50 protein-coding genes, 1 pseudogene and 1 riboswitch (1 of these 52 running past the window's edge) are annotated in these 56,267 nt (G+C 73.2%); of the genes and pseudogenes, 19 read left to right on the top strand and 32 right to left on the bottom strand.

Translation table 11 applies throughout. The features are described 5' to 3' along the window. Positions 1 to 110: 110 nt before the first annotated feature. The 9 genes from MUK52_RS22950 to MUK52_RS22910 all read right to left on the bottom strand — a co-directional run bounded on the left by MUK52_RS22950 (position 111) and on the right by MUK52_RS22910 (position 7,662). Positions 111 to 425, bottom strand: a complete 315-nt coding sequence (locus MUK52_RS22950) for a hypothetical protein (protein WP_284579640.1) — start codon at positions 423 to 425, stop codon at positions 111 to 113. Beyond that, the gene (locus tag MUK52_RS22945; RefSeq protein WP_284579638.1) at positions 422 to 790 is read right to left on the bottom strand and encodes a DUF6247 family protein; all 369 of its coding nucleotides are present in this window, start codon (positions 788 to 790) and stop codon (positions 422 to 424) included. The genes MUK52_RS22950 and MUK52_RS22945 overlap by 4 nt, the downstream gene beginning before the upstream one ends. Before the next feature lie 32 nt (positions 791 to 822). Then, complete coding sequence (locus tag MUK52_RS22940) at positions 823 to 1,020, bottom strand: type II toxin-antitoxin system Phd/YefM family antitoxin (protein WP_284579635.1); 198 nt, start codon at positions 1,018 to 1,020, stop codon at positions 823 to 825. Between the two features lie 86 nt (positions 1,021 to 1,106). After that, positions 1,107 to 2,249 (bottom strand): glycosyltransferase family 4 protein, encoded by a 1,143-nt coding sequence (locus MUK52_RS22935; RefSeq protein WP_284579633.1) that lies wholly within the window; start codon positions 2,247 to 2,249, stop codon positions 1,107 to 1,109. 35 nt (positions 2,250 to 2,284) lie between these two features. Further along, on the bottom strand, positions 2,285 to 3,400 hold the full coding sequence (locus tag MUK52_RS22930) for a hypothetical protein (RefSeq protein ID WP_284579631.1): 1,116 nt from the start codon (positions 3,398 to 3,400) through the stop codon (positions 2,285 to 2,287). A 47-nt stretch (positions 3,401 to 3,447) separates the two neighbouring features. After that, a complete protein-coding gene (locus MUK52_RS22925) occupies positions 3,448 to 4,500 on the bottom strand; it encodes a C40 family peptidase (RefSeq protein ID WP_284579629.1) in 1,053 nt (350 codons plus the stop codon). A 227-nt stretch (positions 4,501 to 4,727) separates the two neighbouring features. Continuing rightward, the gene (locus MUK52_RS22920; protein WP_114057244.1) at positions 4,728 to 5,753 is read right to left on the bottom strand and encodes a C40 family peptidase; all 1,026 of its coding nucleotides are present in this window, start codon (positions 5,751 to 5,753) and stop codon (positions 4,728 to 4,730) included. 264 nt (positions 5,754 to 6,017) lie between these two features. After that, positions 6,018 to 7,382, bottom strand: a complete 1,365-nt coding sequence (locus MUK52_RS22915) for an NYN domain-containing protein (RefSeq protein ID WP_284581757.1) — start codon at positions 7,380 to 7,382, stop codon at positions 6,018 to 6,020. Between the two features lie 40 nt (positions 7,383 to 7,422). Continuing rightward, the gene (locus MUK52_RS22910; protein ID WP_114057246.1) at positions 7,423 to 7,662 is read right to left on the bottom strand and encodes a hypothetical protein; all 240 of its coding nucleotides are present in this window, start codon (positions 7,660 to 7,662) and stop codon (positions 7,423 to 7,425) included. A 128-nt stretch (positions 7,663 to 7,790) separates the two neighbouring features. On the opposite strand from MUK52_RS22910, the gene MUK52_RS22905 reads away from it, so the two are divergent. Continuing rightward, a complete protein-coding gene (locus MUK52_RS22905) occupies positions 7,791 to 8,522 on the top strand; it encodes a rhomboid family intramembrane serine protease (protein ID WP_114058870.1) in 732 nt (243 codons plus the stop codon). Beyond that, positions 8,519 to 8,800 carry an Lrp/AsnC family transcriptional regulator gene (locus tag MUK52_RS22900; RefSeq protein WP_114057247.1) on the top strand — a complete coding sequence of 94 codons (282 nt, stop codon included), beginning with the start codon at positions 8,519 to 8,521 and terminating at the stop codon, positions 8,798 to 8,800. The genes MUK52_RS22905 and MUK52_RS22900 overlap by 4 nt, the downstream gene beginning before the upstream one ends. A 43-nt stretch (positions 8,801 to 8,843) precedes the next feature. Here the strand turns inward: MUK52_RS22900 and MUK52_RS22895 are convergent, their stop codons facing one another. From MUK52_RS22895 to ctaE, 6 genes are all read right to left on the bottom strand, one after another. Beyond that, on the bottom strand, positions 8,844 to 10,271 hold the full coding sequence (locus tag MUK52_RS22895) for an aminotransferase class V-fold PLP-dependent enzyme (protein WP_284579622.1): 1,428 nt from the start codon (positions 10,269 to 10,271) through the stop codon (positions 8,844 to 8,846). A 229-nt stretch (positions 10,272 to 10,500) separates the two neighbouring features. Next, positions 10,501 to 10,617: riboswitch (SAM riboswitch) on the bottom strand. 100 nt (positions 10,618 to 10,717) lie between these two features. After that, positions 10,718 to 11,782 (bottom strand): anthranilate phosphoribosyltransferase, encoded by a 1,065-nt coding sequence (trpD, locus tag MUK52_RS22890; protein WP_284579620.1) that lies wholly within the window; start codon positions 11,780 to 11,782, stop codon positions 10,718 to 10,720. Positions 11,783 to 11,924: 142 nt separating this feature from the next. Beyond that, positions 11,925 to 13,547 carry a cytochrome bc1 complex cytochrome b subunit gene (gene qcrB, locus MUK52_RS22885; RefSeq protein ID WP_114057250.1) on the bottom strand — a complete coding sequence of 541 codons (1,623 nt, stop codon included), beginning with the start codon at positions 13,545 to 13,547 and terminating at the stop codon, positions 11,925 to 11,927. Next, a complete protein-coding gene (gene qcrA, locus MUK52_RS22880; RefSeq protein ID WP_114057251.1) occupies positions 13,544 to 14,602 on the bottom strand; it encodes a cytochrome bc1 complex Rieske iron-sulfur subunit in 1,059 nt (352 codons plus the stop codon). The genes qcrB and qcrA overlap by 4 nt, the downstream gene beginning before the upstream one ends. Beyond that, complete coding sequence (gene qcrC / locus MUK52_RS22875; RefSeq protein WP_114057252.1) at positions 14,599 to 15,408, bottom strand: cytochrome bc1 complex diheme cytochrome c subunit; 810 nt, start codon at positions 15,406 to 15,408, stop codon at positions 14,599 to 14,601. Before qcrC ends, qcrA begins: the two co-directional genes overlap by 4 nt. 74 nt (positions 15,409 to 15,482) lie before the next feature. Beyond that, on the bottom strand, positions 15,483 to 16,103 hold the full coding sequence (gene ctaE, locus MUK52_RS22870) for an aa3-type cytochrome oxidase subunit III (protein WP_114057253.1): 621 nt from the start codon (positions 16,101 to 16,103) through the stop codon (positions 15,483 to 15,485). Between the two features lie 188 nt (positions 16,104 to 16,291). On the opposite strand from ctaE, the gene MUK52_RS22865 reads away from it, so the two are divergent. Beyond that, a complete protein-coding gene (locus tag MUK52_RS22865) occupies positions 16,292 to 16,693 on the top strand; it encodes a hypothetical protein (protein ID WP_114057254.1) in 402 nt (133 codons plus the stop codon). A gap of 84 nt (positions 16,694 to 16,777) precedes the next feature. Here MUK52_RS22865 and MUK52_RS22860 read toward each other — a convergent pair whose 3' ends face one another. From MUK52_RS22860 to ctaC, 4 genes are all read right to left on the bottom strand, one after another. Further along, positions 16,778 to 18,025 carry a L,D-transpeptidase gene (locus tag MUK52_RS22860; protein ID WP_114057255.1) on the bottom strand — a complete coding sequence of 416 codons (1,248 nt, stop codon included), beginning with the start codon at positions 18,023 to 18,025 and terminating at the stop codon, positions 16,778 to 16,780. A gap of 117 nt (positions 18,026 to 18,142) precedes the next feature. After that, positions 18,143 to 18,541 carry a cytochrome c oxidase subunit 4 gene (locus tag MUK52_RS22855; RefSeq protein WP_114057256.1) on the bottom strand — a complete coding sequence of 133 codons (399 nt, stop codon included), beginning with the start codon at positions 18,539 to 18,541 and terminating at the stop codon, positions 18,143 to 18,145. Next, positions 18,538 to 20,262 carry an aa3-type cytochrome oxidase subunit I gene (ctaD, locus tag MUK52_RS22850; RefSeq protein ID WP_114057257.1) on the bottom strand — a complete coding sequence of 575 codons (1,725 nt, stop codon included), beginning with the start codon at positions 20,260 to 20,262 and terminating at the stop codon, positions 18,538 to 18,540. Before ctaD ends, MUK52_RS22855 begins: the two co-directional genes overlap by 4 nt. Then, positions 20,259 to 21,230, bottom strand: coding sequence for an aa3-type cytochrome oxidase subunit II (gene ctaC / locus MUK52_RS22845; protein ID WP_114057258.1), 972 nt, complete (start codon positions 21,228 to 21,230; stop codon positions 20,259 to 20,261). The genes ctaD and ctaC overlap by 4 nt, the downstream gene beginning before the upstream one ends. A 295-nt stretch (positions 21,231 to 21,525) precedes the next feature. On the opposite strand from ctaC, the gene MUK52_RS22840 reads away from it, so the two are divergent. Further along, positions 21,526 to 22,905, top strand: a complete 1,380-nt coding sequence (locus MUK52_RS22840) for a cysteine desulfurase/sulfurtransferase TusA family protein (RefSeq protein WP_284579607.1) — start codon at positions 21,526 to 21,528, stop codon at positions 22,903 to 22,905. 46 nt (positions 22,906 to 22,951) lie between these two features. Here the strand turns inward: MUK52_RS22840 and MUK52_RS22835 are convergent, their stop codons facing one another. After that, positions 22,952 to 23,929 carry a carbohydrate kinase family protein gene (locus MUK52_RS22835; protein ID WP_114057260.1) on the bottom strand — a complete coding sequence of 326 codons (978 nt, stop codon included), beginning with the start codon at positions 23,927 to 23,929 and terminating at the stop codon, positions 22,952 to 22,954. Between the two features lie 132 nt (positions 23,930 to 24,061). Here MUK52_RS22835 and MUK52_RS22830 point away from each other — a divergent pair, with 132 nt between their 5' ends. The 4 genes from MUK52_RS22830 (at position 24,062) to MUK52_RS22815 (ending at position 28,067) form a co-directional block, all read left to right on the top strand. Continuing rightward, the gene (locus tag MUK52_RS22830) at positions 24,062 to 24,283 is read left to right on the top strand and encodes a hypothetical protein (RefSeq protein WP_284579605.1); all 222 of its coding nucleotides are present in this window, start codon (positions 24,062 to 24,064) and stop codon (positions 24,281 to 24,283) included. A gap of 73 nt (positions 24,284 to 24,356) precedes the next feature. Further along, positions 24,357 to 24,935, top strand: a complete 579-nt coding sequence (locus MUK52_RS22825) for an IS607 family transposase (protein ID WP_284579603.1) — start codon at positions 24,357 to 24,359, stop codon at positions 24,933 to 24,935. Next, entirely contained in the window at positions 24,928 to 26,565 is a 1,638-nt protein-coding gene (locus MUK52_RS22820; RefSeq protein WP_284579601.1) for a transposase, read from the top strand. Before MUK52_RS22825 ends, MUK52_RS22820 begins: the two co-directional genes overlap by 8 nt. 80 nt (positions 26,566 to 26,645) lie before the next feature. Then, a complete protein-coding gene (locus MUK52_RS22815) occupies positions 26,646 to 28,067 on the top strand; it encodes a hypothetical protein (RefSeq protein ID WP_284579599.1) in 1,422 nt (473 codons plus the stop codon). Positions 28,068 to 28,158: 91 nt separating this feature from the next. Here MUK52_RS22815 and MUK52_RS22810 read toward each other — a convergent pair whose 3' ends face one another. After that, positions 28,159 to 28,515, bottom strand: a complete 357-nt coding sequence (locus tag MUK52_RS22810) for a HesB/IscA family protein (protein ID WP_114058871.1) — start codon at positions 28,513 to 28,515, stop codon at positions 28,159 to 28,161. Positions 28,516 to 28,823: 308 nt separating this feature from the next. Here MUK52_RS22810 and nadA point away from each other — a divergent pair, with 308 nt between their 5' ends. Continuing rightward, complete coding sequence (nadA, locus tag MUK52_RS22805; protein WP_114057263.1) at positions 28,824 to 30,011, top strand: quinolinate synthase NadA; 1,188 nt, start codon at positions 28,824 to 28,826, stop codon at positions 30,009 to 30,011. 153 nt (positions 30,012 to 30,164) lie between these two features. On the opposite strand, the gene MUK52_RS22800 is transcribed toward nadA, so the two are convergent. From MUK52_RS22800 to MUK52_RS22790, 3 genes are all read right to left on the bottom strand, one after another. After that, on the bottom strand, positions 30,165 to 33,302 hold the full coding sequence (locus MUK52_RS22800; protein WP_284579595.1) for an efflux RND transporter permease subunit: 3,138 nt from the start codon (positions 33,300 to 33,302) through the stop codon (positions 30,165 to 30,167). Positions 33,303 to 33,482: 180 nt separating this feature from the next. Further along, complete coding sequence (locus MUK52_RS22795) at positions 33,483 to 34,184, bottom strand: response regulator (protein ID WP_246042666.1); 702 nt, start codon at positions 34,182 to 34,184, stop codon at positions 33,483 to 33,485. 46 nt (positions 34,185 to 34,230) lie between these two features. Further along, positions 34,231 to 35,076, bottom strand: a complete 846-nt coding sequence (locus tag MUK52_RS22790) for an adenosylcobinamide-GDP ribazoletransferase (RefSeq protein ID WP_284579591.1) — start codon at positions 35,074 to 35,076, stop codon at positions 34,231 to 34,233. 69 nt (positions 35,077 to 35,145) lie between these two features. On the opposite strand from MUK52_RS22790, the gene MUK52_RS22785 reads away from it, so the two are divergent. Beyond that, positions 35,146 to 35,928: a hypothetical protein gene (locus tag MUK52_RS22785; RefSeq protein ID WP_114057267.1), complete on the top strand. Its 783-nt coding sequence runs from the start codon at positions 35,146 to 35,148 to the stop codon at positions 35,926 to 35,928. A gap of 15 nt (positions 35,929 to 35,943) precedes the next feature. Here the strand turns inward: MUK52_RS22785 and pspAA are convergent, their stop codons facing one another. Further along, positions 35,944 to 36,222 (bottom strand): PspA-associated protein PspAA, encoded by a 279-nt coding sequence (gene pspAA, locus MUK52_RS22780; RefSeq protein WP_114057268.1) that lies wholly within the window; start codon positions 36,220 to 36,222, stop codon positions 35,944 to 35,946. Positions 36,223 to 36,236: 14 nt separating this feature from the next. Further along, positions 36,237 to 37,031, bottom strand: a complete 795-nt coding sequence (locus MUK52_RS22775; RefSeq protein WP_284579589.1) for a PspA/IM30 family protein — start codon at positions 37,029 to 37,031, stop codon at positions 36,237 to 36,239. Between the two features lie 268 nt (positions 37,032 to 37,299). Here MUK52_RS22775 and MUK52_RS22770 point away from each other — a divergent pair, with 268 nt between their 5' ends. After that, positions 37,300 to 37,908 (top strand): DUF3043 domain-containing protein, encoded by a 609-nt coding sequence (locus tag MUK52_RS22770; protein ID WP_472912604.1) that lies wholly within the window; start codon positions 37,300 to 37,302, stop codon positions 37,906 to 37,908. Between the two features lie 50 nt (positions 37,909 to 37,958). After that, positions 37,959 to 38,717, top strand: a complete 759-nt coding sequence (locus MUK52_RS22765; RefSeq protein WP_472912606.1) for a class I SAM-dependent methyltransferase — start codon at positions 37,959 to 37,961, stop codon at positions 38,715 to 38,717. Positions 38,718 to 38,800: 83 nt separating this feature from the next. On the opposite strand, the gene MUK52_RS22760 is transcribed toward MUK52_RS22765, so the two are convergent. Beyond that, positions 38,801 to 39,013, bottom strand: coding sequence for a hypothetical protein (locus MUK52_RS22760; protein ID WP_114057271.1), 213 nt, complete (start codon positions 39,011 to 39,013; stop codon positions 38,801 to 38,803). A 104-nt stretch (positions 39,014 to 39,117) separates the two neighbouring features. Here MUK52_RS22760 and MUK52_RS22755 point away from each other — a divergent pair. The 4 genes and pseudogenes from MUK52_RS22755 to MUK52_RS22740 all read left to right on the top strand — a co-directional run bounded on the left by MUK52_RS22755 (position 39,118) and on the right by MUK52_RS22740 (position 44,659). Beyond that, positions 39,118 to 40,162 (top strand): annotated as a pseudogene (locus MUK52_RS22755) (bifunctional adenosylcobinamide kinase/adenosylcobinamide-phosphate guanylyltransferase). Positions 40,163 to 40,268: 106 nt separating this feature from the next. Next, on the top strand, positions 40,269 to 41,351 hold the full coding sequence (gene cobT / locus MUK52_RS22750; protein ID WP_284579585.1) for a nicotinate-nucleotide--dimethylbenzimidazole phosphoribosyltransferase: 1,083 nt from the start codon (positions 40,269 to 40,271) through the stop codon (positions 41,349 to 41,351). A 73-nt stretch (positions 41,352 to 41,424) separates the two neighbouring features. Next, on the top strand, positions 41,425 to 43,365 hold the full coding sequence (locus tag MUK52_RS22745) for a phosphatidylglycerol lysyltransferase domain-containing protein (protein WP_284579583.1): 1,941 nt from the start codon (positions 41,425 to 41,427) through the stop codon (positions 43,363 to 43,365). Positions 43,366 to 43,429: 64 nt separating this feature from the next. Next, positions 43,430 to 44,659, top strand: a complete 1,230-nt coding sequence (locus tag MUK52_RS22740) for a sensor histidine kinase (RefSeq protein ID WP_114057274.1) — start codon at positions 43,430 to 43,432, stop codon at positions 44,657 to 44,659. Positions 44,660 to 44,690: 31 nt separating this feature from the next. On the opposite strand, the gene MUK52_RS22735 is transcribed toward MUK52_RS22740, so the two are convergent. The 5 genes from MUK52_RS22735 to MUK52_RS22715 all read right to left on the bottom strand — a co-directional run bounded on the left by MUK52_RS22735 (position 44,691) and on the right by MUK52_RS22715 (position 51,424). Next, complete coding sequence (locus MUK52_RS22735) at positions 44,691 to 45,524, bottom strand: endo alpha-1,4 polygalactosaminidase (RefSeq protein WP_284579581.1); 834 nt, start codon at positions 45,522 to 45,524, stop codon at positions 44,691 to 44,693. After that, on the bottom strand, positions 45,521 to 46,168 hold the full coding sequence (locus tag MUK52_RS22730; protein ID WP_284581756.1) for a spherulation-specific family 4 protein: 648 nt from the start codon (positions 46,166 to 46,168) through the stop codon (positions 45,521 to 45,523). Before MUK52_RS22730 ends, MUK52_RS22735 begins: the two co-directional genes overlap by 4 nt. A 47-nt stretch (positions 46,169 to 46,215) precedes the next feature. Beyond that, the gene (locus MUK52_RS22725; RefSeq protein WP_284579579.1) at positions 46,216 to 47,781 is read right to left on the bottom strand and encodes a hypothetical protein; all 1,566 of its coding nucleotides are present in this window, start codon (positions 47,779 to 47,781) and stop codon (positions 46,216 to 46,218) included. Further along, positions 47,778 to 49,289, bottom strand: a complete 1,512-nt coding sequence (gene pelF, locus MUK52_RS22720) for a GT4 family glycosyltransferase PelF (RefSeq protein WP_114057277.1) — start codon at positions 49,287 to 49,289, stop codon at positions 47,778 to 47,780. The genes MUK52_RS22725 and pelF overlap by 4 nt, the downstream gene beginning before the upstream one ends. 104 nt (positions 49,290 to 49,393) lie before the next feature. Next, the gene (locus tag MUK52_RS22715) at positions 49,394 to 51,424 is read right to left on the bottom strand and encodes a hypothetical protein (protein ID WP_114057278.1); all 2,031 of its coding nucleotides are present in this window, start codon (positions 51,422 to 51,424) and stop codon (positions 49,394 to 49,396) included. A gap of 348 nt (positions 51,425 to 51,772) precedes the next feature. Here MUK52_RS22715 and MUK52_RS22710 point away from each other — a divergent pair, with 348 nt between their 5' ends. The 3 genes from MUK52_RS22710 to sucB all read left to right on the top strand — a co-directional run. Next, a complete protein-coding gene (locus MUK52_RS22710; RefSeq protein WP_114057279.1) occupies positions 51,773 to 53,308 on the top strand; it encodes a leucyl aminopeptidase in 1,536 nt (511 codons plus the stop codon). A 308-nt stretch (positions 53,309 to 53,616) separates the two neighbouring features. Further along, positions 53,617 to 55,005: a dihydrolipoyl dehydrogenase gene (gene lpdA / locus MUK52_RS22705; RefSeq protein ID WP_114057280.1), complete on the top strand. Its 1,389-nt coding sequence runs from the start codon at positions 53,617 to 53,619 to the stop codon at positions 55,003 to 55,005. A gap of 53 nt (positions 55,006 to 55,058) precedes the next feature. Beyond that, positions 55,059 to 56,267, top strand: partial view of a 2-oxoglutarate dehydrogenase, E2 component, dihydrolipoamide succinyltransferase gene (gene sucB, locus MUK52_RS22700; protein ID WP_284579572.1) — the 5' portion only. It continues 558 nt past the right edge of the window; only the first 1,209 of its 1,767 coding nucleotides appear in the window; its start codon is at positions 55,059 to 55,061; its stop codon lies off the right edge, out of view.

The following is a 56,267-nucleotide window of genomic DNA, read 5'->3' as shown; positions in this document are numbered from 1 at the left end:
TGCCGCACAGTCCCCCGCGCCCCTGGCGGAGCCCCCGAATCGTGAAGCAGGGGGAATGCGGAATGCGCACACGCTCCTCGCAGCAGGGCGGTGCCGGCGCTTCCTGCGCTTCAGGCCCAGAACGCGTCGGTGACGGCGATCTGGGGGTCGGCGTGGCGGCGGATGAAAGTGAAGACGAGCCAGCCTCGTCCGCCGACGAGGTCGGCGATGTGGGGGCCTCCCGGGCTGGTCGAGGCCAGCGGGCGGACGGTGATCCAGTGCGGTAGGGACGGATCTGCGTCGATCCCCCGGTAGTAGGGATCCAAGGCAGTGATCAACTCGGCGCGGGCTGCCGACACGCCGTCGTCGGGCATGCTCTCGAATTCCTGGAGCGCCTCGACTGTCCAGTCCATCTTCCAGGGCGGGCGTGGGCAGTCATCCGTCACCGGCCGGGCTCCACGCCTGCTGCCCGGTGGCGCAGTCGGCTGTACTCGGCCAGGAGGGCTGCGGATTCCTTCGGGTCCTCGGATTTCCCCGCCCGGGCTTCGAGGTCGCGCAGGTGGGCTTCGAGGCAGGGGTCGCGGGCGATGGCGTACTGCGTCCACCACAGCCGCATGAACGCCGGTACCGGGGTGAGATCGAACGTGTCGGCGATCGCCCGACGCCAGTGGGCTTCGAAGTCCGGCAGCAGGTGGGGGGCGTGTTCCTGGATGGCCAGGCGGAGGGCCTGGGGGGTGCGCTCGGGCATCGGCGGCACACGACGGGGCCGGTCGCCGCCGGGTCCGTCGAAATGGAGAGGCTGGGCTGTCATGGTGGAGGGCTCCTGGTGTACCTGCGGTCCGGTCAGGCGGCGCTCTGCTCGGCGTCGGCGCTTGAGGGACGCTCTGCCATGTACTGCTCGAACCATTCGGCGGGGACCAGGTAGGCAGCGGTCTTGCCCTTGCGGGTGATCGCGGCCGGCTCGCCGGCGATCCGGGTGCGGTCGAGGATCTCGCCCATCTGCTTGCGGAGGTCGATCGTCGTGTACGTCTTCGGCTCCATGCCCGCGCCCGTTAGGAAGGCGGGGCGGCAGACTGCTGCCGACCCGCGGCCTGGCGACCCGGCCCCGCTAACCTACCCGCTCCCGGTCAGAGGAGGGCGCGGAGGCGGGTGGCCAGGTGGTCCCAGCGCCACTTCTCCTCGACCCAGGCCCGGCCCCGGTCGCCCATGCGGCGCCGCAGCTGCGGATCCTCCAGGAGGGCCACGATGCGCTCCGCGGCGTCCGCGGGGTCGCCGCCGCGCACGACCCACCCGGTCTCCCCGTCGAGCACGGCGTCCGGCGCTCCCCCGGAGTCCCCGGCCACGACCGGCAGCCCCGTGGCGGAGGCCTCCAGGTACACGATGCCGAGGCCTTCGACGTCGAGCCCGCCCCGCCGTGTCCGGCACGGCATGGCGAAGACGTCCCCGGCCCCGTAGTGGGCGGGCAGCTCCCCCCACGGCACGGCCCCGGTGAACACCACCGACCGGGCGACCCCGGTGGAGGCCGCGAGCGCCCGCAGCTCCGCTTCGTAGGGCCCGCCGCCGACGACGAGCAGCACCGCGTCCGGCTGGGCGGCGAGGATCCGCGGCATGGCCTGGATCAGCGTGTCCTGCCCCTTGCGGGGGACGAGCCGCGAGACGCACACGACGACGGGCCGGTCGGTCAGCCCGAGCCTGGCCCGGATCTCGTCGCCGCCGCTTCCGGGGTGGAAGGACTTCTCGTCGACGCCGGGCGGCAGTTGCACCATGCGGGCGGCGGCCTGCGGCGTCAGCGCGGAGGCGATCCGGGAGCGGGTGTACTCGCCGAGGTGGGTGAGGGTGTCGGTGCCCTCGCCGATCCGCCGCAGCAGCTGCCGTGCCGCGGGGAGCTGCGCCCAGCCTGCTTCGTGCCCGTGGGTGGTGGCGACGATCCGGCGGGCGCCGGCCCGCCGCAGGGCGGGCGCCATCAGCCCGAGCGGTGCGGCGGCCCCGAACCACACGGATTCGCAGCCGTGTTCGCGCAGCAGTTCCACGGCCCGCCGGGTGGCGCGCGGCGTCGGCAGCAGCATGGTGGTGCGGTCGCGGACGACGCGGAACGGCTGCTCGGCGTCGAAGGCGGCGGTGGCTTCGCGGCCTTCGGCGCTGTGCTTCCAGGTGGAGGCGTAGACGACGATCCGGTCGGGGTCGAGCCGCAGCGCCATGTTGTGCAGGAAGGCCTGGATGCCGCCGGGGCGCGGCGGGAAGTCGTTGGTCACGATCAGCGTCTTGTGCATTGCCTGCCGACAGTACCGGACGACCCGCCGGGCTCTCAGGGCGCCGCCGCGAGCTCGGTGCGCAGCCGCTCGCGCCAGGCCCGTGCGAGTTCCGCCCCGCCGAGCCCTAGCTCCTCGCCCAGGGCGGCGTCCAGCGGTTCCCGCCCGGCCCGCTCGTAGAGCCGGACGAGGGCGCCGTCCCCCCACCGGTCGGCGATGAGCCGGCAGGCGAGCCAGGCGCCCTCGTAGGCGCGGGCCAGCGCGTCGGGGTCGGTGCCGAAGGCGAAGTCCCCGTCGGCGGGGAGCCGGGCCGGGAGGTCGCCGCGGCGTACGGCGCGGGCGAGGGCGGGTGCCGCGTCGGCGGGGGCGGTGCGGGTGCCGCGGTAGGCAGCCCAGTCGGCGAGGCCTTCGGAGAGCCAGAGCGGGGTGCGGTCGGTGGTGGCGGGGCGGGTGGCGACGTGGGCGGCTTCGTGCGTGAGGACGACGTTCCGCCCGGCGGCGCTGAGCTGGGCGTACGCGGCGGGGTTGACGACGATGCGGTCGGCGGGGGCGGCTGCGCCGCCGGTGCTGCCGGTGGTGACGGCGGCCATGCCGGTGTAGGCGGCGGGGGGCCGGCCGAGCAGCGCGGCCATCGCTTCCTGCGTCGGGGGGACGAGGACGACGACCCGCCCGGCCCAGGGCCGCGGCCAGGCGGCCGCCGCGGCGGGGACGGCGCGGTCGGCGTCGGCGGCGACGTCCACCGGGTCGGGGCCGCCGCGGCCGGCGCGCAGGACGAGGGCGTGGGCGCCGCGGACGACGTCGAGGGGGCCCTGGTCCCAGGGCTGCGGCGGCGCACCGGGCGCGGCGGCGTCCCCGGTGACGGTCCAGCGCCCGCCGTCCAGGGTGAGCCGGACCTCGCGGGCGGATCCGGCGGGGGCGGTGTCGTAGCCGTCGATGCGGTAGCGCAGCTCGGCGGTGGCGGTGGCGCGGGGGCCGTCCCTGCGCACACCGGTGACCTCGTACGCCCACTGCGCGAGCGGGAGTCCGGCCGGGCGGGCGGAGGGCTGCCGGGACCAGGCGGCGACGGCGGTGCGGACGTCCCGGTCGGCGGCGTCGGGCGCGGGGGCCGCGGCGCAGCCGGCGGCGAGCACGCACAGGGCGAGCGGTGCGGCGGCGCGGCGGACGGAGGGCATCCGCCGATCCTAGGCCCTGGCGCCGGAGGGGCGCCGGGCCCGCGGTGTCAGGGCCGCGTCACGGACGCGACGGGCATCATCCCGACGGGGTCGTAGCGGACGCGGGCGCCCGGGTAGGGGGCGTGGATGACCTGGCCGTTGCCGACGTACATGCCGACGTGGCTGGCGTCCGAGCGGTAGGTGACGAGGTCGCCGGGCTGCGCCTGGGAGAGGGGGACCTTGCGGCCGGCGTGCCGCTGGGCCTGGGAGGTGCGCGGGAGGGAGACGCCGGCCTGGCGGTAGGACCACACCATCAGCCCGGAGCAGTCGAAGCCGGTGGGGCCGGTGGAGCCCCAGATGTACGGGCGGCCGAGCGCGGAGCGGGCGGCCCGTACGGCGGCCGCGGCGCGGCCGGAGACCCCGGCCGGGGCGGGGGGCAGGTCGGCGGCGGTGTCGTCGCGGCCGCCGGAGCGGGAGGTCCGCTCGTAGTCGGCGCGCTCGGGCGCGGGCATCTCGTTCAGCAGGCGCCGGGCGGCGGCGAGTTTGGCGGTGACGATGCGCTTCTGGCGGGCGACGTCGGCGCGGGCCGCGTCGAGTTCGGCGAGTTTGAGGGAGGCTTCGCGGCGCTGCTGGACCAGTCTGCGCTGCTCCTTGCGCAGGTCGTCGAGTTGGCGGGTCTGGCGGTCGGTCAGCTGCTCCAGGGTGGCGGCCCTGTCGAGGTATTCGACGGGGTCCTCGGAGAGCATGAGTTCGACGGCGGGGTCGATGCCGCCGGAGCGGTACTGGGCTCCGGCGAAGGCGCCGAGGACGCCGCGCATGGTGTTGATGCGGTCCTGGCCGCGGGCGAGCTGGTCCTGGGCGCGGCCGATGTCGGCGCGGAGGGCGTCGGCGCGCTCGCCGGCCCGGTTGTAGCGCTCGGTGGCCTGCTCGGCTTCCTGGAAGAGGCGGTCGACCTGGGCGCGGGCGCTTGCCGCGGGCTCCCGGGGGTGGCCGGGGGCGGCGGCGGCGGGTGCCGCCGTGAGGGCGGCGGCTGCCGTGGCCGCGGCTGCTGCGGCGGTGAAGGCGGTGATCCTGGTGTTCCGGTCGGGGCTGGCGAGCCCGGCCCGGCGAGGGGACGCCACGTGCAACCGCTCCCTTTCCGCAGTGCGGGACCGGGTCCGCCCCGGGTGGACGGCCGTGTTCCGGGCTCCGCGCGGGCAGACAGTAGCCGCGCGGCCGCGGGGCGGCCAACGGCCGGGGCGGGGCCGCACAGGGCTGCGCCCCGCTTCAGACGCAGGTCATCGGCGGGGCGCGGGGTCCGGGGCGGCGGCGCGGAATTCGCCCGGATGGGCGGTGCGGGCTGCTGCCGTCAGATGCGGACGCCGAACTGGAAGGGCATGTTGTTGATGGACTCGTACTTGACGCCGCCGCGCGGGTTGGAGGCGTGCAGCACCATGCCGTTCCCGGCGTACAGGCCGACGTGGTGCAGGTCGGAGTAGAAGAACACCAGGTCGCCGGGTTGGAGGGCGCTGCGGCCGATGCGGGTGCCGTCGTTGGCCTGGGTCCAGGTGGTGCGGGTGATGCTGACGCCGGCCTGCTTGTACGCCCACTGCGTCAGCCCGGAGCAGTCGAAGGCACTGGGGCCGGTGGCTCCGGAGACGTAGGCGCTGCCCAGTTTGGTCTTGGCGGCGGCGAGGGCGGCTCCGGCGCGGCCGGAGGCCTTGACGCTGCCGAGGTCGGCGCGGTCGCTGTCGGCGCGGCTCGCGCGGGCCTCCTCGTCCTTGAGCTGGGCGCGCTGCTGTGCGGTGAGGGTGTTGAGGAGGGCCTGGGCCTCGGCGAGCTTGTCCTGGGAGGCCTTCTTCTTCGCGCCGAGCTCCTTGCGGGTGGCGTCGAGGTCGGCGAGCTTGCCGGCGGCCTCCTGGCGCTGCTGGGCGAGGCTGCGCTGCTTGGCCTGGATCTTCTGGACGGCGTCCAGCTGGCGGCCCGTCAACTGCTGGAGGGTGGAGGCCTTGTCGAGGTAGGTGTCGGGGTCGCCGGAGAGGAACAGGGCGACGGACTGGTCCAGGCCGCCGTTGCGGTACTGGGCGCTGGCCATGGAACCGAGGGTGGCGCGGAGCTGGTTGAGCTCCTCCTGGCCGCGGGCGACCTGGTCCTGGATCCGCCCGACCTCCTTTTCGAGCTTCTCCTGGCGCTCCTTGGCCCCGTTGAACTTCTCGGTGGCCTGTTCCGCCTCCTCGTAGAGGGCGTCGACCTTGGCCTTGACCTCGTCCTTGTTCGGCTGGGCGGGGGCGGCGGACGCGCTGTGCGCGGAGAGGGCGACGGCTGCGGCGGCCGTGGCGGTCAGCACGGTGACGCGCGCGCGGTTCGGCTGCTTGGGACGACGGTGGGACGCCACGAAGCCGAGCTCCTTCTTCTTGGGGCCCGCCGGGGCCGGGTTGGTCGGCGCACCACGGCGGAACCTCCGCCGACACCCCGAATGAGTGATCTACCGCACGAAGGTTTGAGCAGACCCTAGTGAGCCCGCTGTGATCACTTCAAACCCCTGAAGGAAAAATTCCGCTCCTGCGGCCAGGTTCTTCACCGCAGGACACGCTGAGTGCCGGGGACTTGACGGTCCGTCCCGCAAGGGCGCCGCCAAATCAGGCATTCCGGGAAGGAGTTACGAAACCCGCGAAAGGCGCTTCAGCAGCAAAGCGGACGTGACGGGCCGCGCCCCCGCCTTCGCCACCCCGTCGGCCACCTCGCGGTCGGTGGAGACCACGACCACCGGCCGGCCGGGCGGCTCCGCCCGCACCAGCTGCCGGATCAGCTCGTCCGCCGTGACGCCCGGCTTGGAGAACAGCACCCGCACCCCGCGCGGCGGCGCGAGCAGCACCGGCGCGGCCAGCTCGGCCCCGTCGAAGACGCAGGTCATCTCGGCGCCCGTCTGCGCGGCCAGCATCGACAGCCCGCCCAGCAGCCGCAGCCGCTGCTTCTCCAGCGGCATCGTCGGGTAACCGGTCTTGGTGACGTTGTAGCCGTCCACGACCAGATGTGCCTGCGGCAGCGCCAGCAGCTGGTCGAGCAGTGCCGGATCGGTCTCCGACAGCGCCCGCGCCGCGATGTCCTTCGGCGACATCCGGCCCGGCTCCACCGCGTCCGCCAGGTCGGCCGGACGCGTCGAGACCGGCGGCAGCGCCAGCTCCCGCCGCAGCCCCTGGGCGGCGTCCAACACCGTGTCCAGCAGCAGCCGCAGGCGCATGTCCTCGATGCTGCGCCCCTCGCGGGTGGCGCGGCGCGAGGTCTCCAGCGCCGCCTCCGCCTCGGCCAGCCGCGACTTGAGCCGGCGGGTCTCGCTCTCGGCTGCGGCCGTCTGGGCGGCCGCCTCGGCGCGGACCGCCTCCATCTCGGCGGTCGCCTTCCGCAGGGCCGCCTCCCCGCGCTTGACGTCGCTGAGGGCGCTGCGCAGTCTGCGCTGAAGCGATTCGGCTTCCTTCCGCGCCGCCTCCAGCTCGCCGCGCACCTGCTCGCCGCCGGCCCGCTGGGCCTCCCGTACGTGGGCCAGCTCCTCGCGCAGCCGGTCGAGTTCGCGCCGGGTCTCCTCGTCCGCCCGCTCGGCGTCGGCGCGCTGCGCCTCCTCCCCCGCGGCGGCGACCAGCTTCACCCAGCCCGCGGGCCGCAGGACGTACGCCGCCGCGGCCACGTCGAGCGGGTCGGCGGCGGCCGGCGCGGTGCCGGAGTCCAGCGCCGCGGCCAGCTCCGCCTGCGCCTCGCGCACCTTCTCCGCGACGCGCCCCCGGAAGACGGGGTCGCTCTCGACGGCCGCGGCCATGGCGTTGCCCGCGAACTTGGCCCGCCGGGTCGGGGTGAACCGGGCGTACTGGCGCAGCTGCGCCGGAAGGTCCGCGACCGTCAGCGCCCCGAAGGCGTCCGAGACGAGCGCGACGACCCGGCGCCGCACGCCCTCCGGCAGCGGGCGGTCGAGCACCTCGGCGGCGTCGCCGGCCGCATCGGCCGGCTCAGCGCCGCTTGCTGGCTCCACAATCCGTCACCCCTACCGTCCATCCCGGAGGGGCGCGGCTCCCTCAGGAGTCCGCGCCCGGCCTGTCCACGAGTTCGATCTGGTCCACCGCGTTGCACCAGCGGCAGCGGACCGACTCGATGGTCTCACTGACCACCTCGCGCTCCTCGACCTTGGGCTCCCCGGCAAGGTCCAGGTGGACGTACTCGACGACCTTCGACGAACGGGTGACGTCGAAGCGCGTCAGGTTGCCGCACAGCGTGCAGCGCCACCGGGTGGTCGCGGTCGGCAGGGGCACCGTCATCAGGCCGCACTCTCCTTCATAGCTCTCTCGGGTCAAAGCCGCCGTCCGCGCGAATCGGCGGCCCGCAGCACGTAACCCTACGGCCTGCCGGTGCGGCGGGGAGGGCCGGTCGGGCCATGCTCGACCGCATGATCGCAAAGTGGCGGGCCGTGCGGGCCGTTCGGGCGGCGGCCGGGGGCCCCGTGGCCACGCACGCCCTGATCGCGGGCTGCTGCGCGGTGTTCCTGCTGGGCCCGGCTTCGGGGCTCAATCCGGCCTACGGCACCGGCGAGCGGCTGCTGGAGGCGGGCACCGCCTACTTCCGGCGGTGGGGCGTCGTCCCGGCCGAGCTCTCCCAGGGCTCGCCGCGGGCGCTGCTGACCCCGCTGACCGCGCTGTTCCTGCACGGCAGCTGGCTGCACCTGCTCGGCAACATGCTGTTCCTGCGCGTCTTCGGCGCGATGGCCGAGGAGCGGATGGGGCGGCCGGCGTTCCTGTGCTTCTACGTGTGCACCGGCTACCTCGCCCTCGCCGGGTACGCGGCCGCCAACGCCTCCTCGGAGCAGACGCTGGTCGGCGCCTCGGGGGCCATCTCGGCGGTCCTGGGGGCGTTCCTGTTCCTCTTCCCGCGGGCCCGGGTGACCAGCCTGTTCCCGTTCCTGTACTTCCTGCCGCTGCGGCTGCCCGCGTGGCTCGTGCTGCTGTTCTGGTTCGCCCTGCAGTGGGTGGCCGCGCACCGGGCGGGCAGCGGGCCGGGGGTGGCGTACCTGGCGCACCTGGTGGGCTTCTCCCTGGGCTTCCTCCTCGCGTGGGTGCGCTACGGCAGGACGGCTAGAGTGAGGCGATCAGCGACGGCCACCGAGGGAGACAGCCAGCCGTGATCACCGCGATCGTGCTCATCAAGACCAGCGTGGACCGCATCCCCGAGATCGCCGAGTCGATCGCGGCGCTGGAGAACGTCAGCGAGGTCTACTCCGTCACCGGGACGTACGACCTGATCGCGCTGGTCCGCGTGGCCCGCCACGACGACCTCGCGGACATCATCCCGGGCCGCATCAGCAAGATCCCCGGCGTCGAGGCGACGGACACGCACGTGGCGTTCCGCACCTACTCCCAGCACGACCTGGAAGCCGCCTTCGCCATCGGCCTGGACGCCTGAGGCCGCCGCCGGGCGCGGCAGCCGGGCGCGGCAGCCGGGCGCGTCAGACCGCCGGGACGCAGCGGCCGTCCTCCGTGCGGTACTGCCACTTCGCCCCGTCGGCGACGAGTTCCCGCACGGCCCGCAGGAAGCGCTCGACGTGCTCGTCGGGCGTGCCCGCGCCGAAGCTGACGCGGATCGCGTTCAGCGGCCGCTCCCCCGGCCGGCGTGCCGCGGGGGCGTCGCAGGCGCCGGGCTCCTGGGGGGCGCCGCCCAGCAGGGTGCGCACCAGCGGGTGGGCGCAGAAGAGGCCGTCGCGGACGCCGATGCCGTACTCGGCGGACAGCGCGGCGGCGAAGTGGGAGCTGTTCCAGCCCTCCACCACGAAGGAGATGACGCCGACGCGCGGGGCGTCGTCCCCGAAGAGGGACAGCACCCGCACCCCGGGGACGGCGGCGAGGCCCTCGCGGATCCGGGCGACGAGCCGGCGCTCGCGGGCGACGAGGGTGTCGAAGCCGGCCTCGGCCAGGGCGCGGCAGGCGGACGCGATCGCGTAGGCGCCGATGACGTTGGGCGAGCCGGCCTCGTGCCGGGCGGCCCCCGTGTGCCAGGCGACGTCGACGCCGCCGTCCTCCCGGCGGGCCACGCTGCGGGAGGCGCCGCCGCCGGCCAGGTAGGGGCGGGCCTGCTGCAGCCAGTCCGCCCGGCCGGCCAGCACGCCGGAGCCGAACGGCGCGTACAGCTTGTGCCCGGAGAAGGCGACCCAGTCGACGTCGAGGCCGCGTACGGAGACCGGGTGGTGCGGGGCCAGCTGGGCGGCGTCGAGGACGATCCGGGCGCCGTGGGCGTGGGCGGCGGCCGCGAGCTCCTGCACGGGCCACAGCTCGCCGGTGACGTTGGAGGCGCCGGTGACGCAGACGAGGGCCGGGCCGTTGGGGCCTCCCGCGCCCGAACGGAGCCGGGAGCTCGGGGAGGGGCCGCGGTCGGCGAGCGCCCGCTCCAGGGTGGCGACGGCCTCGGCGGGGGTGCGGGGCGCGTCGAGGTACGTGACCTGCTCGTCGCCCCAGGGCAGCAGCGAGGCGTGGTGCTCGGTCTCGAAGACGAAGACGCGGCAGCCGGCGGGTAGGGCGGCGGCGAGGAGGTTCAGCGAGTCGGTCGTGGAGCGGGTGAAGACGACCTGGTCGGCGGGGCGGCAGTCGAGGAACGCGGCCACGGCGGCCCTGCTCTGCTCGAAGAGGTCGGTGGACAGCTGGGAGAGGTAGCCGGCGCCGCGGTGCACGCTGCCGTAGTAGGGGGCGTAGGCGGCGACGTCGTCCCAGACGCGCTGGAGGGCGGGGGCGCTGGCGGCGTAGTCGAGGGCCGCGTAGACGGTCTCGCCGCCGGTGACGAGCGGGACGGTGACGTCGCGGCCGAGGACGGGCAGCGGCCCGTCACAGGCGGCGCCGCAGGCGGCGGAGGCGTCGGCGACGGCGGTGTTCAGGGTTGCGGACATGGCGGTATCTCCCGGCTGCAGGGCTGAATGGCTTCGAAACCACCCGTACGCGGGTACGGCGCTGCGCCGTCCGGGGTACGGGGAAGGCCTCGGGGGACGGCCTGGGCGCACACGCGCGGGTACGCGGAAGAGGCCGGTCCGAGGGGTGAAGAAGGGGCGGTACGCCCTATCGCATTCGCTTGCTCACGGAAAAACACTCCTCGAGAGACCAGGACCCCTGGTGTCGAGGGATCCGCGCTTGCCGCGGACCTCGCTGCCCACGGCCTGGTCATCACCCGGGGCACCCCGCCACGGAAGGAGGGTTGCCGGACAGCAGGCCGGGGCCAAGACGCTGTCACTCGTGACCTGGTCAGCCATCCTGCCACAAGATCGGGCAGGCACAAGGCCCCGGTCCGCCATGCGGACCGGGGCCCGGCCGGAAACGCGCCCCGAGGGGCCGGGAACCGTCAGGCGTTGGTGGCAGCCACCCACCGCTCCAGCACGGCCCGCGCGGCCCCGGAGTCGATGGACTCGGCCGCACGCGCGATGCCCGCCCCGATCTGCTCCTCCAGGGTGCCCGTACCCGGCTCCAGGGCGACCAGCGCGGCCGCGGAGTTCAGCAGGACGGCGTCGCGCACGGGACCGGTCTCGCCGGCCAGCAGCCGCCGGGCGACGTCGGCGTTGTAGGAGGCGTCCGCGCCCCGCAGCTCCGCCACGTCGACCAGGCCGATGCCGACGTCGCGCGGGTCGAAGGCCTGCTCCTGCACCCGGCCGTCGCGGACCCACCACACGCGGGAGGTCGCCGTCGTCGTCAGCTCGTCCAGGCCGTCGTCGCCGCGGAAGACCAGCGCCGAGGAGCCCCGCTCGGCGAGGACGCCCGCCACGATGGGCGCGACCCGGGCGTCGGCCACTCCGGTCGCCTGGGCCCGCACCCGCGCCGGGTTGGTGAGCGGGCCGAGGAAGTTGAAGGTGGTCCGGATCCCGAGCTCCCGGCGGGCGGCGGCGACGTGCCGCAGCGCCGGGTGGAACTTCACCGCGAAGCAGAAGGTGATCCCGGCCTCCTCGGCGACCTCGACCACCCGGGCGGGGGTCAGGTCCAGGTTGACGCCGAGCTTCTCCAGGACGTCCGAGGCGCCGCTCGCGGAGGACGCGGCCCGGTTGCCGTGCTTGACGACCTTGGCGCCGGTGCCGGCCACCACCACCGACGACATCGTCGAGATGTTGACGGTCTTCGCGCCGTCGCCGCCGGTGCCGACGATGTCCACCGTCCGGCCCGGCACCTCGATCAGGTTGGCGTGCGCGTACATGGTCCGCACGAGGCCGTTGATCTCCTCGACGGTCTCCCCCTTGGCCCGCAGGGCCACCATGAACCCGGCGATCTGGGCGTCGCTGGCCTCGCCCCGCATGATCCGGTCCATGGCCCACGCCGTGTCGTCGGAGTGCAGGTCGCGGCCGGAGAGCAGGGCGTCGAGGACGGCCGGCCAGCCGCGGGCCGCCACGCTGTCGCCGCCTGCCGGGGTCACAACGTTCATGGTCCGCTCCTGGTGGTCCACGGTGGATGGGAAGGGGTTCAGCCTATCCAGCCGCGGGGACGGCAAAGAGCCCCGTCCAGACCCTGGACGGGGCTCTCGCCGTGGCGACGCGGGGGCGATCGGAGATCAGCCCCGCTCGGGATCAGTGGTGGCCGTGGCCGCTCTGGATCTCCTTGTACTCCTCCACCGTGGGCTTCGGAATCTGGTTGCCCTCGCCGTACATGCCCTTGCTGAGCTTGACGCGCAGCTTCTCCATGGCACCGACCTTGCGCTCCACGCCGTTCTCGTCGACCGTCGGGCCGATCTCGGCGGGCGTGTACTGGTGGTGCGAGGTGAGCGTGTGCAGCTTGTCCTGCGACAGCGGCTCGTGGACCTCGACGAACTCACCGTGCGGCAGACGCTTGATGACGCCGGTCTCGCGACCGTGCAGCACCTTGTCGTTGTCCCGGCGCTGCAGGCCGAGGCAGATGCGCTTGGTGATGATGAAGGCCAGGACCGGGACGGCGAAGAAGCCGATCCGGACGAACCACGTGATCGCGTTGATCGACAGGTGGAAGTACTGCGCGAACATGTCGTTTCCACCGCCGATCAGCAGGACGATGTACTCCGAGATCCACGCGACGCCGACGGCCGTGCGGGTCGGGGCGTTGCGCGGGCGGTCGAGCAGGTGGTGCTCGCGCTTGTCACCGGTGATCCAGGACTCGATGAACGGCCACACCGCGATGGAGCCGAGGACCAGCGGGAAGAGGATCAGCGGGATGAACACGCCCAGGACGAGCGTGTGGCCCCACAGGTTGATCTCCCAGCCCGGCATGGCGCGGATCAGGCCTTCCGGCATGCCCATGTACCAGTCGGGCTGCGCACCGGTGGACACGTGGTCCGGCCGGTACGGGCCGAGGTTCCAGATCGGGTTGATCGTGGCGATCGCCGCGATGGCCGCGATGACACCGAAGACCAGGAAGAAGAAGCCTCCGGCCTTGGCCATGTAGACCGGCAGCAGCGGCATGCCGACGACGTTGTTGTTCGTCCGGCCGGGGCCGGGGAACTGGGTGTGCTTGTGGTAGAAGACCAGGATCAGGTGGGCCACGAGCAGGCCCATCATGATGCCGGGCAGCAGCAGGATGTGGATCGAGTAGAACCGGGCCACGAAGTCGCCGCCGGGGAACTCGCCGCCGAAGAGGAAGAACGACAGGTACGTGCCGACGACCGGCACGGACAGGATCGCACCCTGCATGAAGCGGACACCGGTGCCCGAGAGCAGGTCGTCCGGCAGCGAGTAGCCGGTGAAACCGGTGAACATGCCGAGGACCAGCAGCAGGAAGCCGAAGACCCAGTTGATCTCGCGCGGCTTGCGGAACGCGCCGGTGAAGAAGACGCGCATCATGTGCACGATCATCGCGGCGACGAAGATCAGCGCGGCCCAGTGGTGGATCTGCCGGATGAGCAGACCGCCGCGGACGTCGAAGCTGATGTCAAGCGTCGAGGCGAAGGCCTCGGACATCATGACGCCCTGCATCGGGACGTACGAGCCGTGGTACTCCACCTCGTTCATGCTCGGGTGGAAGAACAGCGTCAGGTACACACCCGTGAGGATGATGATGATGAAGCTGTAGAGGCAGATCTCACCCAGCATGAAGGACCAGTGGTCCGGGAAGATCTTGCGCATGTTCGCCTTGGCGAGGCTGTAGATGCCCAGGCGGCCGTCCGCCCAGTCGGCTACGCGCTCGCCGGCGGGCGCCTTCCGCTTGTCAGTGGCGGTACTCATCCGCGCTCCCAGAATGCAGGACCGACGGGCTCCTCGAAGTCGCCGAGCGCTTCGAGGAAGCCTTCGCCGTTCACGCCGATCCGCAGCTGCGGAAGCGCGTGGCCGGCGGGGCCGAAGATGACACGCGCGCCGTCGGAGAGGTCGAAAGTGGACTGGTGGCACGGGCAGAGCACGTGGTGCGTCTGCTGCTCGTACAGGCTGATCGGGCAGCCGACGTGGGTGCAGATCTTCGAGTAGGCCACGATTCCGTCGTGGGACCACTCGAGCTCACGCTTGTCCTTGATGTCCTCCGGCTGGATGCGGACGATCATCACGGCGGCCTTGGCGATCTCGGTCAGGAACTCGTGCGAGCCCTCTTCGAGCCCCTCGGGCTGGACGAAGGTCAGCGAGCCGACCTGGACGTCCTCGGGACGCAGCGGCTCACCCGTGTTCTGGTTGATGAGCAGCTTGCCCTTGGCCCAGACGGTCTTGCGGAGCTTCTCCTCGGGCAGCGGGCCCAGGTCGCGCAGCAGGACCAGGCCGGACAGCGGCACCATGGCCAGCGCGCCCAGCAGGGTGTTGCGGATCAGCGGACGGCGGCCGATGGCCGACTCCTCGGCACCGGCGGCGAAGTCCGACATGACCTTCGCCTTGACCTCGGCCGGGGCCGCGATCGGGTGGCGGTCGTCGGCGACCTCGACGTCGGACATCAGCGTGCGGGCCCAGTGGACCGCGCCGGCGCCGATGCAGAAGAGGGCGGTGCCCAGGGTCAGACCGAGCGCGAAGTTGAGCGCGCTCACCTTCCCGAGCGGGAAGATGTAGACGATCTTGTCGACCGGGATGGCCACGTACGCGGCGATGAAGGCGATCGTGGCCAGCATCGACACCGTGAACAGCATCGCCACGGTGCGCTCGGAGCGCTTCGCGGCGCGGTCGTCGATGTCCTGGATGCGCGGCTTGTGGACCGGCAGGCCGGGGTCGGCGAACGGGTCGTCCGCGACCGCCACACCACCGTGGTGGGCGTCGCCCTGCTCGCTCGGCAGGTGCTTGTCTTCGGGAATCTCTTGGCTACTCATGACTTCTTGGCCTTAGCGGTGTGGGCCGCGACCCAGACGGCGACAGCGATCAGCGCACCCAGACCGAAGATCCAGCCGAACAGGCCTTCCGAGACGGGGCCGAGGCCGCCGAGCTTCAGGCCGCCGGGGTTGACCGACTTCTCGCCGTTCACGTTCTGGAGGTACGCGATGATGTCCTTCTTCTCCTGCTCCGGCATGACGCTGTCCGGGAAGGAGGGCATGTTCTGCGGGCCGGTGAGCATGGCCTCGTAGATGTGCTTCGGCGAGACGTCCTCGAGGTTCGGGGCGTACTTGCCGTTCGTCAGCGCGCCGCCCTCGCCGGTGAAGTTGTGGCACTGCGCGCAGTTGTTGCGGAACAGCTCGCCACCCCTGGCGACGTCGGCGCCCGCCGGGTCGTACTGCTTCTTGGTCGGCGTGATCGGGCCGGCGCCGAGGGACGCGATGTACGCGGCCAGCTGGTCGATCTGCGCCTGCGTGTAGATGACCGGCTTCTTCGGCACCTGCGCGCCGGGCTGCTGGGCGGGCATGCGGCCGGTGCTCACCTGGAAGTCGACGGCCGCGGAGCCGACGCCGACCAGGCTGGGGCCGTCGCTGGTTCCCTCGCCACCGGTTCCGTGGCAGCTTGCGCAACCCACGGCGTAGAGCTTCTTGCCCTCCTCGATGGCGAGGGACTGGGCGGTTTCATCGGCCTGCGCCTTGCCCGCAGGGGCGAAGGCGGCGTACAGCCCCCCAGTGGCCGCCAGCGCGAGGAGTAGAACGACGACCGCCGCCAGCGGATGGCGTCGTCGTGCGGAGAGCTTTTTCACGGATTACCCCGGTGTCAGGATCTTCTGCGTCGGTGTTTCTGGATGGTTGCCGGGCGGGCCCGGCCGCGTGTTCGCTACTTGATCAGGTAGATCGTGGCGAAGAGGCCGATCCAGACGACATCGACGAAGTGCCAGTAGTAGGACACGACGATGGCCGAGGTGGCCTGTTCGTGGGTGAACCTCTTGGCCGCGTACGTCCGGCCGAGGACCAGCAGGAAGGCGATGAGACCGCCCGTCACGTGCAGACCGTGGAAGCCGGTGGTCAGGTAGAACACCGAGCCGTACGGACCGGACGAGAGGCTCATGCCCTCGTGCTTGACCAGCTCGGTGTACTCGAACACCTGGCCGCCAATGAAGATCGCACCCATCACGAACGTGACGATGAACCACGTCCGGAGCTTCTTCACGTCACCGCGCTCGGCGGCGAAGACGCCGAGCTGGCAGGTGAGGGAGGAGAGCACCAGGATCGTGGTGTTCGTCGCCGAGAAGGGCAGGTTCAGGCTCGCGGCCTGTTCTGACCAGTACTCGGCGCCTGTCACCGATCGCAGGGTGAAGTACATCGCGAAGAGGGCCGCGAAGAACATCAGCTCGGAACTCAACCAGATGATGGTTCCGACGCTGACGAGGTTCGGCCTGTTGACCGTCGGGTGCGCGTGCCCGGTATCTACTGTCGTTGCTGTCGCCACGACCGACATTATGTCGGTCGCTTATCCCGCCCTCACCCCGGGGGGTGCCGTTCGGAGTGTCAGGGCGGTGTGCAAGGCCCGAACGGCCCATCGGCGGGCGGTCGGCGGGCGTGCCGGAAGCGGTGTGGGCGAGGGGCTGCGAGGAGTAGCATCCCGCGCAACATCAACGTGGTTCACGGCAACCGTGGAGGAACGAAATGCGGTCGACTGCACGGGTTCTGGTCTACAGCGACGATGCGAACACCCGGCAGCAGGTGCTCCTGGCCTCCGGGCGCAGGCCGGCCGCGGACCTGCCGCCGGTGGAGTTCGTGGAGTGCGCGACGCTGCCCGCGGTCCTGGGCGAGCTGGACGCGGGCGGGATCGACGCCTGCGTGCTGGACGGCGAGGCCGTCCCGGCGGGGGGCATGGGGGTGTGCCGGCAGATCAAGGACGAGGTCTTCCGCTGCCCGCCGGTGCTGCTGCTGATGGGCCGTCCGCAGGACGCCTGGCTGGCCACCTGGAGCCGCGCGGACGCGGCGGTGACCCTTCCGGTCGATCCGGTGGAGTTCGCGGACGCACTGGCGCGCCTGCTGCGCGCCCGGCTGTCGCTGGACGCGTAGCAGGCGTCCCGGCGGTGCGCGGGGCCCCGGCGGGGGCCCTGCGCACCGGGCCGCGGGCCGCGGGGGCCGCGCCGGCCGCCGGGTTCAGACCTGCGGGCGCAGGCGGGCGTGGTCGGCCGCGGTGCGGCCGTCGCGGGTGCCCGCGAGGAGGGCGCTGCCCTCGCGCCAGTCCTTCCAGTCCATGTTCCAGTCGCCGAAGCCGTTCCCGAAGGTGTCCATGTCCTCGCCGATGCTGTTGACGACCTGGACGATGTCCCCTTCGGTGATGTTCTCGTAGAACCAGGCGGCGTTTGCGGTGCTCATGCCGGTGCAGCCGTGGCTGACGTTCGCGTAGCCGTGGGACCCGACCGACCACGGGGCGGCGTGCACGTATTCACCACTCCAGGTGACACGGGTGGCGTAGTAGACGGGCAGGTCGTAGTTCTCGCTGCCGCCGATGCCGACGGTGTCCCCGCGCATACGGACGTAGTACTGCTTGCCGAGCACGACCTTGACGCCGTTGCGGGTGGAGAAGCCCGGCTTGCCGGTGGTCACCGGGAGGGTGGTCACCACCTCGCCGTTGCGCTTGAAGGTGAGGTAGTGCGCGGCGGCGTCCGTGATGACCTCGACGCGGTCCCCGAACTCCAGCGTGAGCGGGGTGCTGGCGGCTCCGTGGAGCTCTCCGTCGATCCGGATGCCCTCCAGGTTGCTCCGTACGGAGACGGTGCTGTTGGCGGGCCAGTACTCCTTGGGCCTGAAATGCAGCCGCTTGTCGTCGACCCAGTGCCAGGAGCCCTCGACGCCGGGCGGGGCGTCGACGACCAGGCCCCGTTCGACGACGGCACGGGCCGCCTTGTCCTTGACGGGCTCGCTGAGGTCGGCGGTGAGGGGCTGTCCGACGCCGTACTTGCCCTCTTCCGGCCCGAATTCGACGCTCAGGAGCTTCTTGGCCGGGGTGGTGTCGAACGTCAGCGTGCGCTGCCCTGGGGCGCCCCGCTCGTCCTCGGTGCTGACGGTGACGGTGTAGCGCACGCCGGCGGCGAGGGGGCCGGTGCTGTGCCAGCGGTCGCCCTTGGCGGTGAGCTCGCCGGCGAGGTGGCGGCCGTGCACGTCGACGGCGGTGACGTCGGTGATGCGGCTGCTGCCCGTCCCCTTGGCGGTGACCTCCAGGGGGCGGTTGTGGTCGACCGGGCGGCCGCCCTGGACCTGGTTGAAGGCGATCTGCTCGCCCGCGTCGTGCGGGCGGGCTGACAGCGGGTTCTCGTGCGACCCGCATGCGGTGGCGCCGGCACCGAGGGACGCGACCAGCAGGGAGCAGCTGATGACCGCCCAGAGACGCGGTGAGTGGTTCATGGGGCCAACGCTAGGGAAATACGACAATCCCGGCGCGCGGGATGACTGCAAACGAGGGGCCCGGACTCCTCTGTTCGAGGAGTCCGGGCCCCATGCGCTCAACCGGGCCGAGAACGGCTACTGGTTCTGGTTCTCACCGCGGTAGTACTCGTACACCCAGCCCCACAGGCCGATCAGGATGATCGGGGCCGAGAAGTACATGAGCCACCAGCCGAAGATGACGCCCATGAAGGCGAGCGCACCGCCGACCGCCAGCGAGAGCGGCTGCCAGCTGTGCGGGGAGAAGAACCCCAGCTCGCCCGCCTCGTCGGCGACCTCGGCCTCCAGGTTGTCCTGGGCCATCTCGTCGACGCGCTTGGCCGTGAAGGCCAGGTAGTAGCCGATCATCACGCTCAGGCCGAAGGCCAGGAAGAGCGCGGTGGTCCCCACGGGTTCCTTCGACCACACGCCGTACACGACGGCCATGATCAGAATGAAGGCGGAGAGCCAGAGGAACATCTTGCCCTGGATCTTCACTTGCCGGCCTCCTTGCCACCGGTGACGGCCTTGGCGCCGTGGTCCTCCAGGTGGTCGAGGGCCGCGATCTCCGGGTGGTGGAGGTCGAAGGCCGGCGACTCACTGCGGATGCGCGGCAGGGTGACGAAGTTGTGCCGCGGCGGCGGGCAGGACGTCGCCCACTCGAGCGAGCGGCCGTAGCCCCACGGGTCGTCGACCTCGATCTTCTTGCCGTACTTGGCCGTCTTCCAGACGTTGTACATGAACGGCAGCATCGACAGGCCGAGCAGGAACGAGCTGACGGTGGAGATGGTGTTCAGCGCGGTGAAGCCGTCGGCGGCGAGGTAGTCCGCGTAGCGGCGCGGCATGCCCTCGGCGCCCAGCCAGTGCTGCACCAGGAAGGTGCCGTGGAAGCCCACGAACAGCGTCCAGAAGGTGATCTTGCCGAGGCGCTCGTCCAGCATCTTGCCCGTGAACTTCGGCCACCAGAAGTGGAAGCCGGAGAACATCGCGAAGACCACGGTGCCGAAGATGACGTAGTGGAAGTGCGCGACGACGAAGTACGAGTCGGAGACGTGGAAGTCCAGCGGGGGCGAGGCCAGGATGACGCCGGTCAGACCACCGAAGGTGAAGGTGATCAGGAAGCCGACGGCCCAGAGCATCGGGGTCTCGAAGGACAGCGAGCCCTTCCACATGGTGCCGATCCAGTTGAAGAACTTCACACCGGTCGGTACCGCGATCAGGAAGGTCATGAAGGAGAAGAACGGCAGCAGTACACCGCCGGTGACGTACATGTGGTGGGCCCACACGGTCACGGAGAGGCCGGCGATGGCGATCGTCGCGGCGATGAGGCCGATGTAGCCGAACATCGGCTTCCGCGAGAAGACCGGGATGACCTCGGAGATGATGCCGAAGAACGGCAGGGCGATGATGTACACCTCTGGGTGTCCGAAGAACCAGAAGAGGTGCTGCCACAGCAGTGCGCCGCCGTTGGCCGAGTCGAAGATGTGGCTGCCGAACTTGCGGTCGGACTCCAGCGCGAACAGCGCCGCCGCGAGGACCGGGAAGGCGAGCAGGACCAGGACACCGGTCAGCAGCACGTTCCAGGTGAAGATCGGCATGCGGAACATCGTCATGCCCGGGGCGCGCATGCAGATGATCGTGGTGATGAAGTTGACCGAGCCGAGGATGGTGCCGAAGCCGGAGAAGGCCAGACCCATGATCCACATGTCGGCGCCGATGCCCGGCGAGCGGACCGCGTCGGACAGCGGGGAGTAGGCGAACCAGCCGAAGTCGGCGGCGCCCTGCGGGGTGAGGAAGCCGGCCACCGCGATGGTCGAGCCGAAGAGGTACAGCCAGTACGCGAACATGTTCAGCCGCGGGAACGCCACGTCGGGCGCGCCGATCTGGAGCGGCATGATCCAGTTCGCGAAGCCGGCGAACAGCGGCGTGGCGAACATCAGCAGCATGATCGTGCCATGCATGGTGAACGCCTGGTTGAACTGCTCGTTCGACATGATCTGCGTGCCCGGACGGGCCAGCTCGGCGCGCATGACGAGCGCCATCACGCCGCCGATCAGGAAGAACACGAACGACGTGACCAGGTACAGCGTACCGATGGTCTTGTGGTCGGTCGTGGTCAGCCATTTGACCACCACGCTGCCAGGCTGCTTGCGCCGTACCGGCAGCTCGTTCTCGTACGAGTCTGCGGCGGCACCCTGGGGTTCGTTGAGGATGCTCACAGTGTGTTCGTCTCCGCGTTCCGGGCCGGGTCAGTCTGCTTGATGCCGGCCGGCAGGAAGCCGGTCTGCCCCTTCTCGGCCAGTTCCTTCAGGTGCGCCCGGTACTCCTCGGGCGAGACGACCTTGACGTTGAAGAGCATCCGGGAGTGGTCGACGCCGCAGAGCTCGGCGCACTTGCCCATGAAGACGCCCTCCTGGGAAGGCGTGACCTCGAAGACGTTGGTGTGGCCCGGGATGACGTCCTGCTTGAAGAGGAACGGAACCACCCAGAAGGAGTGGATGACGTCGTTCGACGACAGGATGAAGCGGACCTTCTCGCCCTTGGGCAGGTAGAGGGTCGGGCCGGGGTTCCCGGTCTCCGGGTTCCGGTCGGCCGGGATGCCCTTCTGGTAGACGCCTTCGGCGCCCGCCGGGAAGTCCTTGGTGTAGCGGTCCGGGATGCTGGCGAGCTCCTTGGGAACCGCGCCGGCCTTCGGGGTGGCCGCGTCGCCGTCGACGTCCTCGATGTAGTTGAAGCCCCAGCTCCACTGGAAGCCGACCACGTTGATGGTGTGCGCCGGCTTCGAGAGGGCGAGGAGCTTGGACTCGTCACGCGCGGTGAAGTAGAACAGCACCGAGACGATGATGAGCGGGACCACGGTGTACAGCGCCTCGATGGGCATGTTGTACCGGGTCTGCGGGGGGACCTCCACCTTCGTCCGGCTGCGCCGGTGGAAGATGACGCTCCACAGGATCAGGCCCCAGACCAGGATGCCGGTGACCAGAGCGGCCGCCCAGGACCCCTGCCACAGGGACAGGATGCGAGGCGCCTCCTCCGTGACCGGGTAGGGCATCCCGAGGCGGGGGAAGTCTTTCCATGTGTACGAGCAACCAGTGGCGGTCGCCAGGACCACGCCCGCAGTCAGCGCCTGCAGCAGCTTCCGCCGCATCGGGCGCCGCGGCGAGCGGTCGGAGCCGTAGGGACTCACGTAGCGCCTTCCCGAGAGTCTCGGCCCGCGCGGCCGGCCGCGGCCGTGTTCGGGTCGGTCGCCGGCCCTGACGCAGGCAGGGGTTTGGATGTTTATGCGGACCAAACCCTACTGGACGCTATTTGGGGTCGCGCGGGGAGGGTGCCCAACGCGCCGCTACTGCCCCCGAAGGGATGGATCCGCCGTACGGGGGACGGGCGGGCACCGGCCGAACGGCCGTGTGGGGGCGGCTTCTGACGGCCCCTGCGCACCGGGCGGGCGCGGCGCCCGCGGACCGCTGCCTTACCGTGACGGGATGCCGTACTTCGACACCGCGTCCACCGCTCCGCTGCACCCCGTGGCCCGGCAGGCGCTGGCGGCCGCCCTCGACGAGGGCTGGGCGGACCCCGCCCGGCTGTACCGGGAGGGCCGGCGTGCGGCGCTCCTGCTGGACGCGGCGCGCGAGGCGGCGGCGGAGGCCGTCGGCTGCCGCGCCGACGAGCTCGTGTTCACCCCTTCGGGGACACAGGCGGTCCACTCCGGCATCGCGGGCGCACTCGCCGGGCGCCGGCGCACCGGCCGGCACCTGGTGGTGTCCGCGGTCGAACACAGTTCGGTGCTCCACGCGGCCGACGTGCACGCCGCCGCGGGCGGTTCGGTGGCGCAGGTGCCGGTCGACCGCAGCGGCACCGTCACCGCCGGGGGGTACGCGGACGCGCTGACCGCGTCGACCGCGCTGGCCTGCCTGCAGTCCGCCAACCACGAGGTGGGCACGGTGCAGCCGGTGGCCGAGGTCGCGGACGTCTGCGCGGAGGCCGGGGTCCCGCTGCTGGTGGACGCCGCCCAGTCGCTCGGCTGGGGGCCGGTGGAGGGCGCCTGGTCGGTGCTCGCGGCGAGCGCCCACAAGTGGGGCGGCCCGCCCGGCGTCGGGCTGCTGGCGGTCCGCAAGGGTGTCCGGTTCTCGCCGCAGCACCCGGCGGACGAGCGGGAGTCGGGCCGCTCCCCCGGCTTCGTGAACCTCCCGGCCGCCGTCGCGGCCGCGGCCTCGCTGCGGGCGGTGCGCGCCGAGGCGGAGGCGGAGGCGGCCCGGCTGCGGGTCCTGGTGGACCGGATCCGGCGGCGCGTGGCCCGGCTCGTGCCGGACGTGGAGGTGGTCGGCCACCCGGACCGGCGGCTGCCGCACCTGGTGACGTTCTCCTGCCTGTACGTCGACGGGGAGACCCTGCTGCACGAGCTGGACAAGGCGGGCTATTCGGTCTCCTCCGGCTCCTCCTGCACCAGCTCCACCCTGACGCCGAGTCACGTGCTGCGCGCGATGGGGGTGCTGTCGGAGGGGAACGTACGGGTGTCCCTGCCGCCGGGGACGACTGCGGAGGACGTCAACGGCTTCCTGGAGGTGCTGCCCGCCGCGGTGGCGCGGGTCCGGGCCGCCCTGGGTTCGCCCGAGGCGGAGCCCGTGGAGCCGGTCGCGGACTCCGTGGAGGTCGACGCGCTGGGGCTGCGCTGCCCGCAGCCGGTGATCGAGCTGGCCCGGGCCGTCCGCACGGTGCCGGTCGGCGGGACCGTCACGGTGGTGTCGGACGACGAGGTGGCCCGGCTGGACGTCCCGGCGTGGTGCTCGCTGCGCGGCCACGACTACGTGGGCGAGGAGCCGCGGCCGCAGGGGACGGCGTACACGGTGCGCCGCCGGAGCTGAGCCGGGGCCGGCGCCCGCGGGGGCGCCGGCCGGCGGGGTGCCCGGGTCAGGCGGCCAGGTGGGCGCGGACCTCGGCCGCGGCGTCCTCGCCGTAGGCCTTGGTGAAGCGCTCCATGAAGTGGGCGCGCGCCAGGGTGTACTCCTGGGTGCCGAGCGTCTCGATCACGAGGGTGGCGAGCATGCAGCCGACCTGCGCGGCGCGCTCCAGGCCGACGCCCCAGCCGAGGCCGGCCAGGAAGCCGGCGCGGAAGGCGTCGCCGACGCCGGTCGGGTCGACCTTGGCGGTCTCCTCCGGGCAGCCGACGGTGATGGTCTCCTCGCCGGCCCGCTCGATGCGGACGCCGCGGGAGCCGAGGGTGGTGACGCGGGTGCCGACCTTGGCGAGGATCTCCTCGTCGCTCCAGCCGGACTTCGACTCGATGAGGCCCTTCTCGTACTCGTTCGAGAAGAGGTACGTCGCGCCCTCCATCAGGGTGCGGATGTTCTCGCCGTCCATGCGGGCGATCTGCTGGGAGAAGTCCGCGGCGAAGGGGATCCCGCGGCTGCGGCACTCCTCGGTGTGGCGGAGCATCGCCTCGGGGTCGTCGGCGCCGATGAGGACCAGGTCGAGGCCGCCCACGCGGTCGGCGACGGCCTTGAGCTCGATCAGGCGGGCCTCGCTCATCGCGCCCGTGTAGAAGGAGCCGATCTGGTTGTGGTCGGCGTCGGTGGTGCAGACGAAGCGCGCGGTGTGCAGGACCTCGGAGATGCGCACCGAGGAGGTGTCGACGCCGTGCCGGTCCAGCCAGGCGCGGTACTCGTCGAAGTCGGAGCCGGCCGCGCCGACGAGGACCGGCCGCAGGCCCAGCTGGCCCATGCCGAAGCAGATGTTCGGGCCGACACCGCCCCGCCGGACGTCGAGGTTGTCGACGAGGAAGGAGAGGGAGACCGTGTGCAGCTGGTCCGCGACCAGCTGGTCGGCGAAGCGGCCGGGAAAGGTCATGAGGTGGTCGGTGGCGATGGAGCCGGTGACTGCGATGCGCACGGCGTGGATGCTCCTGCGGTAAGGCGAGCGTTGACAGTCAACGCTACCCCGTCGCGGACCTGCCGCCGACCCCACGAAACTACCCCGTAGTAGCCCTTTCTCCGCGCGGCGGTGCGGGCCTACGGTGCCCCCATGACCTCTACCGATGGATTCGGCTACGGAGAGTACACGGTCGACACGCGGCCCGGTTTCGCGCGGCTGCTCGGAGACTGCGCCAGGATGGCCCCGCACTGGGCGGTCCCGGCGGGCCCCCGGCCTGACAGGGTGGCGCCGTCCCGGATCCACGGGGTGCGCGTCCCTGCGGCCTCGGCCCGCCTGATCGCCTCCACGGCGCAGTACGGCGACGGCGAGTAGGGGTTGAGTACTGCTCTCGAACAAGTGTTCATGAGTGTCCTTTAGGTGTCATGAGTGTCGTACGATCTTGTGTATGAACCTGACGGAATGGGCACGCGCACAGGGGATCGCCCCACGTACTGCGTATCGCTGGTTCCGTGAGGGCACGTTGCCGGTCCCCGCGGAGCGAGTGGGGCCGCGCACGATCCTGGTGAACATCGACGCGAACACCTCACCCGCCGTGACCGGCGGGGTCGGTCTGTATGCCCGGGTGTCCTCTCACGATCAGAGAGCGGACCTGGAACGGCAGACGGCACGCCTGTCGGCATGGGCGGCGAAGGCCGGACACAAGGTTGTCCGTGTCGAATCCGAGATCGCCTCGGGCATGAACGGTGCCCGGACCAAGGCCCGCCGACTGCTGGCCGACCCGCAGGTGACCACGGTTGTGGTCGAGCACAAGGACCGGCTGGGCCGGATGAACGTCGAGCTGGTCGAGGCCGCCCTGTCCGCGACGGGCCGGCGCCTGGTCGTGCTCGATGACGGCGAGGTCGAAGACGACCTGGTGCAGGACATGGTTGAAGTCCTGACCTCGTTCTGTGCCCGACTGTACGGGCGCCGCTCGGCGAAGAACCGTGCCCGCAAGGCGCTTGAGGCGGCTGCCGCCGATGAGTGAGAAGCAGCTCCGCCCCATCGACGCGCCGTTCGTCGCGCTCGGCCCGTCCGGTGTGGCGATACGCGACCGCCTGGGGCAGCTCACCCCGGCCGACGAGAAGGTTCTCCGTCTGACCGGTGAGCACCTGGGGCGACTGGCGTCCGGGGACCTGGCGGTGCGGTGCGCCCAGGGCCACGAGCACAACAGCGAATCGTGGGCGGCCCGGAAGCAGGGCCTGACCGCAGCGTCCTCGTCCCGCTGGGCCGGGAGCATCACGAAGGCAAGCCATGATCAGTGGGCGCTGTCGCGGCGCGGCCAGCTCGCGTACATCCAGGGTCTGGAAGCCGGGGTCCGGACGCTGATGCACCGCCTGTCCCAACCTCTCGGGGAGAAGGGAACCAAGCGGGCCCCCGGCGGCTACCAGTCCCACCACGAGTGGTTCGTCAAGTCGCGGCGTCTGGCGGTCCTGGAGCACCGCCTCGACGTGGCGCGCGCGGAGCGTGAGGCCGGGATCGTGCACGTGGTGCGTGGGGGCCGACGTCTGCTGAACACCCGACACAACCTCGCCGCGGCCGGGCTGACCGAGGAACAGTGGCGGCAGCGGTGGGAGGCCGAGCGCTGGTTCCTCGCCGCCGACGGGGAGTCCGGCAAAAGGTTCGGCAACGAGACCCTCCGCGTCAGCCCGGACGGCGAGGTCTCGATCAAGCTTCCCGCCCCGCTCGCGCACCTGGCCAACACCAAGCACGGCCGGTACGTCCTTGCCTCGAAGGTGGCGTTCGCGCACCGGGGCGCCGAGTGGGCCGACCGGATCGAGGCGAACCGGGCGGTCGCCTACCGCATCCACTACGACGTCGGGCGTGGGCGTTGGTACCTGACCGCGTCGTGGCAGAAGCCGGTGGTCAAGACGGTACCGCTCGACACGGCCCGTGCCCATGGGATGGTCGGCGTCGATACGAACGCCGACCACTTTGCCGCCTACCGGCTCGACCGGCACGGCAACCCTGTCGGCGACCCGCGTCGCTTCCACTACGACCTGACCGGCACCGCCGGCCACCGTGACGCCCAGGTCCGCCACGCCATTACCCGCCTGCTGCACTGGACCAAGCGGTGCGGCGCGACGGCGATCGGCCTGGAGAACCTGGACTTCACCGCCGAGAAGACCCGGGAGAAGCACGGCCGCAGGAAGCGGTTCCGTCAGCTGATCTCCGGCATCCCTACCGGAAAGCTCAAAGCCCGTCTGGTGTCGATGGCCGCCGAGCAGGGCCTGGCGATCGTCGCCGTCGATCCGGCTTACACCTCCATGTGGGGCGATCAGCACTGGCGTAAGCCGCTGACCAGCAACAAGCGAAAGATGTCCCGTCACGACGCCGCGAGCGTCGCGATCGGGCGACGCGCCCTCGGGCACCCGATCCGGCGACGGACGGCAGCGCCCCACGACGACCAGAGCGATCGTCGTGGGCATCGGACCGCCCAGGCCGAACCGGGCATCCGGGAGCGTCAGGGAACCCGCCCACCCGTCACGGAACGTGCACACGGTGTACGACCCCGAACGGGGACAACGAGAACGCGGGTAACCAGCGCATCCAACACCGTTTGGGATGCGCGCAGTTCCGGGAGCTGGCATCAGATGTCACTCCTGGACACTGTTTAGGAACGGTTCGACGGAACCGGTTTCGCGTCTGTTCCGTCCCACCCACATCAGCCACGGCGATACGGGCGAAGGAGCAAGCGGTGACGAGCGAACAACCCGAGACATCACGCGGCACACGGCGGCGGCCGGCCTGGGCCGTCGGCTCCATCGCCGCCGCCGTGCTGCTCGCCGGCGGCGGGACGGCGTACTGGGCGTCGGCCGCGCAGGGCGGCGGCCGTGAGGGCGGCGGGTCCGCGGCGTCGGCGCCGCGGGTGGCGCCGAGCCCGTCCGGGCCGGGCATCGCCCCGGGCGAGCCGGACCCGCAGGGCGGCGGGGTCACCTACCGGGCCGCCGGGAAGCTGCCGGAGGCGCCGGCGGCGGCGCCGTCGTACGCGGCGTCCGGGGAGGTCTCGGCCGAGGAGGCGGGCCGGCTCGCGGCGGCCCTCGGCCTGACGGGCGAACCGCGGCGGGTGGGCGACACCTGGCGGGCCGGGGAGGGCGCGGACGGCTTCGGGCCGCGGCTGACGGTGACCCGGACGGCGCCCGGGACCTGGAGCTTCTCCCGCTTCCACGGCGGGGGCGGCACGGGCGACGACTGCGAGCGCGGCAAGGACACCTGCGGGCCGGCCACGCTTCCGCGGGGCGGGGACGGCGGGGCGGGCTCGGGCAGGCCGGTGTCGGAGGAGGCGGCGAAGGCCGCCGCGGCCCCGGTGCTGGCCGCGGCCGGGCAGTCCGGTGCGGCGCTGGACGCCCGCCTGGTGCAGGGCTCGGTCCGCGTGGTGGCCGCCGACCCGGTGGTCGACGGGCGGCCCACCAAGGGCTGGACCACGCAGGTCAGCGTCGGCCCGGACGGCCAGGTGGTGGCCGGGAGCGGCGAGCTGAAGGCCCCGGTGCGCGCCGGCGAGCAGCGGGTGGTCGGGGCGGCGGAGGCGCTGGCCCGGCTGAACCGCTCCTCGGGCGGCCCGGACCGGACGGGGCCGAGCGGCTGCGCCTCGGCGGTGCCGCTGACCACGGACGACCCGGTGGGCCCGGGTGAGACGCCGCCGTGCGACCCGGAGCCGCGGCCGATGAAGCCGCCGCGGACGGAGACGGTGACGGGCGCGGTGCTGGGGCTGGCGGCGGGGACGGTGAACGGGGCCCGCGGGCTGGTGCCGGCCTGGCACTTCCAGGTGGCCGGAAAGGACGGTGCGCCCGCGCACACGGTGGTGCAGCCGGCGGCGGAGGGCGGGCAGGCCGTGCCCGCCCCGTCGGGGGCGCGCACGGTGCCGGGGTTCTCGTACGCGGAGGCCGGCCGGAAGCTGACGGTGAACTTCTGGGGCGGGGTGTGCAGCACCTACGCGCTGGAGGCGCGGGAGGAGGCCGGTTCGGTGACGGTGCGGATCACGGAGACACCGATCGATCCGGGCCGGGCCTGCATCCTGATCGCGCAGGAGATGAGCGTGTCGGCGACGCTGGAGCAGCCGCTGGGCTCGCGCGCGGTGGTGGACGCGACCTCGGGGAAGCCGCTCCCCCGGCAGGGGTAGCCGCGGCGGGGCACGCGCAGAGGCCCCCGGCAGCGTCCTGCGGGACGGTGCCGGGGGCCTCTGCTCTGCTTCCGCGGGCCCTGGCGGGGGCTTAGCTGAAGGAGTCGCCGCAGGCGCAGGAGCCGGTGGCGTTGGGGTTGTCGATCGTGAAGCCCTGCTTCTCGATGGTGTCGACGAAGTCGATCGAGGCGCCCTGGAGGTAGGGGGAGCTCATCCGGTCCGTGACGACCTTCACGCCGCCGAAGTCCTTGACGACGTCGCCGTCGAGGGAGCGCTCGTCGAAGAAGAGCTGGTAGCGCAGGCCGGAGCAGCCGCCGGGCTGGACGGCGACGCGGAGCGCCAGGTCATCGCGGCCCTCCTGCTCCAGCAGGGTCCTGACCTTCTCGGCGGCGGCGTCGGACAGGAGGATGCCGTCGCTCACAGTGGTCTTGTCGTCCTGTACGGACATCTGCATTCACTCCCGAAGTGGGCGGCTCCCGGCCGGCAGGCAGGGAAACGTCGGACTCTTGCCGTCGGTGGCAACGAGCGGGGGCGCGGATTCATTCCGGACCCGGCGCGTGTTCCAGACATTCATGCTCGCACACCGGCGCGGACCGGCGGGCCCGGCGCGGGGAGGGGTTCGCCACGGGGCGAATGCGTCACATCGACACTATCGGCATCGTCAAAGTGACGTGAACCGGCTATCATAGATAGCGTCAAATAGACGAAAAGTCGAAGCAGACGCTTCCAGAAGTCCCTTGTCGCAGAACAGAAAGGGTGCGTGTCGTGACCACCGCCCAGCCCTTGGACGTCCAGCCGACGCCCCTTGCCCTGCTGCTGCTCGGCCGCGAGGCCGACCCCAAGAGCGAGCGCGGCGTGGAGTGCCCGGGCGACCTCCCCTCGCCGTCGGACCCCGACCTGGTCGCGCGCGCCCGCGCCGCCAAGGAGAAGCTCGGCGACAAGGTCTTCATCCTCGGGCACCACTACCAGCGGGACGAGGTCATCGAGTTCGCCGACGTCACCGGCGACTCCTTCAAGCTGGCCCGCGACGCCGCCGCCCGGCCCGAGGCCGAGTACATCGTCTTCTGCGGCGTCCACTTCATGGCCGAGTCCGCGGACATCCTGACCGGCGACGACCAGAAGGTCGTCCTGCCGGACCTGGCCGCAGGCTGCTCGATGGCCGACATGGCCACCGCCGAGCAGGTCGCGGAGTGCTGGGACGCGCTGTCCGAGGCCGGCATCGCCGACGTGACGGTCCCCGTCTCGTACATGAACTCCTCCGCCGACATCAAGGCCTTCACCGGCAAGCACGGCGGCACCATCTGCACCTCGTCCAACGCGAAGAAGGCCCTGGACTGGGCGTTCGAGCAGGGCGAGAAGGTGCTCTTCCTGCCGGACCAGCACCTGGGCCGCAACACCGCCGTCCGCGACATGGGCATGTCCCTGGACGACTGCGTGGTCTACAACCCGCACAAGCCGAACGGCGGCCTGACCGCCGAGCAGCTGCGCGACGCGAAGATGATCCTGTGGCGCGGCCACTGCTCCGTGCACGGCCGCTTCTCGCTGGACTCCGTCAACGACGTCCGCGCCCGCATCCCCGGCGTGAACGTGCTGGTGCACCCCGAGTGCAGGCACGAGGTCGTCGCGGCCGCCGACTACGTCGGCTCGACGGAGTACATCATCAAGACGCTGGAGGCGGCCCCGGCCGGCTCGAAGTGGGCCATCGGCACCGAGCTGAACCTCGTCAAGCGCCTGGCGAACCGTTTCGCCCCGGAGGGCAAGGACGTCGTCTTCCTCGACCGGACGGTGTGCTTCTGCTCGACGATGAACCGCATCGACCTGCCGCACCTGGTCTGGGCGCTGGAGTCCCTCGCCGAGGGCACCCTCGTCAACCGGATCCAGGTGGACAAGGAGACCGAGAGCTTCGCGAAGCTCGCCCTGGAGCGGATGCTCGCGCTCCCGTAGCCCGGTATCCCGGCCCGCACGCGGGCCGGAGGCGCCGAAAGCACCGAAAGGGCCGCTCCCGCCCCCGGCAGGGGACGGGAGCGGCCCTTTCGCCTGCGGCCTCCGGTGTCCTCCGGGGCCCGCACGCCGTGTGCGGGCCCCGGCCGGCAGCGGTCAGACCCCTGCCGGGGTGTGCTCGCCGGCCTCGGCGCCCTGCGGTGCGGGGACGGCCTGAAGGCGCGCCCGGCGCTTGGCCAGGCGGCGCTCCCTGCGCAGCTCGACCATGGTGTAGAGGGTCGGGACGAGGAGCAGCGTCAGCACGGTCGAGGAGACCAGGCCGCCGATCACGACGACCGCCAGGGGCTGCGAGATGAACCCGCCCTCGCCGGTCACGCCGAGCGCCATCGGCAGCAGCGCGAAGACGGTGGCGAGCGCCGTCATGAGGATGGGGCGCAGGCGGTGCCGCCCGCCCTCGACGACGGCCTCGACGACGCCGAGGCCCTGGGCCCGGTACTGGTTGACCAGGTCGATCAGGACGATCGCGTTGGTGACGACGATGCCGATGAGCATCAGCATGCCGATCATGGCAGGGACGCCCAGCGGGGTGCCGGTGGCGAGGAGCAGGCCGAGCGCGCCGGTCGCCGCGAACGGGATCGAGACGAGCAGGATCAGCGGCTGCACCAGCGACCGGAACGTGGCCACGAGCAGCATGAACACGATCGCGATGGCGGCGAGCATGGCGAGGCCGAGCTGGCCGAAGGCCTCGCTCTGGTCCTCGGAGACGCCGCCGATGCTCGCGGTGGCGCCCTCGGGGAGCTTCAGCGCGGCGATCCTGGCCTGGAGTTCCGCGCCGATCGCGCCGGTGTTGTCGCCGACCGGCCTGCCGGTGACGGTCGCGGCGCGGGCCCCGTCGATCCGGGTCATCGAGACCGGTCCGGGCACCTCCTTGACCTCGGCGACGTCGCCGAGGCGGACGCCCGGGCCGACGGGCAGCGCCTGGAGCTCGGCCAGGGTGGTCGCGGGCTGCGCCGACTTGATGACGATGTCCCGCTCGGTGCCGTCGAGCACGGCCTTGCCCGCGGGGGTGCCCCGTACGGCCTGGGCGACGACCGCGCCCAGCGCGGCCTGGTTCAGGCCGGCCTCGGCGGCCTTCGGGGTGGCGGTCACGGAGATCCGCGGCACGGACTGGGAAAGGTCGCTCTGGACGTCGGTGACGTCGTCGAGGCCCGCCATCTCGGCCTGCACCTGCTCGGCGGCCTGCGCCAGGACGGCGGCGTCGCCGGCCTTGACGACCACGCTGAGGTTCTGGCTGCCGAAGCCGCCGCCCGCGGAGATGCCCGTGTCGCCGATGCCGTCGAGCTTCGCGAGGGCGTCCTCGATCCGCTTCTTGACGTCCTCGCTCTCGCCGGCGTCGTCCAGGACGACCTGGAAGGTGGCCTGGTTGGAGCCGGTGCCGCCGCCGAAGGCAGCCAGGAAGCCGGAGGAGCCGACGGTGACCTGGTGGTCCTTGACGCCCTCGACGCCGTCGAGGGCCTTCTCCACCCGGCGGCTCGCCTCGTCGGAGGCGGCCAGGGAAGTACCGGCGGGCAGCTGCTGCTTGACGGTCAGGACGGCCTGGTCGCCTTGGTCGAAGAAGTTCGTCTTCAGCAGCGGGGTCATGCCGAGGGTCGCGACGAAGACGACGGCGGCCAGCACGAGGGTGGCCGCCCGGCGCCGGGTGACCAGGCCCAGGGCGCGGACGTAGCCGCGCTGGAGGCGGCTGTTCGCCTCCTTCTCCTCGGCCTCGCGGCGGGCCCGCTCGGCGCTCGCGGCGTCCCCGGCGCTCACGCCCTTCGGTGCGCGCAGGAACCAGTACGAGAGCACGGGGACGACCGTCAGCGACACCAGCAGCGAGGCCAGCAGGGCTGCGGCGACGGTGAGCGAGAAGGGTCCGAAGAACTCGCCGACCATGCCGCCGACGAGGCCGATCGGCACGAAGACGGCGACCGTGGTGAGCGTGGAGGAGGTGACCGCCCCGGCCACCTCCCTGACGGCGGTGAGGATGGCCGCCTCGCGCTCCTCGCCGTAGCCGAGGTGGCGCTTGATGTTCTCCAGGACGACGATCGAGTCGTCGACGACGCGGCCGATCGCGATGGTCAGGGCGCCGAGGGTGAGCATGTTCAGCGACAGGTCGCGGGTCCACAGCACGATCAGCGCGAGGACGACGGACAGCGGGATGGAGACCGCGGTGACGAGCGTCGAGCGCAGCGAGGCGAGGAAGACCAGGATCACCACGACGGCGAAGAGCAGGCCGAGCAGGCCTTCGGTGGTGAGGCTGGAGATGGACTGGGCGACCGGCGGGCCCTGGTCGGCGACGACGGTCAGCTCGGCTCCGGAGCCGAGCGAGGCGCGCAGCTCGGGCAGCTTCTCCTCGACGGCCTCGGAGATGGCGACGGCGCTGCCGTCCTTGTCCATGGTCAGCACCAGGGCGAGGCTGGGCTTGCCGTTGGTGCGGGTGAGGGAGACGGGCTTGGCGGGCTCCTGCCGGACGGCGGCGACGTCGCCGAGGCGGACGGCCGGCTTGCCGGGTCCCGCGGTCAGGCGGAGCTCCTCCAGCTGGGCGACGGAGGTGTGGCCGCTGCCGACGCGGACGGTCCGGTTCCTGCCCTGCTCGTCGAAGGAGCCGGCGGGCACGGTCGCGCCGCCCGCCTGGAGCCCCTGCGCGAGGACGGCGCCGTCGAGGCCGGCCGCGGCGAGGCGCGCGGGATCGGGGGTGACGGTGACCTGGAGTTCCCGGGCGCCGTCGACGGTGACCTGGCCGACGCCCTTGATGTCCTCCAGGACGGGGACGACGGTGCGGCCGAGCTGGTCGGCGAGGGCCTGCTGGTCCTTGTCGGAGGTGACGGCGAGGACGACGGTCGGGATGTCGTCGGTGGAGCCGGCGACGACCTGCGGGTCGACCTCGGAGGGCAGCCGGACGCGGGCCCGGTTCACGGCCTGCTGGACGTCGGCGACGAGCTGCTTGGTGCCCGCGTCGCCGTAGTCGAAGGTGGCCATGATGAGGGCGTTGCCCTCGCTGGCGGTGGAGGTGATGCCGGTGATGCCGTCGACGCCCTTGAGGGTGGCCTCGATGGGCTCGACGACCTGCTTCTCCACGACGTCGGGGGAGGCGCCCTGGTAGGGGGCGAGGACGGACACCATCGGCAGGTCGATGGAGGGCAGCAGCTGCTGCTTGAGCTGGGGGACGGCTATGGCGCCGAAGAGCAGCGCCGTGAGCGACACGAGGCCGATCAGCGCTCTCTGGGACAGGCTGAAGCGGGACAGCCAGGACATGGGCGTCGGTATCTCTCTGCAGTCGGTCGGAGCGGGGCCGCACGGGCGTGCGCTGCCCACCAGCCTGCCGCCGCCGGGGCGCTGCCGCGTCGCCCCTGGGTCCTGCCTTTATGCCGCGCATACCGCGCCTGTAGTACGCGCCCCCTACTGCGGACGGCGGCCCCCGCGGCCGCGGCCCAGCTACTCGCTGCGGGGCCGGACCAGTCCCGACTCGTAGGCGACGACGACCAGCTGGGCGCGGTCGCGGGCGCCGAGCTTGGCCATGGCCCGGTTGACGTGCGTCTTGACGGTGAGCGGGCTGACCTGGAGCCGGCCGGCGATCCCGTCGTTGGACAGGCCCGCGGCGACGTGGACGAGGACTTCCCGCTCGCGGCCGGTCAGCGCGGCGAGCCGCTCGGCGTGCCCGCCGGCCGGGGCCGCGGGGTCGGCTCCGCCGCCCTGCGCGAGGAAGGTGGCGATGAGCCCTTTGGTGGCGGCCGGGGAGAGCAGCGCCTCGCCGGCGGCGGCGACGCGGATGGCGTTGAGCAGCTCGTCCGGTTCTGCGCCCTTGCCGAGGAAGCCGGAGGCCCCGGCCCGCAGGGCCGCGGCGACGTACTCGTCGACCTCGAAGGTGGTGAGCATGACGACGCGGACGGCGGCGAGATCCGGGTCCCCGCTGATCAGGCGGGTGGCGGCGAGGCCGTCGGTGCCGGGCATCCGGATGTCCATCAGCACGACGTCGGGCAGCGTCTCGCGGGCCCGCTCGTAGGCCTGGGCGCCGTCACCGGCCTCGCCGACGACCTCCATGTCGGGTTCGGAGTCGACGAGCACGCGGAACGCACTGCGCAGCAGGGCCTGGTCGTCGGCGAGGAGCACCCGGATGGGCGTCGGCGTCTCTTCCACGGCCCGACCCTACGTGCCCGTACGCGCCCGGGGGCCGCCGGGGCGGTCAGCCGAGGGCGAGGACGACCAGCGCGGTCGTCGCGGCGGTCTCGGCGACGGCGCCGAAGACGTCGCCGGTGACCCCGCCGAAGCGCCGCACGCACCGGCGCAGCAGCACTTCCGCGACGGCCAGCGCCGCGGCCACGGCGGCCGCGGCGCGGACGGCGGCCAGGGCTCCTGCGGGGGCGGCGGCCGCCGCGGCGAGGACGGCGACCGCGGCCGCGGCCAGGACGGCCGTGTGCCGCGGCACGACTCCGGCGACGGCGGCCCCGAGCCCGTCCGGGCGCGCGGGCGGGATCCCGCCGCGGGAGGCCAGTGTCATGGCGAGGCGGGCGGCGGTGCCGGCGGTGGCGGCGGCGAGGGCGCCGCGGGCCCAGCCCTCGGCGAAGGCGTCGGCGAGGGCCCCGGCCTGGAGGAGCAGGAGCAGCAGCAGTGCGACCACCCCGAACGGGCCGATGTCGGACCGCTTCATGATGCGCAGCGCCTCGGCGGCCGGTTTGGCGCTGCCCAGGCCGTCGGCGGTGTCGGCGAGGCCGTCCAGGTGCAGGCCGCGGGTCAGGGCGGCGGGGACGGTGACCGCCGCGGCCGCGGCGAGGAGCGGGCCGCCGCCGAGCATCGCGAGGGCCGTTCCCGCGGCGGCGGCGGCCGTGCCGACGACGAGCCCGGCGAGCGGCGCGCAGGCCATGCCGGTGCGGGCCGCGGGCCGGTCCCAGCGGGTGATGCGGACGGGCAGCACGGTGAGCGTGCCGAAGGCGAAGCGGAGCCCGTCGCCGAGCGCGGCGCGCTCCTGCGGGGGTGCGGGCCGGGGCGGCGGGGACGGGTCGCCGGCGGGGTCTGTCACGGGATCGGTCATCGGCGGGAACGCTACCCGCTGCCCGCGGCAGCGACTTGCCCGAGGGGCCCGGACCGCGAAGCTGGTGTCATGGGTCCTTGGTGGTACCGGAACATCATCGAGCCGGGGAAGCTGCCCCTGCTCCTCGCGCTGCTGGCGTTCATCCTGTCGTTCCTGGTCACCCGGGTCATCACGCGCCTGATCCGGGCGGGGCGCGGGCCGTTCGGGAACATCACGCCGGGCGGGCTGCACGTCCACCACGTGGTGCCGGGGGTGATCCTGGTGGTCATCGGCGGGTTCGGGGCGATCGCCAGCGGCGCGCACGGCTTCGGGTCGCTGCTGTCGGCCGTCGTCTTCGGGCTGGGGGCGGGCCTGGTCCTGGACGAGTTCGCGCTGATCCTGCACCTGGACGACGTCTACTGGAGCGAGCAGGGCCGCAAAAGCGTGGAGGTCGTGGTGCTGACGGCCGCGCTGGTCGGGCTGGTGCTGGCCGGCTTCCTGCCGTTCGGGGTGAACGACCTGACGACCGAGGAGCGGCAGAACCGCGGGCTCGTCGTGATGAACATGGCCGGGAACTTCTTCCTGGCGCTGGTCGCGCTGTGGAAGGGCAAGGCCCGTACGGCGCTCTTCGGGATGGTGATCCCCTTCGTGGCGCTGGTCGGCGCGGTCCGCCTGGCCCGCCCGGGGTCCCCGTACGCGCGGCGCTTCTACGCGAACCGGCCGCGGGCGCGGGCGCGGGCCGGGCTGCGGGCCTTCCACCACGACCGGCGGTGGGCGGCGCCGCGGCGCCGGTTCGAGGAGTTCATCGGCGGCGCGCCGGACCCGGCGAAGAGCGCGGCGGCGGCCGCTCCGAAGGAGCCGCCGCCGCCGTGAGCGCAGCGGTGCGCCTCAGCCCGGGATCAGCCCGTCGTCGCCGAGCATCTGCCGGACCTCGTCCAGGGTGGCGTCCGGGGCGGGCAGGATCAGCTCGGACGGCTCCAGCGCGTCGTCGGGCAGCGGCTCGCCGAGCCGGCGGACGGCGTCGAGGAGCGCGCCGAGGGTGCGCCGGAAGCCGGCCTCGTCGCCGCCCTCCAGCTCCGCGAGCAGCTCGTCGTCCAGCTTGTTCAGCTCCGGGAAGTGGCCGTCCCCGATCTCGACCTGGCCTTCCCCCATGATGCGGACGATCATGACGGGCCCCTGTCCTACTGCTTGTCGAACCGGTGCGGGCTCTGCTGCTGCTGCTCGGCGCCCGGGGCGCCCCCCTCGATGGCCTGCTGCGGGGCGGAGGAGCCGCCCGCCAGCTCGGCCTTCATCCGCTGCAGCTCCAGCTCGACGTCGGTGCCGCCGGAGAGGCGGTCGAGCTCGGCCTGGATGTCGTCCTTGGAGCCGAGGCCGCTCTGGTCGTCGAGGGCGCCGGAGGCGAGCAGCTCGTCGATCGCGCCGGCGCGGGCCTGGAGCTGGGCCGTCTTGTCCTCGGCGCGCTGGATGGCGAGGCCGACGTCGCTCATCTCCTCCGAGATGCCGGAGAAGGACTCGGCGATCCGGGTCTGCGCCTGGGCGGCGGTGTAGGTGGCCTTGATGGTCTCCTTCCTGGTGCGGAAGGCGTCGACCTTGGCCTGGAGGCGCTGCGCGGCCAGCGTCAGCTTCTCCTCCTCGCCCTGGAGGGTCTCGTGCTGCACCTGGAGGTCGCCGACCTGCTGCTGGAGCGAGGCGCGGCGGGAGAGGGCCTCCCGGGCCAGGTCCTCGCGGCCCAGCGCGAGCGCCTTGCGGCCCTGGTCCTCCAGCTTCGAGGACTGGGTCTGCAGCTGGTTGAGCTGGAGCTCCAGGCGCTTGCGGGAGGTCGCCACGTCGGCGACGCCGCGGCGGACCTTCTGGAGCAGCTCCAGCTGCTTCTGGTAGGAGTAGTCGAGGGTTTCGCGCGGGTCCTCGGCCCGGTCAAGGGCCTTGTTCGCCTTCGCGCGGAAGATCATCCCCATACGCTTCATGACACCGCTCATGGGCTTCGCGCGCCCCCTTCTGACGGACTTCGCTCCAGACGACCAACAAGACCCACAGTACGGGCCCTGTCTCCATTACCGCACTGTTCGTGAGCGGATGCGCTCCTCCTCCAGGACGACTGTGCCCTGCTCCCGGTAAGGCGTGAGGATGAGACGCGCCCCGGGGGCGGGCCCCGGTCCGCCGCACGGACCCTGCACTGGTCCAGACGCCCGCCGTTGCCGGATCGTTCCCCGTCAGGGTGGGGCAGCAGTCGCCGACCACGTACGCTTGGGTTTTGTGTTTGGTAGCCGTTCCTCCAAGGAAGAGAAGGCCGCCGCCGCCGACAAGGTGAGCGCCGAGTCCTCGCAGCCCCGTGACCCGCAGGCCCCCAAGGGCCGCCCGACGCCGAAGCGCGCCGTCGCGCAGTCGCAGCGCAAGGCCGTGGTGGCCTCGACCGGCAACCGCAAGGAGGACATGCGGCGCGCCCGCGAGCGCCGCCGCGTCGAGCTGGCCAGGCAGCGCGAGGCCCTGGCCAACGGTGACGAGCGCTACCTGCCGGCCCGTGACAAGGGGCCCGTGCGCCGCTTCGTCCGCGACTTCGTCGACTCCCGCTTCTCCGTCGCCGAGATGTTCCTGCCGCTCGCAGTGATCATCCTCGTGCTGAGCATGGTGCGGGTCCCGTCGATCCAGAACGCCGCGCTGCTGCTGTGGCTCGCCGTGATCGGCCTGATCATCGTCGACTCGGTGGCCCTCGCGTTCCGCCTGCGCAAGGCGCTGAACGAGCGCTTCGCGGACCAGCCGCGCCGCGGCGCGGTCGCCTACGGCCTGATGCGCACGCTCCAGATGCGCCGCCTCCGGCTGCCGAAGCCGCAGGTCAAGCGCGGGGAACGGCCCTGAGCGCACGGCCGTCCGGAGCAGCGGGGGACGGCTTCGCGGGGGGAGCCCGGCTGTGGCTGGAGGGCCTGGGAGGACTGCGCAACGCCGTCCGCCAGGAACTCGTGGGCCGGCAGGTCGACGAGCAGATCGTGCAGCGCTTCCCCGTGGGGCAGCGGCTGCGCGTGCTGGACGTCGGCATGGGCCAGGGCACCCAGGCGCTGCGTCTCGCCCGCGCCGGGCACCGGGTGACGGGTCTGGAGAAGGACCCCGGCATGCTGGAGGTCGCCCGCGAGGCGCTCTCCGCGGAACCCGCCGGGATCCAGGAGCGGGTCCGGCTCCTGGAGGGCGACGGCCGGGAGACCGGCGCGCACTTCACGCCGGGCAGCTTCGACGTCGTGCTGTGCCACGGCGTACTGATGTACGTGCCCGAGCCGGACGCCATGCTCGCCGGGCTGGCCCGGATGCTGGCCCCGGGCGGACTGCTGTCCCTCCTCGTGCGCAACGGCGACGCGCTCGCCATGCGCCCCGGGCTGGACGGCGACTGGCCGGGTGCGCTCGCCGCGTTCGACTCCGTCGACTACACCAACCGGCTCGGCCTGGAGGTCCGCGCGGACCGGCTGTCCGACCTGACGGGCACCCTGTCCGGGATCGGCGCCCCGCTCCAGGCCTGGTACGGGGTGCGCGTCTTCACCGACGGCACCGAGGCGGGCGGGACGCTCCCGCCGGAGGAGGAGCTCGACCGGCTCCTGGCCGCCGAGGACCGCGCCGGCCGGACCGACCCGTACCGCGGTGTGGCGGCGCTGCTCCACCTGTGCGGCGTCCGCGGCTGACCCGGACCGCACTCCCCTCCCCTGCACAGCCGTGCCCCGGGATCCGCCAGGGATCCCGGGGCACGCGTGCGTCCGCGGCCGCCTCAGGCGTCGAGCGCCTCGCGCAGGCTCATCGCGTACACCTCGGCGCCGCTGTCGTCCGCCAGCCTGACCCGCTCGGTGCCGCCCTCCAGCAGATCCTTCCAGTACTCGCCGATCCACGACTCCGCGTCGCCCTGCGTGGTGAACTCCTCCGGCTCCACCGCCGGCGCCGCCGGGCTGCCGTCGGCCGTCTCGAACCGCCACGTCCACGCCATGTCCGCCTCCGTTGCTCGTCCGCTGCTCGTCCGCTGCTCGCCTTGAGTCTGCCCGCAGACTAGCCGGGCGCGCACCACTCCCGCGGACGCGGGAGGATCTTCTTGTGGAACTCACTCTGCTCGGCACCGGAACCCCGGAGGGACTGCCCCGCCCCGGCTGTCCCTGCGCGGCCTGCGCGGTCTCCGTCGGCCCCCTGGCGCGGGCCGCGACCTCCCTCCTCGTCGACGGGGCGCTGCTGCTGGACCTGACCCCCGGGGCGGTCCTCGCGGGGGCCCGGGCCGGCCACTCGCTGGCCGGGGTCCGGCAGGTGCTGCTCACCCATCCGCACGACGGGCCGCCCGTGGAGCTGCCGCCGGGCCTGCCGGCGGCGGGCCGGGTGCCGGACGGGCGGGAGCTCGCCGTGATCAGCGGGCACCGGGTGCGGGCGGTGCCGATGGACGCGCCGGGCACCGGGTACGAGGTGACGGGCCCGGACGGGAGCCGGCTGCTGTACCTGCCGCCGGGCGGGGCGCCCGCGGGGACGAACGGCGCGATGGCCGAGCGCCCGTACGACATGGTCCTGGCGGACGTGCTGGGACGGCCGGAGGCGCTGGCGCGGCTTCGGGCGAGCGGGGCGGCGGGCCCGACGACCGACGTCATCGCCGTGCACCTGGACCACGGCGTGCCGCCGGGCCGGGAACTGCAGCGGCGGTGCGCGGCGGCGGGGGCCCGGGCGGTGCCGGACGGGGCGACGGTGACGGTCGGCGAGTACCACGCGGTGCCGGACCTGCCGCGGCGGACGCTGGTGCGTCGGTCGGTGGAGGGCTCCGGGGTCGTGTACGCGGCCACCTCGGGCTCCCGCGACGGGGACGCGGAGTGGGCGGCGCGGGTCGGCCTGCACCGGGAGGCGGGCGGACGGACCTGCGAGGCGCTGCCGCTCCTCGGAGGCCTGACCGACGCGTGGCCTGGGACGACGCGCGGCCGGAAGGAGCGGGCGGCGCGGACGACGCGGGGCCGTCAGCAACGAGGTCGGCTCGGGCGTCGTCCCCGCGACGGCTTCGGGGCGGCGTTTCCGGGACGAGCTCGGCCGCCTGAACGCAGCGGTGGCCGCCGAGTGCGAGCACGTCCTGCTGGTGGTGGCGGGGCAGGCGCTGGTCCTGAAGGACTGAGCCGCGGCCGGACCGCGGGCGGGCCGCCGCAGCCGCCGCCGGGGCATCCGCGCAGGCGCTCCCGCGGGGGCTTGGGCAGGGCCTCACCGGCTGTACGCTCTGGCAGATGACCACGCTGAATCTCGACGACTTCTCCGACCTGATCGAGCGCCCCGACAACGGAGTCCGGCGGGACGCCGAGGAGCGCCGCGAGCGGCTGTCCGTGCCGGCGGGGGCCTTCGGGCGGCTCGACGAGCTCGCCGAGTGGCTGGCCGCGGCGCAGGGCCGGGTTCCGGTCAGGCCGGTCGAGCAGCCCCGGGTCGTCCTGTTCGCCGCCGACCACGGCATCGCCGCCGCCGGGGTGTCGGGCCGGCCCGCCGGGGGCGCGCACGCCCTGGTGCGCGCGGTCCTGGACGGGGCGAGCCCGGTCTCCGTCCTCGCCGGCCGGTTCGGCGCGTCGGTGCGGGTGGTGGACGCGGGGCTGGACTGCGATCCCGGGATGCTGCCCGAGGACGTCGTCCGCCACCGGGTGCGGCGCGGCAGCGGCCGTATCGACGTCGAGGACGCCCTGACCCGCGAGGAGGCCGAGGCCGCGGTGCGGCTCGGGGTGCGGATCGCCGACGAGGAGGCCGACTCCGGCACCGACCTGGTCGTGCTCGGGGACCTCAGCGTCGGCGGGACCACCGTCGCCGCGGTGCTCGTGGCCGCCCTGTGCGGGACCGACGCGTCGGTGGTCACCGGCCGCGGCGGGGTGCCGATCGACGACCTGGCCTGGATGCGCAAGTGCGCGGCGATCCGCGACGCCCTGCGCCGGGCCCGCCCCGTCCTGGGCGACCAGCTGGCCCTGCTGGCCGCGGTCGGCGGCGCGGACGTCGCCGCGATCACCGGGTTCCTGCTGCAGTGCGCGGTGCGCCGCACCCCGGTCGTCCTGGACGGCGTCGTCTCGGCCGCCTGCGGGCTGGTGGCGCAGCGGGCGGCGTTCCGCGCGCCGGACTGGTGGCTGGCCGGCCAGGCGAGCGGCGAGCCGGCGCAGGCCAAGGCCCTGGACCGGATGGCACTCAACCCCCTGCTGTCCCACGGCGTCACCGTAGGGGAAGGAACCGGGGCATTGCTGGCCCTCCCGCTCGTCCAGGCGGCCGCCGCACTCGCGGCGGAACTGCCGGAGCGGGCGGAGGAGCCGCAGCCGGAGGAGCCGGCGCGGAAGGACTGAGCCGGCCGGGCCGCCGACCGCGGCCCGGCGGTCCGGCATCCGCGGTCGGCGGCGCCCCATATGATCGGCTTTCATGGGAGAGGCCCGCTTGACCAGCGCAGATATCGACCGGAACGCCGCACAGGCCGCACAGAAGGCACAAGCGGCACAGAAGGCGAAACCGGCACAGCCCGCCGGCGGGGGAACCGCCGGAGCCGCCGCGAACACCGCATCCGGCACCCGCAAGGACGACGGGGGCCCCGGCTCCGGCCGCGGGTCGGCCCGCTCCCGGCGCAGCGCCGCGTTCGCCGTCTGGTACCTGCGCGCCGTCACCTTCGTCAACTTCCTGAGCGCGGTGTGGGTCTCGCTCGGGCAGGACCTGCGCCGGCACAACACCGCCGACTTCTACACCCCGTACCTGCTGACCGCCGGATTCGCCTCCGGCCTGTTCTCCCTGCTCCTCGCGGTGACCATGGGCCGCCGCAAGCGGGCCGCCTGGATCCTGAACCTGGTGCTGGCCGGCCTGCTGCTGCTCGCCTTCGCCACCGCCGCCTTCGCCCCGTGCACCGGCGGCGGGTTCGAGGTCTGCTACCCGGAGTTCCGCGACCACACCCAGAACTGGGTCTCCCTGGTCCTGACCGCGGCGTTCGTCGGCGCCCTGCTGCTGGGCCGCCGGGAGTTCTACGCCAAGGGCGACCGCTCGAACCCGAAGCTCGCCACCGCCGTCGCCGCCGTCGGCCTGCTCGTCACCTCGCTGCTCGCCGCGCTGATCGTCGGCGCCGCGAACACCGACCCGGACGCCTCCGAGGCCTCGTTCCTGGCCCGCTGGCGCTACGGCGCGATGCGGCTGATCACCCTCGACCCCGACGCCCGCGACTACGCCGCGATCACCACGCCCGCCTGGGTCGACGTCGTCATCAACGTGATGTCGATGGTGCTGCTGCTGGCGGTCCTGCTCGCCGCGTTCCGCTCGCGCCGCGCCGTCGACCCGCTGACCGAGGAGGACGAGGAGAAGCTCCGCGCGCTGCTGGCCCGGCAGGGCGACCGCGACTCGCTCGGCTACTTCGCCCTGCGCCGCGAGAAGTCCGTCATCTGGTCCCCGACGGGCAAGGCGGCCGTCACCTACCGCGTCGTCGGCGGGGTCTCGCTCGCCTCCGGCGACCCGATCGGCGACCCCGAGGCCTGGCCCGGCGCGATCGAGCCCTGGCTGGCCGAGGCCCGCGAACACGGCTGGGTGCCTGCCGTGATGGGCGCGAGCGAGGAGGCCGGGCAGATCTACGCCCGGCACGGCCTGGACGCGCTGGAGCTGGGCGACGAGGCCATCGTCGAGACCGCCGAGTTCACGCTGGAGGGCCGCGCCATGCGGACCGTCCGGCAGGCGTTCAACCGCGTCAAGCGGGCCGGCTACAGCGTCCGCATCCGCCGCCACGCCGACATCCCCGCCGAGGAGATGGCCGACCTGGTGCGCCGGGCCGACGACTGGCGCGACGGCGCCACCGAGCGCGGGTTCTCGATGGCGCTGGGGCGCCTCGGCGACCCCGCCGACGGCCAGTGCGTGATGCTGGAGTGCACCGACGGCAACGGCGACCTGCGGGCCCTGCTGTCGTTCGTGCCCTGGGGCCCCAAGGGGCTCTCCCTCGACCTGATGCGCCGTGACCGGGACTCCGAGAACGGCCTGATGGAGTTCATGGTCATCGAGCTGCTGGAGCGCTCGAAGGAGATCGGCGTCACGCAGGTCTCGCTGAACTTCGCGATGTTCCGCTCGGTCTTCGAGCGCGGCTCGCGGCTCGGCGCCGGACCGGTGCTGCGCCTGTGGCGCTCCCTGCTGAGCTTCTTCTCCCGCTGGTGGCAGATCGAGTCGCTCTACCGCGCCAACGCCAAGTACCGGCCGATCTGGGAGCCTCGGTTCATGCTCTTCGAGAAGAGCTCGGACCTGCTGCGGATCGGTATCGCGGCCGGCCGCGCCGAGGGCTTCCTGGAAGCGCCCGGCCTGCCGAAGTGGCTGAACCGCCGACACCTGGAGACCAACCGCTGAGCGCCGCGGCGGCCCCGCCCCCGGCGGGCGGGGCCCCGGGCCGGCACCCCGTACCGTAGGCGGGATGACGACTGAGCTCGGGCCGTTCGCCCCCACCCGGCACTGGATGCGCGTGCACCCGCTCGCCACCGACGCCGTCCTCGCGTTCGGGGCGCTCGTCTCCATGGTCGTCGGCTCGTTCGCCGATCCGCACGGGCCGCACGGCCCGGCCTTCGGCACCCGCACCCCCGAGCCGCTCTCCCTGCTGCTGATGGTGCTGGCCGCGGCGGCGCTGGTGTTCCGCCGCCGGCACGTCCGCGCCGTCCTCGCCGCGACCGTCGCGCTGTCCCTGCTGGAACTGACCACCGGCGAGCCGCGGGCGCCGGTCGCCATGGCGGCCGTCATCTCCCTGTACACACTGGCCTCCCGCACCGACCGGCCCACCACCTGGCGGATCGCGCTGCTCACGATGGCGGGGATGACCGGCATCGCCATGCTCGCCGGGCCGCTGCCCTGGTACGCACAGGAGAACATCGGCATCTTCGCCTGGACGGGCATGGCCGCGGCCGCCGGCGACGCCGTCCGCAGCCGCCGGGCGTTCGTCGACGCGATCCGCGAGCGGGCCGAGCGGGCCGAGCGGACCCGCGAGGAGGAGGCGCGGCGGCGGGTCGCCGAGGAGCGGCTGCGGATCGCCCGCGACCTGCACGACGTGGTCGCCCACCACATCGCCCTCGTCAACGTGCAGGCCGGGGTGGCCGCACACGTCATGGACCGGCGCCCCGACCAGGCCAAGGAGGCCCTCGCCCACGTCCGGGACGCGAGCCGGTCCGCGCTGAACGAGCTGCGGGCCACCGTCGGCCTGCTGCGCCAGTCCGGGGACCCGGAGGCGCCGACCGAGCCCGCCCCCGGCCTGGCGCGGCTCGACGAGCTGGTCGACACGTTCCGCAACGCGGGCCTGCCGGTGAAGGTGATGGTGGAGCTCGGCCGGGACGCCGACCCGCTGCCCGCCGCCGTCGACCTCGCCGCGTACCGGGTCATCCAGGAGGCCCTGACGAACGTCCGCAAGCACGCGGGGCCGCAGGCGTGCGCCGAGGTCAGCGTGGTGCGGGTCGGGGATTCGGCCGAGGTGACCGTCCTCGACGACGGCGGCGCCGACGCGGGCGCGGCGGCGGAGCCCGCCCCGGGCGACGGGCCGGGCGGCGGGCACGGCCTCCTCGGGATGCGGGAGCGGGCCGGCGCACTGGGCGGCTCCTGCTCCGCCGGGCCCCGATTCGGCGGCGGCTACCGGGTCCACGTCACCCTGCCGCTGACGTGAACCGCGGGCGGGGGCGGGCCGCCGCCCCCGCTCAGCAGGGCTTGCGCCAGGCCCCCAGGTCGTACATCTTCTGCATCGAGGCGAACCCGAGCTTCCGGGTCTGGGCGCAGAACCGGCTCGCGGGCAGCTCGTACTCGACGTGGAAGACGGCTTTGCCCGCCGCCGTGAACGGGGCCAGCCGCTCGCACTCGTCGTACTGGGCGCACTGCTCGTTGACCGCGAAGTCGAAGTCGCCGACCAGCTGGGGGATTTGGTCGAGGTCGTTCTTCAGCCCGACCGCGAGGCCCCGGTCGCGGGCGAGGCGGGCGATCAGCCGGTTGTAGCGCAGCTGGTCCTCCGCGGTCAGCGGGAAGCCCGTCGTGTTGGCGTACCCGTCCATGTTGTCCGGTTCGACCGCGTCGAAGCCCTTGTCGCGGCACATGTCCAGGCGGGCGGCCATCAGCGGCTCCAGCTCGGCGGTGCGCCGGATGTCCAGCCAGCGCTCCCCCTCCCAGCCGTTGCCCCGGCCCAGGAGCGCGGCGGGGAACTTCGCCGCGTCGGGCCGGAACTCCTCCCAGGCGCCCGTCGACAGGTAGCAGATGACCCGGCGTCCGGCCCGGTGCAGGGCGGCGACCTGCTCGCGGCTGGTGTCGAACCCGTCGACGTCGTAGACGGGCGCCTCGACCGAGGTGTCGAGCCTCCCGCTGAGCTGCCACTGCCAGGAGGTGCCGGGTCCGGGCCGCCACCGCTCCCCCGGCACGGGGACGGCTTCCCGGTCGGGGGCGGCGTCGTCGTCGGGCTGCCCGGTGCAGGCCGCGGCCAGGAGCAGCAGCGGCACCAGGAGCGGGAGCAGGCGGCGGCCGGGGCGGGTCCGCCGGCGGTTCACAGGGCGGCCCCGAGGGCGTGGGGCAGCGTGCCCCAGGGGTGGGTGCCGGTCCCGGGGACGGCGCAGTGGACGGCGGCGCCGCGCTGCTCGGCGAGTTCGGCGGCGGGCGCGCCGGGCGGGACGGCGTAGACGAGGTGGCAGAACCGCTGGGCGGGGTGGTCGGCCGTCCAGGGCGGGACGGCCGCGTCCCGGTAGGCGTCCCAGGGGCCCTCGAAGGTGACGAGGAGGTCGGCGAGTTCGGCGTAGCCGGGGTGCGGGTGGACGCCGGGGTTGAGGACGAGGGTGCGGGCGCCCGCGGCGCGGGCGGCGACGGCGAGCCGCCCGTAGTGGGGCAGCAGCGCCGGGTCGGGCGAGGCCTGGTCGAGGAAGGCCCCGTCGGCCCCGTACCAGTCGCGGTGGCGCAGCAGGTCCCGGACGACCTCGGCGTGCGGGCGCCGCCCGTAGTCGGTGTCGGTGTACCCGAGGACGGGCACGCCCGCCTCGCGCAGCCGCCGGGCGACGGCCTCGAACCGCGCGTCGGGGGTCTCGCCCGGCCCGCTGGCCGGGTTGAGGACCACCGAGTGGAGCCGCCCGGCGGAGCGGATCAGCAGCTCCCAGTCGTCGGGCCGGTCGGCGGGATGCTCGTAGAGCGGCACCAGCAGCATGGCGTCCTTCCTCTCGTACGTGCCGGACAGGGCGTACGCGGTCACGGTCAGCGGTGGGCCGTCGCCCGGCCGAGGAGCAGGCAGACGAGGGCGGCGAGGGCGGCCGCGGCGGTCCCGGCGACGGCGAGCTGCACCGCGCGGGGCTGCCCGAACTCCAGCAGCAGGGCCAGGCTCTGCGCGGCGGCCGCGCCGGCGCAGACGGCGGCGGCGGCCCGGACGGCTCCGAAGGACTGGAGCAGCAGCCCGGTCCACATCACGGCGCCGAGCAGCAGCAGCGTCCCAGCCCGGGCCCCGGCGAGCGGCGGCGCCCCGGGCCAGCACGCGGTGCCGGCGAGGCCGAGGGCGAGGAGGACGGCCAGGTAGGCGGTGAGGCAGCGGGCCAGCACGCCGAGCATCCGCAGCCGGAACCGCAGCGGCGAGCGGGCCGCGCGCAGCCCGGCGAGGGTGCCGCTGCGGAAGCGGTGGAGCAGCCATTCGGCGGGTCCCATGCTGAGGGTGAGCGCGACCGCGGAGGGCGCGGCGACGGCTTCGGCGGGCCCTCCGGCGAGGACTTCGCCGAGGGCGGCGTACAGGACGAGCAGGCCGGTGCCGAGGCCGAAGACCCCGTAGGGCACCGAGTCGGCGAGGCGCGGCCCGCCCGGCCCGTACGGCTCCTCCGGCCCGCGCAGCATGCGCCAGCGGACGGGCCCCGAGCCGTCGGCGGCGGGGCGGCGGTGGCGGGCGGGCCGGCGGTGTCCGGCCGCCCGCCGGCGGATCCGGCGCCGGGCGGCCCGTACGCCGGCGGCGAGCGGCAGCTCCCGCGCCGCGAGGGCGCAGGCGGCGAGCAGGGAGGCGGCGAGCAGGGCGGCGCGCAGCGCCTCGGGGAGGTCGGCGGCGAGGGCGAGGACGGCTCCGGCGGCCATCGGGGAGAGCGCCGCGAACAGCAGCCGCTCCCGGCCGAGGACGAGCAGCACGGTGGCGGCGCCGACGTAGGCGGCCTGCCCGGCGGCGAAGGCGTAACTGAAGGGCGGCCCGCCGGGCACGGCGGACGCGGCGGCGGTGCCCAGCAGCGCGCCGGCGGGGGCGCCGAGGAGGAGGGTCCGGCCTGCGGCGGCCCGGTCGCCGAGGCCGAGCCAGGTGTAGGCGCGGTGGGAGAGGGTCTGGTCCCACACCCAGCCGATGAGGGCGCCGGCGATGAGGGTGAGGGTGCCGGCGGGCAGTCCGAGCCGGTCGGGCGGGCCCTCCAGGAAGGGGGCGCCGAGGACGTAGGCGAGGCCGGGCAGCGCGAAGACGATCCCGCGGAGCAGGCAGGGGCCGAGGGGGACCCTCCACGGGTCGGGGTGCCGGTCGGGCTCGGGGTGGGTGCGCGGCACCCGGGCGTGGAGCTCCTCGGCGAGGGCGAAGGAGTCGGGGCGGCCGTAGGTGAGCCGGATGTGCTCGTCGGTCATCCCGTCGGACTCCAGGACGGCGGCGATCTCGTCGGGGTGGACGGCGGCGGCCGCGATGTCGCCGAAGCGGTCGGCGAGTTCGTCCAGCGGGTCGCGGGCGGGTGCGCCGGGGGCGGCGGGGCGGGGCCGGGGGACGGCGGGCAGGGTGTCGCCGCCGGGGGCGCGCAGCCAGAGGGATCCGCTCACCACAGGCTCCCGTCGGCGGCGAGTTCGCGGTACCAGGGGTCGGCGAGCCGCTGGGTCCAGTCGTCGCCGTCGTGGACGGGCAGGACGGGCTGGCCGGCGAGTTCGCGGTAGATGTGGCGGAAGCCGTCGACGGACTGGTGGAGGGTGAACTTCTCGATGACGCGCCGGCGGGCGAGCCGGCCGAGCTCGGCGCGGCGGGCACCGTCCCGCAGGAGGGCGAGGGCGGCGCGGGCCATGGTCTCGGGTTCGCGGGGCGGGACGACGAGCCCGGTGTCGCCGACGGCCTCGCGGACGCCGCCGACGTCGGTGGAGACGGTCGTCCGGCCGCAGGACATGGCCTCGATGATGCTGAAGGGGAAGCCCTCGCTGATGCTGGAGAGCATGACGATGCTGCCGGCGGCGTACGCGTCGGCGACCCGCTCGATGCGGCCCTCCCAGGCCACCCCGTCGGCGATGCCGAGTTCGGCGGCGAGCTTCTCCAGGCCGGCCTTGTGGTCCTCGCAGCCGGCGGGCACGGGGCCGAAGAGGCGCAGCCGCAGCTCGGGCAGTTCGCGGCGCATGAACGCGTAGGCCCGCAGCAGGGTTTCGAGGTCCTTGATGGGGTCGATGCGGCCGCACCAGGTGAGGGTGGGGACCTCCGGCTCGGGGCCGGCGTCGGGGAAGGCGTGCGGGTCGACGCCGTTGTAGACGGTGCGGATCCTGTCGGCGGGCGCGCCGCCGCGCTCCTCCCAGCGGCGGTTGTACCGGTTGCAGGGCGTGATCAGGTCGGCCTGCCGGTAGCCCTCGGTGTTGAGCTCGCGGTAGAAGCCGAGGACGAGGGCCTTGACGGGCCAGCGCTGGGCGGTGCTGCGGTAGCCGAGGTAGCGCTCGCGCAGGTAGATGCCGTGCTCGGTGAGGAGGAACGGGACCCCGTCCAGGTGTTTCGCGGCGAGCGCGGGGAGGGTGGCGAGGCCGCTGCTGACGGCGTGGGCGACGCTGTCGGGCGGGATCCGCACGCACAGCGGCCGCAGCGCGTGCTCCAGCAGGTCGGTGGCGGTCAGCGCGTCGTGGACGGTCGGTGCGGCGGCGGCGGTGGGCAGGCCGGGGCGGGTCCAGACGGCCGTGAGCAGGCGCAGGACGGACTCGGAGCGCAGCGCCGGCGTGAGCTGCCCGGCCCGGGCGAGGACGGCGAACTCGCGCAGTGCCTCCCGGAATCCGCCTGCGTCGGGGTCGAGCAGGGACAGCAGGAAGGTTTCACAGGCTTCGGCGAAGCGGCGCCGCGCCGGGCCTCCCCGGAGCCTGCGGCCGCGTCCGGGAGGCGGCCCCCACAGCGGGAAGGCGGTGTGCCGGTAGACGTTGCGCGGCAGCTCCCAGGCGACGGGCTCGCGGCCGGTGCCGGTCAGGGCCGTGACGTTGAAGTCGACTTCCGGCATGCCCCGGACCAGCTGGTCGCACCAGGTGCTCACGCCCCCGTGGACGTGCGGGTAGGTGCCTTCGGTGAGCATGGTGACGTGGCGCCCATGGCTCATGCGGTGTGTCCCCCCAAGGACTGTTGCGTCGGTTCGCGCAGGAGCAGGACTGCGGCCGAGCGGGCTGCGCGGCCCGCTCGGCCGGGTGGATCGGAGGGTCCGGCTCAGCCGGGCAGGCGGAGCACGACCGCGCTCTGCAGGAGTTCGGGCCCGGTCCAGGCGGAGCGGGTCCCGGCGTACGCGCTGCCGAACTCGGCGGTGCCCAGCAGGAGCTGCTTGCGGGTGCCGGTCGGCGCGGTGACGGGGGCGAGGACGCCGGAGGGCGCCTTGACGGTGACGGTCGCGCCGATGCGGTAGGCGGTGACGCGGCCCGCGGCGAGCGCCTTGTCCCAGGCGGCGCGCCGGCCGAGCTCGACGCCGGTGTCCTTCATGCTCTGGTTGACGAGCGGCGTGCCGGGCGCGAAGAGGGTCCGGTAGTCGTCGAGGACCCGGTCGAGGACGGGGTAGAGGGTGCGGTCCTCGGCGAGGTTGGACTGGTGGACGTAGTGCGGGCGCGGGTCGTTGGCGAGCACGTGGCGCAGGGCGGTGCGGGCCTCCTGGGGGACGATGTGGCCGAGGTAGCCGGTGGCGGTGTCGAGCGGGGCGGGCAGGCAGGTCGAGGTCGCGGGGTTGTCCTCGCAGAGGCCGCTGCCGCCGTGGGCGCGGCTGGTGTAGATCCAGTTGTACTCGTCGGCCATCTCCGCGTTGGTGCCCGTGTTGTAGAACACGTTCATCGGGTGGCGGGGGACGGTCAGGGCGGCGCCGACCGGGCGCTGCGCGGGCTCGCGCGAGTTGTCGCTGCCGACCCACTTGACGCCGTTGTCGGCGAGGGCCCCGGCCAGGTTGGGGTTGTCCTGGGGCTGCTGCGGGAGCGTCCTGAGCCCGGAGTGCTCGCCGGTGACGAGCTCGGTGCGGTCGAGGGGGACGCCCTTGGCGGCCGCCCATGCCACGTTGTCGCGGATCTGCGCGGAGATCTCGGCGCGGCTCATGTACCGGACGTTGCCCTGCGCGTCCTTCGTGCAGGTCCACGGGTCGGCGGCGGTGTCCTGGACACAGCCGAGGAAGGGGTGCGTGTAGGTGTGGTTGAGCCAGCGGAACCGGGCCTTGTCGGCGAGCAGTTGCGCGGTGAGGGCGTCGGTGCCGCCGTTCTCGGCCTTCCACTCCTCGCCGGCGCCGGCGTTGAAGAGCATGTCGAGTGTGAAGCCCTTGGCCTGCTGCCACTGGACGGCGTACCGGGCGTCGTCGGCGGTCATCCGGATGGTGCTCTCGCGGCCCTCGCCGCCCGGGCAGGCGTAGTCGCCGGGCGTGCAGTCGAGCTCGGAGTTCCAGCGGGCGTCGGGCGCGAGGACGTCGTCGACGTGCACGGCGAAGTAGTTGCGGCTGCGGCCGAGGTGGACGCCCTGGGTGAGCCAGTCGACGATGCCGCGGGCCAGCAGCCGGAACTGCCGCTGGTGCTGGTTGTAGCCGAAGGTGACGACGAGCTCGGTGCGCCCGTCGTGCGCGTACTCGCCCACGAGCGAGGCCCGGCCGGCGCCGGCCGGCGCGTCCACGAGGCTGGTGTAGCCCGCCCGCGGCCGGCCCATGAAGCCGTAGCTCTCGGGGACGAGCGGGGAGTTGTCCTCGAAGGCGACCTCGCCGGCGAGGTAGCCGAACGGGCCGGCCTTGCCGGCGGCGGTGACGGCGGCCCGCGTCCCGTCGAGCTGCCCGCTGTAGCCGCCGTTGTCGGTGTACTCCAGGCCCACGCCGGGATGGGCCCAGGTGTAGGCGTCCACCTGGCGGATGCCGAACGCCGTCTCGTACGCGGCGAGCGCGGCCATCTCGGCCGAGCCCTCGCCGAACGGGTTCTCGTTGGGCAGCACCACGCCCTGGTACCTCGCGCGCGGGCGGCCGTCGACCGTGTCGCTGAGGAAGGCGGCGTCGATGACCGGGCGGCCGCTCGCGCCCAGCAGGACGCGCGTGTAGGGGACCCCGGTGTCGCGGAGCTCCGCGGTGATCGCCTCGACCGAGCTGCCGCCGTCGTCGACGACGAGCACCTTCAGGTCGATGCGCGGTGTGGCCGCGGCCGCCTCGGCGGACGCGGCGGGCAGTGCCATGGACATCAGCGCGGCGGCCGCCAGGGCTGCCGCGGTCCTGCTCGTCCGGTTCCTTATGACCATGTCGGCCTTTCCCCCCCGCAGGCGCAACCCGGCGCGGACCCGGCGGCGGGCCGGGCCGGGGAGGCTCTGTGGAAATCATGCAAAGGAACCCCGCGTCCCCTTGCGATCGAGTGGCCCGAGTCTTGCGGCAGCCGGGGCGGGCGGAGAGGCAAACCCGGGCCGAACGCCACGGACGGGTGAACCGGGGGACGGGCTGTTCGAGCGCCTCGGCAAACCTTCGAGTGGCCTGCGGACAGGCCCCTGCGCGTAGGCTCATTTCTGGCGGCCGCCGGGCCGGAATACGATCGCTGCCGGAAGGCCGTCCACCCACTCGGCCCACAACACAAACGGAAGCGAGACCTCACCACCGTGACTGCTCTGACTCTCAGCACTGCCGGCGCGGCGACGCTGCGCGCCGACGCCCTCGTGGTCGGCGTGGCGAAGGGCCCGAAGGGTCCCGTCGTCGCCGCGGGCGCCGAGGCCGTGGACAAGGCGTACGACGGGAGGCTCGCCGCCGTTCTCGACGCGCTGGGGGCCACCGGCGCCGAAGGCGAGACCACCAAGCTGCCGTCCCCCGACGGCCTCAAGGCCCCGGTCGTGCTGGCGGTCGGCCTCGGCCCGGCCCCCGACGAGGACGAGTCGTTCGACGAGGAGGCGCTGCGCCGCGCCGCCGGCTCCGCGGCCCGCGCGCTGCACGGCACCAAGAAGGCCGCCTTCGCCCTCCCCCTGGAGGACGCCTCCGCCGTCACCGCCGTCGCCGAGGGCGCGCTCCTCGGCGCGTACGCCTTCACCTCCTACCAGGGCGGCGAGAAGAAGGGCGCGGCCGCGAAGAACGGCGGCCCCAAGCGCCCCCTCGCCGAGGTGGCCCTGCTCGGTGCCAAGCCGCGCGACAAGGAGCACAAGGCCGCGGCCGAGCGCGCGATCGTCGTCGCCTCCGAGGTCAACACCGCCCGCGACCTGATCAACACCCCGCCGAACGACCTCACCCCGGCCGCGTTCGCGTCGATCGCGTCCGCCACGGCCAAGGAGCACGGCCTCAAGGTGCAGGTCCTGGACGAGAAGGCCCTCACCAAGGGCGGCTACGGCGGCATCATGGGCGTCGGCAAGGGCTCCGAGAACCCGCCGCGCCTGGTGAAGATCTCCTACACCCACCCCGAGGCGGAGAAGCACCTCGCCTTCGTCGGCAAGGGCATCACCTACGACTCGGGCGGCATCTCCCTGAAGCCGGCCGGCCACAACGAGACGATGAAGTGCGACATGTCCGGCGCCGCCGCCGTGTTCGCCTCGGTCGTCGCGGTGGCCCGCCTCGGCCTGCCCGTCAACGTCACCGGCTGGCTCGCGCTCGCCGAGAACATGCCCTCCGGCTCCGCCACCCGCCCCGGCGACGTGCTGCGCATGTACAGCGGCAAGACCGTCGAGGTCCTCAACACCGACGCCGAGGGCCGCCTCGTCCTGGGCGACGCGCTGACCAAGGCGTCCGAGGAGAACCCGGACGCGATCATCGACGTGGCGACCCTGACCGGCGCGATGGTCCTGGCGCTCGGCGACCGCACCTTCGGCATCATGGCCAACGACGACGCCTTCCGCACCGCGGTCCACGAGATCGCCGAGGAGGTCGGCGAGCAGTCCTGGCCGATGCCGCTCCCCGCGGACCTGCGCAAGACGATGGACTCCCCCACCGCGGACATCGCCAACATGGGCGTCCGCATGGGCGGCGGCCTCGTCGCCGGCCTGTTCCTTCAGGAGTTCGTCGGCGAGGGCATCACCTGGGCCCACCTCGACATCGCCGGCCCCGCCTTCCACGAGGGCGCCCCGTACGGCTACACCCCCAAGGGCGGCACCGGCTCGGCCGTGCGCACCCTGGTGCGGCTGGCGGAGCGGACCGCCACGGGCGACCTGGGCTGACACCTCCGCCCCGCCGCCCCCGCGGTGTGACGCACGACGCACCCCGGCCCCGGACAGCAGGTCCGCGGGGCCGGGGTGTCCGCCCACGACGAAATCCGCAGGTTTCTACGCTTCGGTAACCCCTTCGTCCGGCAGAACGACCTGCCACAGTCCGGGCCCGGCGTCCCGCGTTCCCCCGACAAATGCGAAGATGGGTTCTCGGCAGGACAGGGCCCCCACCACAGGGCCGAAGAAACAAGCGGCCGAATACCAGCCGCCGCCCGGTCACAGAGGACCGGTGCCCGGCGCACATGCATGGAGGACGTGACGTGGCGAACGACGCCAGCACCGTTTTCGACCTAGTGATCCTCGGCGGTGGCAGTGGCGGTTACGCCGCGGCTCTGCGCGCTTCCCAGCTGGGTCTGGACGTTGCCCTGATCGAGAAGAACAAGCTCGGCGGCACCTGCCTGCACAACGGCTGCATCCCGACGAAGGCGCTGCTCCACGCGGGCGAGGTCGCCGACCAGGCGCGCGAGGCCGCGCAGTTCGGCGTCAAGGCCTCGTTCGAGGGCATCGACATCGCGGGCGTGCACAAGTACAAGGACGACGTCATCGCGGGCCTGTACAAGGGCCTCCAGGGCCTGGTCGCCTCCCGCAAGGTGACGTACATCGAGGGCGAGGGCCGGCTGTCCTCCCCGACGTCCGTCGACGTGAACGGGCAGCGCATCCAGGGCCGCCACGTCCTGCTGGCGACCGGTTCCGTGCCGCGCTCCCTGCCCGGCCTGGACATCGACGGCAACCGCATCATCTCCTCGGACCACGCGCTGGTCCTGGACCGCGTGCCGCAGTCCGCGATCATCCTCGGCGGCGGCGTCATCGGCGTCGAGTTCGCCTCGGCCTGGAAGTCCTTCGGCACCGACGTCACGGTCATCGAGGGCCTGAAGCACCTCGTCCCCGTCGAGGACGAGAACAGCTCCAAGCTGCTGGAGCGCGCCTTCCGCAAGCGCGGCATCAAGTTCAACCTGGGCACCTTCTTCGAGAAGGCCGAGTACACCGAGAACGGTGTGCGGGTCACCCTCGCCGACGGCAAGACCTTCGAGGCCGAGGTGCTGCTGGTCGCCATCGGCCGCGGCCCGGTCTCCCAGGGCCTGGGCTACGAGGAGCAGGGCGTCGCGATGGACCGGGGCTACGTCCTGGTCGACGAGTACATGCAGACGAACGTGCCGACGATCTCGGCCGTCGGCGACCTGGTCCCGACCCTGCAGCTCGCGCACGTCGGCTTCGCGGAGGGCATCCTCGTCGCGGAGCGCCTGGCGGGCATGAAGACCGTCCCGATCGACTACGACGGCGTGCCGCGGGTGACGTACTGCCACCCGGAGGTCGCCTCCGTCGGCATCACCGAGGCCAAGGCCAAGGAGATCTACGGTGCGGACAAGGTCGTCGCCCTGAAGTACAACCTGGCGGGCAACGGCAAGAGCAAGATCCTGAAGACCGCGGGCGAGATCAAGCTCGTCCAGGTCAAGGACGGTGCCGTGGTCGGCGTCCACATGGTCGGTGACCGGATGGGCGAGCAGGTCGGCGAGGCCCAGCTGATCTACAACTGGGAGGCCCTGCCGGCCGAGGTCGCGCAGCTCATCCACGCGCACCCGACGCAGAACGAGGCGCTCGGCGAGGCCCACCTGGCCCTGGCCGGCAAGCCGCTGCACTCCCACGACTGATCGTCCCGGGCGCGACGACCACTTCCGCACTTTCACAAGGAGCAACTGAAACCATGGCGGTTTCCGTAACCCTTCCGGCGCTCGGAGAGAGCGTCACAGAGGGCACTGTCACCCGCTGGCTGAAGGCCGAGGGCGAGCGCGTCGAGGCCGACGAGCCGCTGCTGGAGGTGTCGACCGACAAGGTCGACACCGAGATCCCCTCGCCCGTCGCCGGCATCCTGGCCTCGATCAAGGTCGCCGAGGACGAGACCGTCGAGGTCGGCGCCGAGCTGGCCGTCATCGACGACGGCTCCGGCGCTCCGGCCGAGGCCCCCGCCCCGGCAGCCGCCGAGGCCGCGGCTCCGGCCGCCGAGGCCCCCGCGGCCGAGGCGCCCGCCGCCCCGGCCCCGGCCGCCGAGGCCCCCGCCGCTGCCGCCGCGCCGGCCGCGTCCGGCACCGACGTCGTGCTGCCCGCGCTGGGCGAGTCGGTCACCGAGGGCACCGTCACCCGCTGGCTGAAGTCGGTCGGCGAGACGGTCGAGGCCGACGAGCCGCTGCTGGAGGTCTCCACCGACAAGGTCGACACCGAGATCCCCGCGCCGATGTCCGGCACGCTGCTGGAGATCCTGGTCGGCGAGGACGAGACCGCCGAGGTCGGCGCCCGTCTCGCCGTCATCGGTGTCGCCGGCGCGGCTCCGGCCGCTGCCCCGGCCCCGGCCGCTCCGGCTCCCGCCGCTGCCCCGGCTCCGGCTCCGGCTGCCGCCCCGGCTCCCGCCGCTGCCCCGGCTGCCGCTCCGGCCCCGGTCGCCGCCCCGGCCCCGGTCGCCGCTCCGGCTCCGGCCGCCCCGGCTCCGGCCCCGGTCGCCCCGGCGGCTCCGGCCGCTCCCGCGGCTCCGGCCTCCGCCGGTGACGAGGGCGCGTACGTGACCCCGCTGGTGCGCAAGCTCGCCTCGGAGTCCGGCGTCGACCTGAACACCGTCACGGGCACCGGCGTCGGCGGCCGTATCCGCAAGCAGGACGTTCTGGCCGCCGCCGAGGCCGCCAAGGCCGCCGCCGCCCCGGCTCCCGCCGCCGCTGCTGCCGCCCCGGCCGCCCCGGCCCCGGCCGCCGCGGTCTCGGAGCTGCGCGGCCAGACGGTCAAGATGACCCGCATGCGCAAGGTCATCGGCGACAACATGATGAAGGCCCTGCACTCGCAGGCGCAGCTGTCGTCCGTGGTCGAGGTGGACATCACCAAGATCATGAAGCTGCGGGAGAAGGCCAAGGCCTCCTTCCTGGCCCGC

This window comes from Streptomyces sp. 2P-4, assembly GCF_030167965.1.
Taxonomy (GTDB): Bacteria; Actinomycetota; Actinomycetes; order Streptomycetales; family Streptomycetaceae; genus Streptomyces; species Streptomyces globosus_A.
The sequence above is the reverse complement of the archived record's forward strand: the minus strand, read 5'-3'. Positions and strand labels throughout refer to the sequence as shown.

Coding starts and splice junctions, on each gene's coding strand:
- MUK52_RS22945 (WP_284579638.1), bottom strand. CDS start 790: ATGACAGCCCAGCCTCTCCATTTCGACGGACCCGGCGGCGACCGGCCC.
- MUK52_RS22940 (WP_284579635.1), bottom strand. CDS start 1,020: ATGGAGCCGAAGACGTACACGACGATCGACCTCCGCAAGCAGATGGGC.
- MUK52_RS22935 (WP_284579633.1), bottom strand. CDS start 2,249: ATGCACAAGACGCTGATCGTGACCAACGACTTCCCGCCGCGCCCCGGC.
- MUK52_RS22930 (WP_284579631.1), bottom strand. CDS start 3,400: ATGCCCTCCGTCCGCCGCGCCGCCGCACCGCTCGCCCTGTGCGTGCTC.
- MUK52_RS22910 (WP_114057246.1), bottom strand. CDS start 7,662: ATGACGGTGCCCCTGCCGACCGCGACCACCCGGTGGCGCTGCACGCTG.
- MUK52_RS22905 (WP_114058870.1), top strand. CDS start 7,791: ATGATCGCAAAGTGGCGGGCCGTGCGGGCCGTTCGGGCGGCGGCCGGG.
- MUK52_RS22895 (WP_284579622.1), bottom strand. CDS start 10,271: ATGTCCGCAACCCTGAACACCGCCGTCGCCGACGCCTCCGCCGCCTGC.
- trpD (WP_284579620.1), bottom strand. CDS start 11,782: ATGAACGTTGTGACCCCGGCAGGCGGCGACAGCGTGGCGGCCCGCGGC.
- qcrB (WP_114057250.1), bottom strand. CDS start 13,547: ATGAGTACCGCCACTGACAAGCGGAAGGCGCCCGCCGGCGAGCGCGTA.
- qcrA (WP_114057251.1), bottom strand. CDS start 14,602: ATGAGTAGCCAAGAGATTCCCGAAGACAAGCACCTGCCGAGCGAGCAG.
- ctaE (WP_114057253.1), bottom strand. CDS start 16,103: ATGTCGGTCGTGGCGACAGCAACGACAGTAGATACCGGGCACGCGCAC.
- MUK52_RS22865 (WP_114057254.1), top strand. CDS start 16,292: ATGCGGTCGACTGCACGGGTTCTGGTCTACAGCGACGATGCGAACACC.
- MUK52_RS22860 (WP_114057255.1), bottom strand. CDS start 18,025: ATGAACCACTCACCGCGTCTCTGGGCGGTCATCAGCTGCTCCCTGCTG.
- MUK52_RS22840 (WP_284579607.1), top strand. CDS start 21,526: ATGCCGTACTTCGACACCGCGTCCACCGCTCCGCTGCACCCCGTGGCC.
- MUK52_RS22830 (WP_284579605.1), top strand. CDS start 24,062: ATGACCTCTACCGATGGATTCGGCTACGGAGAGTACACGGTCGACACG.
- MUK52_RS22825 (WP_284579603.1), top strand. CDS start 24,357: ATGAACCTGACGGAATGGGCACGCGCACAGGGGATCGCCCCACGTACT.
- MUK52_RS22820 (WP_284579601.1), top strand. CDS start 24,928: ATGAGTGAGAAGCAGCTCCGCCCCATCGACGCGCCGTTCGTCGCGCTC.
- MUK52_RS22810 (WP_114058871.1), bottom strand. CDS start 28,515: ATGTCCGTACAGGACGACAAGACCACTGTGAGCGACGGCATCCTCCTG.
- MUK52_RS22800 (WP_284579595.1), bottom strand. CDS start 33,302: ATGTCCTGGCTGTCCCGCTTCAGCCTGTCCCAGAGAGCGCTGATCGGC.
- MUK52_RS22790 (WP_284579591.1), bottom strand. CDS start 35,076: ATGACCGATCCCGTGACAGACCCCGCCGGCGACCCGTCCCCGCCGCCC.
- MUK52_RS22785 (WP_114057267.1), top strand. CDS start 35,146: ATGGGTCCTTGGTGGTACCGGAACATCATCGAGCCGGGGAAGCTGCCC.
- pspAA (WP_114057268.1), bottom strand. CDS start 36,222: ATGATCGTCCGCATCATGGGGGAAGGCCAGGTCGAGATCGGGGACGGC.
- MUK52_RS22775 (WP_284579589.1), bottom strand. CDS start 37,031: ATGAGCGGTGTCATGAAGCGTATGGGGATGATCTTCCGCGCGAAGGCG.
- MUK52_RS22760 (WP_114057271.1), bottom strand. CDS start 39,013: ATGGCGTGGACGTGGCGGTTCGAGACGGCCGACGGCAGCCCGGCGGCG.
- cobT (WP_284579585.1), top strand. CDS start 40,269: ATGACCACGCTGAATCTCGACGACTTCTCCGACCTGATCGAGCGCCCC.
- MUK52_RS22745 (WP_284579583.1), top strand. CDS start 41,425: ATGGGAGAGGCCCGCTTGACCAGCGCAGATATCGACCGGAACGCCGCA.
- MUK52_RS22740 (WP_114057274.1), top strand. CDS start 43,430: ATGACGACTGAGCTCGGGCCGTTCGCCCCCACCCGGCACTGGATGCGC.
- MUK52_RS22730 (WP_284581756.1), bottom strand. CDS start 46,168: ATGCTGCTGGTGCCGCTCTACGAGCATCCCGCCGACCGGCCCGACGAC.
- pelF (WP_114057277.1), bottom strand. CDS start 49,289: ATGAGCCATGGGCGCCACGTCACCATGCTCACCGAAGGCACCTACCCG.
- MUK52_RS22715 (WP_114057278.1), bottom strand. CDS start 51,424: ATGGTCATAAGGAACCGGACGAGCAGGACCGCGGCAGCCCTGGCGGCC.